Raw genomic sequence first — 57,671 nt, 5'->3', positions numbered from 1 at the left:
ATTATTGCGGTTGCAGAAATCCATTTTGATAATTCACTAATAAGATATGATTGTATCATTAAATGCAGAATATAAAACCATTATTATCTAATCTATTCAATACAGTAAGGCATCTTCAAAATTACCTGGCTACTTTTTTTTGGCCTTTGGCATAACACGACCTGCACAAAGGTTCATAATCCATCTTCTCGCCTAACATCACAAGTTTTTCCTCATCCGAAAGGCGATGCGAAAAATGAGCCAATTCGCCACATTTCATACAAATAGCATGAACCTTGGTTACATATTCGGCCACGGCCATTAGCTGTGGCATTGGCCCAAATGGCTTCCCTTTAAAATCCATGTCCAATCCGGCAATGATTACCCGCACCCCCTGGTAGGCCAGCTGCTGACATACTTCCGTCAATCCATTATCAAAAAACTGTGCCTCGTCAATGCCCACTACATCCACATTGGAGCTCAGCAACAAAATATTTCCGGATGTTTCCACTGGAGTTGAAAGAATTGAATTGGCATCATGAGAAACTACTTCCTCCTCGCTATATCTCACATCAACATGCGGCTTAAAGATTTCCACCTTCTGTCTTGCTATTTTTGCCCTCTTCAACCGCCTCAGCAATTCCTCTGTTTTCCCCGAAAACATGGAACCTGCAATCACTTCAATCCATCCATGTTTACCTTCTTTATTTATCTTGTTTTCTAAAAACATTCGTTATTAGATTATTTCTTGATATTTTTGTTTCTAAACTAGTTTTACAAAGTAAGCGTTTTAATATAGATTATGGACAAGGAAGCATTATTAAAAATCATCATAAGTGATTTAAACGAAGTTGAAACTTTAGTTAAATCTTTTCAGGGACAAAAAGACATACCTGCTGCTTTTATTGACCTTACAGAGAGAAAGCTCAACCACATTAGCGATGAATTCTCCTTGCTAAAATCATTGAGTTCTCCCGAAACTTCGGAACATAAGCCTAGTGAAAAAGAAATAATAAATGAAGAGCCTGTTTTAAATGACAAACAAGTTATTGAAGACACTCCAACACAAACACAACCCCTGGCGCAAGAAACTTTAGAAGAGAAAGAAATTATAGCACCTGAGGTAACTAAAGCCGTTTCTGAACCATCTATAAAAACAGAAACTCTTGTTACAGAAAAAAAAGAGGAACAGACAGATCAGGTTATCCATAAACCGGAAGAGAAGGTAGAACTGCCCACTTTGGAACCTGAGAAACAAGAACATAAAGAAGACAGTTCAAAAACCCTGGGAGAGTCCTTTGTTGGCGAAAAGAAATCGGTAAACGATCTGATTGCAAACGCAAAAGAATCCAAAAACCAATCCCCGTTTATTGGAAAACCCATTGCAGACCTCACCAAAGGCCTGGGAATAAACGACCGCTTTTTATTTCAACGTGAACTTTTTGAAGGCAATGCCGATTTGATGAAACAAACCCTTCAACAGTTAAATGAATTACCCGACTATAACGCAGCACAAACCTTTATCTCCTCTAATTTTAAATGGGAAAACGAAAACGAAGCCACTTCTGCATTTCTGAATTATATAAAAAGGAGATTTTAACAACCAATAGTATATAGCCAATAGCAAATAGCTTTTATGCAAACACTATAAAATTGATAATTGTTAATTGATCATTGGTCATTGACCATTGACTCGCTATTGACTAATGAAAATTGACTGAAAAAATGAGCAAATTATACATCATTCCAACACCAATTGGAAACCTGGAAGACATCACACTTAGAGCCTTAAAAGTTTTAAAAGAAGTGGATTTTATCCTTGCCGAAGACACCCGAAAAACTGGTTTTCTTCTGAAACATTTTGAAATTGAAGCCAAAATGTATTCGCACCATAAATTTAACGAACACAAAACTTCAGAAAACATTGTACATAGAGTATTGGCAGGAGAAACATGCGCCCTGGTATCAGATGCCGGCACTCCAGCCATTAGCGACCCTGGATATTTATTGGTAAAACATGCCATTGAAAACGGGGTTGAAGTTGAGTGCTTGCCCGGTGCTACAGCTTTTGTGCCCGCATTGGTAAACTCAGGTTTGCCCAACGACCGTTTTTGTTTTGAGGGATTCCTGCCCCAGAAAAAAGGCAGACAAAAACGCCTGCAAGCCTTAGCCGAGGAAACAAGAACCATGATTTTTTATGAATCGCCATTTAGGTTGGTAAAAATGCTCCAACAGTTATCCGAAGCACTTGGTGAGGAACGCAAAGCCTCTGTATCAAGAGAATTAACTAAGATTCATGAAGAGAATGCCCGTGGTACTTTAAAAGAATTAACCGACCACTTCAACAGCAAAACAGTTAAGGGGGAAATTGTGATTGTTGTTGAAGGATTAGTTGAAAAAGATACACCAAAAAAGAAAAATAAGTATGCGAATGATAATGAATTAGAGAAATAAATCTTAATATTGAAATATTAAATCAATTAACACATAACACATTATGAAAAAATTAATTATTCCTTTAATTGCCACCTGCATAATATCCTGCACGGGGCCATCCTCAAAAGAAAAACTTACACAACAAAACGATTCTTTATTAGTTGCCAGTGCTGAAAAGGATAAAATACTTAATGAACTGGCCAGTTCGTTGGTTGCCATTGATGAAAACCTTCAAACCATTAAAGAAAAAGAAAATTTGATTGCTGTTAACATGGGCACTCCTGAAAGCAACTCTGAAAGCTTACAGGTAAAAATCAACAGTGACATTCAGGATATTTATGAGCTAATGCTGGCAAATAAAGAACGCATTGCAGAATTAGAACAAAAAATAAAGCAATCAAATTCTGACAACAAAAGCCTGAACAACCTGGTATCCAGACTAAACAAACAACTTAAAGAAAAAAGCATTGAAATTATTGAATTAAGAGAGCAGTTGTCTCAAAAGAATATTGAAATTGCCTCATTAAATTTTACTGTTGAAGGCATGAGCCAGGTAATAGACTCCATCAGAAACTCCAATAGTAAAACTCAAGCTGTTTTAGACTCAACAACAACAGAGCTTTACTCAGCCTATTATGCTTTTGGAACTAAAAAAGAACTGAAAGACCACCAGGTAATCTCAAACGAGGGACTTCCTTTATTCGGAAAACAAAAAGTATTAAGTAAAGACTTTAATGAGGATTATTTCACCAAAGTTGACATCCGAGATGTGGAAGAAATCCCGTTATTTCGCCCTAAATACAAGATATTAACCAACCATCCTGAGGGCTCGTTCGAGATTATTACAGGTGAAGAGGATACAAAGACTATAAAAATATTGGATAAAGATGCATTCTGGAGTATTTCAAAATTTTTAGTAGTCCAGGTAAATTGATATCACAAAACAATAGTATTACAACTCCGCTTTTGGCGGAGTTTTTTGTTTAATTTTACACCATGCCAAAATACAGTCATTTATTTTTCGATTTAGATCATACTTTATGGGACTTTGAAACTAACTCCATACAAACCCTGGAGGAGTTGTATGCAAAGTACCACCTCGGAAATGCCTTTAAAAGTTTTAATCAATTTTATGAAAGGTACGAGGAGTATAATGATTATTTATGGAGCCTATACAGAGAGAAAAAGATCAGCAAGGAAAAACTAAACTTTGATCGTTTTCACACTCCTTTTACTGAAGTTGGGATAACTGACGAATCTGTTGCAACCCGCTTCTGCAAGGATTATATCACCGTTAGTCCCACAAAAACCAATTTAATGCCCAATGCCATTGAGGTACTGACACAGCTCAAGAAAACACATCAGCTACATATCATTACCAACGGGTTTAAAGAAGTACAATTCATCAAGTTAAAAAACAGTAACCTGCAACAGTATTTCTATAAGATATTTATTTCGGAAACCATTGGGGCTTCAAAACCTAAAACTGCCTTTTTTGAATATGCCATTAAAAGTGCCAATGCCAGAAAAAAAGAATGTTTGATTATTGGGGATAATCTGGATACAGACATTGATGGAGCCATTAACTTTGGATTAGATTACGTGTATTTCAACCCTAATAAAAACCCACATGACAGAAATCTAATGCATGAAATCAGCAACCTTAAAGAATTATTGACAATAGCCAACAGTCATTAGGCATCATCCCCTGGTTATTACTATTGACCAATGACTAATGTCTAATGACTAATAACCAATGTCTATTGCCTAATGGCCATATTAAAATGGCATATCTCTTTCATGCGGGCTTGGCGCATCCGGAAAATCAGGCAAACCAAAATCATTTCCTCCGCCAACAGGCTGCTGCTCAAACGCAGCCCCCTGGGATGCATCATTCATTTTAGATCCATAGGTAACCGACTGGCCTCCTTCATCCATTCCTAAATCAGAACCAAACACTCCTGTATCTGGATTCTCGAATCGAGCCAATTCACCACGGAAGCGCAGCCTTACATCTCCGGTAGCACCGTTACGGTGCTTGGCAATAATAATCTCGCCCATACCAATTAAGGAATTACCCTGCTCATCTTCTGTAATTTTATAGTATTCAGGACGGTGAATAAAACAAACCATATCAGCATCCTGCTCAATCGCTCCAGATTCCCTCAAGTCTGACAACTGGGGACGTTTTCCTTCGGCTCCGGCCCTGCCTTCAACACCACGGTTAAGCTGCGACAGTGCGATAATAGGAATATTCAGTTCCTTGGCCAAACCTTTTAATGAACGAGAAATCATACTTACCTCCTCCTGACGCGAACCGGGGTTCATACCATTGGCATTCATCAGCTGCAAGTAGTCAATGATAACAATCTTTATATCGTGCTGCTTCTTCAGTCGCCTACATTTAGCCCTTAGCTCAAACACTGACAGACCAGGAGTATCATCCACAAATATTGGGGCATCAATCAGGTTCTGGATTTTATGGTCGAGTTGCTCCCACTCATAACTAGCCAGATTCCCCTTTTTAATTTTCTCTGCCGGCAACTCTGTTTCCGATACAATCAAACGATTTACCAACTGAACGTTACCCATCTCCAGCGAAAACACCGCAACACCCTGATTAAACTGCAAAGCCATATTCCTGGCCATGGACAGTACAAAGGCGGTCTTTCCCATCGCAGGACGGGCTGCAATAACAATCATATCAGTACGCTGCCACCCCGAAGTCATCCTGTCTAATTCAGTAAACCCGGAAGGCACTCCACTTAATCCATCCGAACGTTGAGAAGCCTCTTTAATCATTTCAATAGCTTCATCAATCACCGGGTTAATCTGGGTAACATCTTTTTTCATATTACCCTGACTAAGCTTAAAGAAGGCACTCTCTGATTCGTCAAGCAAATCATCTACATCATACCCCTCATCGTATGCTTTTGTCTGAATATCAGAACTAATTTTAATCACTTCGCGTTGCAAATATTTTTGCCATATGATACGCGCATGGTATTCTATGTGTGCTGCCGAAGCAACCCTGCTTGTAAGTTGCGTAATAAAGAACGCACCGCCCACGTCTTCCAGGCTTCCTAATTTCCGCAACTCTTCAGTTACGGTTAACATATCTACAGGAAATTCTTTTGTATGCAGGTTCTGAATGGCAACATAAATCTTTTGATGTGCCTCTTTATAAAAACACTCTGGCTTAAGCAATTCCCCAACAACAGTAAAAGCTTCTTTCTCCAACATCAACGCTCCTAAAACAGCCTCTTCCAGTTCCACTACCTGAGGCGGCATTTTCCCTACTTCCAAATCAACACCTGGTGACTTTTTACTTGTATAAGTTCTTTTCTGAGCCATATTCAATTTTTCTATTTTTTCACAAACAGGAGGACAAAGTTAATTAGTTTTACTACATTTTATCAAGATATGTTTTGCTATTAGTCAAAAAAAAAATCTAAAATTTCCCTATAATATATTTAATCTCCTTTTAAACGCTTTAATGCTATTTAAATAGTCTCTGTAAGAAAACTCCTGTTTTATAGTTAACCCCATCGCTCACCCCTCGCCCCTGAAGGGGAAGCCTCTCGCACACTGTGGGTTGAGACTCTCCCTTTAGGGAGTTGGAGGGTGCGGGTTGGGAAAAAATCGAGTTTTCTTGCCAGTACAAAATAGGAAATTCACATTTTTCCAGGGTATAAATATTTTCTTTTAATTTATCTTAGCATCAAATTTTTCAAATAATAATCCATGATTTGTTTCCCGAATGCAAAAATCAACATCGGCCTTAACATTACTGAAAAAAGACCAGATGGATACCACAACCTTGAAACACTATTTTACCCCACAAAATTATATGATGTACTGGAAATTATAGAAAACAAACATTCCTCTGATCCATACCAATGGAGCAGCAGCGGAATTTTAATCGACGGGAAAGCCGAGGATAATCTATGCATAAAAGCATTAAACTTACTAAAACAGGATTTTAATATCCCTCCTCTAAAAATACACCTCCATAAAGTCATCCCATTTGGAGCCGGACTAGGCGGAGGATCAGCAGATGCTGCATTTACACTAACCGCTTTAAACGAAATGTTTAACCTCAAAATTCCAACAAAAGAATTAATCAAATATGCATCAAAAATTGGTGCAGACTGCGCTTTTTTCATACTCAATACTCCATGTATTGCTACAGGCATCGGAGACATTCTTACACCTACAGCACTAAACCTAAAAGGCAAATATCTGGTTCTTGTAAAACCCGACATTCACATATCAACACCGGAGGCATATAGTGGTATATCACCCAAAATTCCTGAAACAAACCTTCTGAAAAACCTTCAGGCTCCAGTTAACCAATGGAAAAATACGATTGTGAATGATTTTGAAAATTCTGTCTTCCCAAACCATCCAGAGATACAATCAATCAAAGATAAGTTCTATGGCAGTGGTGCAGAATATGCAGCCATGACAGGAAGCGGTGCTGCTGTTTTTGGAATATTTGATAATAAACCAGAGATTAATTTCCCCGAGTATTTTAGCTGGCAAGAAGAACTATAAAATATCCAGATAAAAAAAAGGCCCTGATTTCTCAGAGCCTTTTATAAATATTGTATCGAATTATTCTTCAATAACTATCATCAGTTCGTTTTTCGGAATTTTATCACCTTCCTTAACGCATATTTCTTTCACAGTACCATCGAATGGCATTGCTATTTGATTACGCATTTTCATGGCTTCCAAAACCAATAACGACTCACCCTCTTTTACCTTATCCCCAACTTTTACATTAATTTTAATAACCGTACCTGGTATATACGACTTTATTTCGTTGGGATTTGGTGCTTGCCAGGGCTTTCTGTTGGCATAGCTTTTTGTAATTTTTGTTTGGTACTCCATTGTATGTACCCTAAAGCCAACCAATTCTTTTTTATCACTCATAATCAGTTGTTTTTAAAATGGAGGAATACCATGTTTCTTATCAGGGTGATTAATATCTTTTCCTACTGAAACCTCTAAAGCATGTAATAAAATATTACGTGTTTCATTTGGCTCAATTACAGAATCGATATATCCCTTAGCAGCTGCAACATATGGATTTGCAAACTTCTCTTTGTACTCTTGTACTTTCAACTGGCGCATTTCCTCAGGATTTTCTGCTCCTTCAATCTCCTTTTTAAAGATGATATTAGCAGCACCTTCAGGCCCCATTACCGCAATTTCTGCAGTTGGCCATGCAAACATAAAGTCAGCACCTAAGTGACGAGAGTTCATTGCAATATAACCACCACCATAAGCTTTACGTAGAATTACAGTAATCTTAGGCACAGTAGCTTCAGAATAAGCGTAAAGCACCTTGGCACCGTGACGGATAACCCCTGCATGCTCCTGGTCAACACCCGGAAGGTATCCTGGCATATCCTCAAGCGTAACAATAGGAATATTAAATGAATCACAGTAGCGGATGAAACGAGCTGCCTTATCCGAACTATCACAATCAAGAACTCCGGCCAATACCAATGGCTGGTTAGCAACAAAACCGATTGTTTGTCCGTTCATACGACCAAAACCGATTACGATATTTGCAGCAAACAGTTCTTGAATTTCAAAGAAGTCACCATCATCAACAATGCTTCTGATTACATCTCGTACATCATATGGTTTACGAGGATCTGCAGGAATAAGATCTTCAAGATTTCCTTTGAACTGAGGTTCTTTTGGCGGGAATTCTTTAGCTTTCTTTGAATTATTCCAAGGGATAAATGTAATCAGTTTCTTAATCTGATCGAAACACTCTTGCTCGCTTTCAGCAAAGAAATGAGCATTTCCTGTAGTTTCTGCGTGTACACGAGCTCCACCAAGTTCTTCCATAGAAATTTCTTCACCAAGAACTGTTTTGATTACTCCTGGGCCTGTGATAAACATTTTAGAAATGTTATCCACAACAAACACAAAGTCTGTTAATGCCGGAGAGTAAACAGCTCCTCCGGCACATGGGCCAAGGATAACTGAAATTTGAGGAATTACACCTGAAGCAATTGTGTTTCTGTAAAAGATCTCACCATAACCGGCAAGTGAATTTACACCTTCCTGAATACGGGCACCACCTGAATCGTTAATACCGATCAAAGGCACACGCATTTTTAACGCATGGTCCATGATTTTTGTGATCTTACGAGCATGCATAAGCCCTAAAGATCCTCCTGCTACAGTAAAGTCCTGAGCAAACACGCAAATAGGTGCGCCATAAACAGTTCCTGTACCAATAATCACACCGTCACCATGAAGCTGCTTTTTGTCCATGCCGAAGTCTTTGGCTTCGTGCTCAACAAAAAGATCATACTCTGTAAAAGAATCCTGATCAAGAATGGCAAGTATACGCTCACGGGCAGTCATTTTACCCATAGCCACTTGTTTTTCGATGGCTTTTTCACCACCACCCATTTCAACCTTCTCTTTTCTTTTACGAAGATCTAGGATGTGTTTTTTCAATGACATAATTAAAATTTTTAATTAACCTAATACAAATCAATGCCTTAATAACTGACAAAGTTTGCGAATATCTGTGTATTAATACAAATTTTTCGTTCCAAAAAACGCACAAAGAACTGAAATTAATCAGGTTTATGCAACTACTTTGTGCATTAAATTAAATTTTATATACTTTTTATTTTGGTGCTTTAAAATATAAATACACCCCTATAACAGCAAACACAAGGTTTGGAAGCCATACTGCAACCAATGCATTCATGTTTCCATTAATAGCAAAAGTGGTTGACACCGTCATAAAAAGAATATATCCAAAACTCAGAGCCAGGCCAACTCCAATATGCAGCCCAATTCCACCCCTAACCTTCCTGGAGGCCAGCGATACGCCTATCAATGTTAAAATAAATGCAGAAAAAGGATTAGCAACCCTCTTATAGTATTCAATAACATATGGTTTTATAGATCCCACCCCTTTTTGGGTCTGAACCTCTATATAATCATGGAGTTCAGAAAAGGTCATCGTTTCAAACCAATTATGCTCCGACTTAAAATCAGAGGGTGTCATATTAAAAACCGTATCCATTCTGGAACCTTCGGTAATCTCAATCCTGTTGTCATCAATAAAGTCTCGAATAATATAATTGGTTAACTCCCACTTCTTTTCTTCTTCATTATATTTAATATTCTTTGCAACCAGCTTTGATTTTAATTGTGTCCCCTCGAACTTTTCTGCACTAAAATTACTCCCCTTGTTGCTATATCCGTAAAACCTGCCCATGTATACAAACAAACCAGGCTCCAGTTGAAAATGAATATCCCTCAAACCGGAATCTTTCTTTTTATGGAGATACAATGCTTCAAACTCCAGTCGTGTTTGGTTAGAGGGGGGTATAACATATCCTCCCAGATAAAAAGAAAATACTGCAACAATCAATGCAGAAACAAAATAAGGAAACATCAGCCTCCTAAAACTTACACCACTTGATAATATGGCAATGATTTCGGTATCATAGGCCATTTTAGAGGTAAAGAATATTACTGCAATAAAAACAAATAACGGAGTGAAGAGATTAGCAAAATAGGGAACAAAATTAAAGTAGTAATCGAATATGATTGCTGAAGCAGGAGCTCCTTTTTCCAGAAAATTATCAATCTTCTCAGTTACATCAAACACAACTGCAATACTGATAATTAACAGAATGGCAAAAAAATACGTTCCTAAAAATTTACGAATAATGTACCTATCAAGCCTTTGTATAGCGCCTTTCATAAAAGTGGTATATTCTAAAACAGATTACAAAAAAACAAAAATATAATGAACTATACCCAATAGATTGCCAGATTTTAAACAAAAGACATAGTTGCTCATAAAATTACTTACAGGCGTACAGACATTTGTCTTACCATTTGATCCTTCCACACAGCAAAATCGCCTTCTATAATGTGCTTCCTGGCTTCTTTTACCAACCAAAGATAAAATGCAAGGTTATGCAAGCTTCCAATTTGGGCAGCCAACATTTCTTTGGCAACATACAAGTGGCGCACATAAGCCTTTGTATAATGATGGTCTACAAAGGATGTCCCTTCCGGGTCCAGGGGCGAAAAATCATCTTTCCACTTTTCATTCTTCATATTCATCACTCCGCGCGAAGTAAAAAGCATACCATTTCTCCCGTTTCGGGTAGGCATCACGCAATCAAACATGTCCACTCCAAGAGCAATGGACTCCAATATATTAATTGGCGTACCCACACCCATTAAATATCGAGGCTTATCCTCTGGTAGAATTCCCGTTACCACTTCAGTCATCTCATACATAACCTCAGCCGGCTCTCCAACGGACAATCCCCCAATGGCATTTCCTTCACGACCAAATGAGGCAATATACTCTGCCGACTGCTTCCTCAGATCCCTATAACCTGCGCCTTGTACAATTGGGAAAAACGTTTGGTTGTGACCGTATTTCGGGTTTGTATTATCAAATTGGGTTAATCCACGTTTAAGCCATCTATGAGTAAGCTCCATTGAATTCTTTGCATAGTCATGATCAGCATCCCCAGGGGCACACTCATCAAATGCCATTATAATGTCAGCCCCAATCACTCTTTGTATATCAACCACATTTTCTGGAGTAAACAAATGTTTGGATCCATCAATATGAGATCTAAAAACAGCACCTTCTTCCTTTAGCTTCCGGTTTCCACTCAAAGAAAAAACCTGATAGCCACCACTATCAGTCAAAACAGGCCTGTCCCATCCATTAAACTTATGCAATCCTCCTGCCTTTTCAATAATATCCAAACCAGGACGCAAATACAAGTGATAAGTGTTACCCAGGATTATCTGTGCCTCAATATCATCCTTTAAATCATTAAAATGCACCCCTTTAACACTTCCTACAGTTCCTACAGGCATAAAAATAGGGGTTTCTATCTCCCCATGATCTGTAGTTATCTTTCCGGCTCTTGCTCTTGATTTAGAATCTGTTACTTGTAATTTAAAATCCATTTACATAAATTATTTAAGGGTGCAAATATAATCAGTCTTTGCCTTCAAATACAAAAAATTATCTTATGCTGTTTCTTTTTCAAAAAAAAACCGCTCAAATTTGGGCACTCCGCTATTTGTATATAAATAAAAATTGCTCAAATTTGTCAGGTGCATTTTACAAACTTCATACCAACTAGTGAAATATGGCTATATGTATTCGTAGCCTTATCATTCCTGCTATTTATTCAGGTTTTTTACTATTTTTATTTCTTTCAGAAACTCAACCGCTTTATCAACAGACAAAGCAAAACGGACTCCAATAAATACCCGCCTTTGTCGGTTGTTATCTGTGCCAAAAACGAATCAAAGAACCTCAAAGCCAATTTACCCTATATATTAAACCAGGAATATCCGGGAGAATTTGAGGTAATTGTTGTAAACGATGCGTCTGAGGATGAAACAGAACTTATCTTAGCACAATTTAAAGAGAAAAACAAGCACCTGTACTACACCTCTATTCCATATGACAAGATATTTCAGCACGGAAAAAAACTGGCCATGACAATCGGAATAAAGGCAGCCAAAAACAACCATATGGTATTTACCGATGCAGACTGCATTCCTGCCACAAACAACTGGTTAAAACACATGGCAGAAGGCTTTGCAGAGGGAAAAGAAATTGTGTTAGGCTACGGAATATACAAAAAACAAAAAGGCTTTTTAAACTACTGGATCAGGTTTGACACTTTCACTATTGCTATGCAGTATTTCTCCTATGCACTGAGAGGTATCGCATATATGGGCGTAGGCCGGAACATTGCATACACAAAAGATCTTTTTTACAAACATGAAGGGTTTAAAAAGCACCAACACATCTTATCCGGAGACGACGATTTATTTATCAGGGATGCCGCAACCAAAAGCAACGTTGCCATTGTTACCCATCCCGACTCTTATACCATTTCCGAACCCCGCAAATCATTTAAAGAATGGCGAAGGCAAAAAAGCAGGCACTTAACAACATCCCCTCACTATAAAAGTAAGATTAAGATAATTCTTGGAATTGAGGTTTTATCCCGACAATTATTCTGGGCCCTCTCCCTGTTTTTTATTTTTTTTCCTACTTTTGCACCAAGTATTTTTTTATTAATTATAATAAAATTACTAGTGCAAACATTAGTATTAAACGCACTAACAAAAAAAACCAGGCAAAGAGACTTAACTTTTGGGGGTATCATTTTAGATTTTATATTACCTTTAGTTACTGGTTTATTATTACTAGGCGGAAAAAGACAAGCAAAAAAAAGTAAATGGACATAAATCCTAATTTATCCGACAAAGCAAGGCATGATTTCAGTCTGGTTCAACTAGCCGTAAAAGGAGATCAAAAAGCCTTTGCAGAACTCATGGGTCGTTACCGAGACGCCATATATTTTATGCTTTTAAAAATGGTTAACAATAAAAGCGATGCCGAAGACTTAACTATTGAGGCGTTTGGCAAGGCTTTTAAAAACATCCATCAATATTCTCCTAATTATGCATTTAGTACCTGGCTTTTTAAAATCGCCTCGAACAACTGCATTGATTATCTTCGAAAAAAGCGCACCAACATTGTTTCAATTGACGGAACGCACTTAAATGAAGAAAAGGAAAACGAACAGCCTATCCATTTAAAAGACGAAACTCCAGACCCTGAAGAAGGTTTAATAAAACAACAAAAAGCCATCTTAATGCGCACTGTTGTTAAAAAATTAAAACCAAGATACAGAACCCTGATTGAACTAAGGTATTTCAACGAATTTTCATATGAAGAAATAGCCCAGGAACTGGAGCTTCCTTTGGGCACCGTTAAGGCCCAGCTTTTCAGAGCAAGAGAATTACTGTTCAATACTTTAAAAAATTCAGACGTTAAGCTCGATTAAACCGAGACTATTTTTTTACATTAAAGGGATTACAACTACAGATGGGTTTGGTAAAACACTATTTCCCTGAATTATCAGAGGAACAACTACAATTATTTGAAAAACTGGAAAAACTCTATCCGGAATGGAATGAACGGGTTAACGTAATTTCAAGAAAAGATATTTCAGAATTAAGCATTCGGCACATCCTTCATTCTCTGGCCATTGCCAAATACGTTAAATTTGTTCCCGGAACAAAAATAATTGATATTGGCACTGGTGGCGGATTCCCGGGAATTCCTTTAGCAATATTTTTTCCGGAGTGCCATTTTCATTTGGTAGATTCAATAGGAAAGAAAATAAAGGTTGTTCAAACAATTGCTGATGAACTAGGCCTGTCAAACGTTACCACACAGCAGGAAAGATCGGAGAAAATCAAATCAAAATACGACTTTGTTGTAAGCCGGGCAGTAACTGCCTTTCCTCGCTTTGTTAATCTAACACGCCATTTAATTAGCGACAAAAATAAAAATGCCATTACAAACGGGATATTATACCTTAAAGGTGGCGACTTTGATGAGGAAATCAAGCCTTTTAAAAAGAGGATTTCGGTCACTCAGTTAACAAACTATTACACCGAAGATTTCTTCGAAACTAAAAAGCTGATCCACCTTACATTTTAATATTCGTATTATACTAAGGCACAAAATATAAGAATTAACTAAATAAAAAGTTATTTTTTTTTGGAAGAAGAAAATAAAGATGTATTTTTGCAGTCCGAAAATAGAAAACAACGAATTGTCGAAAGATATAAAATTATAATAAGATGAAAAGGACTTTTCAACCTTCGAACAGAAAAAGAAGAAACAAGCACGGATTCAGAGCAAGAATGGCTAGTGCAAATGGACGTAAGGTTTTAGCTGCTAGAAGAGCTAAAGGAAGAAAGAAACTTAGTGTTTCAAGTGAAAAAAGACACAAAGCATAATTAAATGCTCAACTGAATATTAAAAAGGATTCTGTACGAATCCTTTTTTTTATGCCTAAAAGCCACATTACGAAACAGGATAACCCTCGTAAAGCACTAATTTACAATCCGGGTTAAAACACATCCATTTCTCACATGATTTTATAGTTTTTATATTATTTTTGAGGTCATCTTGACAAAAAACACAACTATATGTCTTTTCTTACATTCTTTACAAACAAAAAGATTTATATCCATATTGGATTGGCATTAGGGCTGCTTATAGTTATTTTAATAACAACTTTTATTGCCTTAAACATTTATACACACCATGGCGAAAATTTTGCAACTCCGGATTTTTCAGGTCTTACGGAAAAGCAATTTATTGATATAGTACAACAAAAAGAATTAAGATATAAGATCATAGATTCGGTACATATTGCCGATTTGACCCCAGGTGTTGTAGTGGAACAAACTCCTAAACCAGGAAGCTTTGTTAAAGAAAACAGAACAATATTCTTTACCATAAATGCCTATACGGCCGAGCAGGTACCCATGCCACAACTTGAAGAGATTTCATTGCGAAATGCTCAGGTCACCCTTGAGTCTTACGGGTTGCGTGTAGGGCAATTGATTTATATCCCATCAGAATACACCCAGCTTGTATTGGGACAACATTACCAGGGAAAGCCAATTGAACCGGGCACCCTCATTGCCAAAGGATCTACCATAGACCTGCTTATTGGCAAAGGGTTGAGCAACGAAAAAACAGAAATCCCTGATTTAAAAGGACTCACTCTGGAACAAGCCATCAGCTTATGTCAGGCCAATTCTCTAAATATTGACGTAGTATTGTATGGTGATTCAATCGCCACCCAGGAAGATAGCCTAAGGGCATTTGTATGGCAACAAAAACCAGAGGCCAATATGGGGAAGAAACTTCGACTGGGTGCATCACTTGATATTTGGCTGACCATCGATTCTGCCAAGATCATGCCTGACACATTAGCAATTGACTCATTAAGTACAGATACTCTAATCCCAGATAAAGAACTAGAACAATTACAATGATTGAGGAGAAGGACCCAAGGGAGGATTTAAATGATATTGAGGACGAACAAAACGAAATGTTTGAACACCACCGTTTTGTTTGTGATCCGGGACAAAAACTACTGCGCATAGACAAATTCCTTGTAAACAGGATTGAAAATGCTTCACGCAGTAAAATTCAGGATGCTGCTGCTGCAGGAAACATCCGCGTTAATGACATTTCAGTAAAACCCAATTACAAGGTTAAGCCCAACGATGTCATTTCTATCGTAATGGAATACCCAAGGAGGGAACTCGAAATCATTCCGGAAGACATTCCCCTGAACATCCATTACGAAGATGACCATTTGATTGTAATCAATAAAAACCCCGGTTTGGTTGTACATCCGGGTCATGGAAATTACACAGGGACACTTGTTAATGCGCTAGCCTGGCACCTAAAGGGTTTACCTTTATTTAATTCTGACGACCCACGCCCGGGACTGGTACACAGAATAGACAAAGACACTTCCGGTTTATTGGTTGTTGCAAAAACCGAGCAGGCAAAAAACCACCTGGCCCGTCAGTTCTTTGAAAAAACAACGGAAAGAAGTTATGTAGCTTTAGTATGGGGAAACATTGACGAAGACCAGGGAACAGTTACAGGTCATATAGGCAGAAGCTTAAAAGACAGAATGCAGATGACAGTTTACCCTGATGGGGAATTAGGCAAGCATGCTGTTACTCATTATAAAGTGCTTGAAAGGTTTGGTTATGTAACATTAGTACAATGCGTACTGGAAACAGGTAGAACACACCAAATCAGAGCTCACATGAAATTCATTGGCCATACTCTTTTTAATGATGAAAGATATGGTGGACATGAGATATTAAAAGGTACAACCTTTTCAAAATACAAGCAGTTTGTTCAAAATTGCTTTAAAACATTACCTCGTCAGGCTTTACATGCCAAGTCTTTAGGTTTTATCCATCCCCACACGGGCGAAAAGATGAGTTTCAATACGGATATTCCCGACGATATGATGCAGTGTATTGAAAAATGGAGAACCTACACTTCAAACAGAGATATTGAATCTGAATAAAACAATCATAAAACGCACATGGAAAAGAAAAATATTGCGGTAGTTTACGGAGGTGATTCCTCTGAAATTGTTGTTTCACGAAAAAGTGCACAAGGTGTACTTTCTTTTATTGACAACTCTAAATATAATACCGTTGCAGTATTAATTACTCTTGAAAAATGGGTCGCCGAATCAGATGGTAAAGAATATCCTATTGACAAGAATGATTTTTCGTTTACAAAGGATGGTAAAAAAGTTGTCTTTGACTGTGCATATATTACGATTCACGGAACTCCGGGAGAAGATGGAAGATTACAGGGATATTTTGACATGTTGAATATTCCTTATTCAACATGCGGCGTATTTGCCGCTTCATTGACCTTCAACAAATTTGCCTGCAATACCTATCTCAAAGGATTTGGAGTTTCAGTTGCAGACTCTTTATTGATTAGAAAAGGAACTGACTATGCTGGCGAAAATATTGCAGATAAATTAAGCTTACCTGTATTTATTAAACCCAACGCAGGAGGATCGAGTTTTGGTATTTCAAAAGCAAAAACTGTTGAGGAAATAGAACCTGCAATTTTAAAAGCTTTTGAAGAAAGCAATGAGGTTATCATTGAGTCATTTATTGATGGACATGAGTTTACTTGCGGCTTATACAAAACTCCTGAAAAAGAATGTGTATTCCCAATTACAGAAGTAATTCCTGCTAATGAGTTTTTTGACTTTGAGGCTAAATACAATGCAGAAAAAGCTCAGGAAATCACTCCTGCACGTTTACCTCAGGAAACAACAGACAGAATTCAAAAAATCACTTCATTAATTTATGATATATTAGGATGTAAAGGTATCGCAAGAATAGATTACATGTTGAGTGACAACAAAATATTTTTATTAGAAGTAAATACTACTCCAGGAATGACTCCAACAAGCTTTATTCCTCAACAAATTAAAGCTGCTGGTTTAGATATTAAAGATGTATTTACAGATATTATTGAAGACTCGATTAACCGAGCAAAATAAGACCTGATTAAAAATACCATAATCAAAGCTGCATTTTTAAGTGCGGCTTTTTTATTATTTATCGTTATTTCAAAAATACGGCTGGAAGCCGGAATTAATGCGACATAGCGGGACGCCATGCCGAACTGTTCATTATACCATAACATTTTCCGAAGCTAAAGTGCAGGTGCAACAATCGTTCAGCGAAGCGTCTCGCTTCGCTGTCTACGATCGGCCTCTGGCCGATATTTAAACAGTTTTCCAACTTGCGTCAATAACAACAACATCTAGAATACTTGGCTCGTCTGCATAATTAGCAGCACTACTATAGATATAATCCTGTGGTTCTTTAACAATCCCGGCCCTAACCGGATTATCATGGATATAATCAAGCTTTTGGTCAATAAACTTATCTGAGTAAAGATGAACAGCATGGTTCTCATGTGTAAAAACCTGATATTGGCTATTTCTTTTATGCTTTTGTGCTGCCTTTTTAAATAGCATTAAAAGCCATTCTCTTCTGCTCTCAATTCCATTTACTATTCTATCAAGCAAACATTTACTTGTGTAACTTTTAAAATCTCTGAGCACATTACTCAGATTATTTTCTTTTGCTTTTAGAATTAAATGTATATGATTACTCATAATTACATAAGCATAAATAATCAATCCTTTTTCTTTCTGGCAGTATTTCAGATTATCAATTACAATATTTCGATAGTCAACTCGACTAAACAAATCAATCCAGTTAACTATTTGCAAAGTTACAAAGTATGGTTCTCCCTGTTCTTTTATTTGATAACCTGTACTCATAGTCAATGATTTAAAATAATAATAAATGGTTTAGATATACAACATTATAAAAAGGCCAGAGGCCTTTGTTAATACGACATAGCGAGACGCTATGCCGAGCTACTTCTTTCATAAATTACTAATCTAAAAGAAAAGGTGATTACTAACAATTATTAACTGTTACTACATTTCTTTTTACAAATTCAAAAACTTTTTCTTCCTTAGTCATTTCTATCTTAAGCAAATGCTCAGCGAAGCGTCCCGCTTCGTTGATTACAAAATCGAATATACACATAATTTATCCAACCATATCCTAAAACTTCTTCTTATCAACCGAATTGCAAGGCACAAAAAATGCCGCTCTAAACCAGAACGGCATCTTTTCAAACCTCAATTTTTATTTACTAAGTAACTCATATTCTTCAGGAGATCCACAGGTACATATCAGATTTCGATCACCAAAGGCATCATCTACCCTGGCTACTGTTAACCAAAATTTATTTTCTTTGATCCAATCTAATGGGAACGCTGCTTTTTCTCTTCCATACGAATGTGACCATTCATCACAAACAATCTTATAATCAGGGTGAGGAGCATTTTTCAGCACATTATCTGTTTTATCCGCTTCACCCGATTCAACTTCTTTAATTTCGTTATAAATGTTTTTCATCACTTCAATAAAGCGATCCAATTCTTGTTTTGATTCACTTTCTGTTGGTTCAACCATTAAGGTTCCATGCACAGGAAAAGATAAGGTTGGTGCATGAAATCCATAATCCATTAAACGTTTGGCAATATCCGATTCTGTGATACCTGCATTTGTTTTAAAATGACGACATTCTAAAATCATCTCGTGCGCTACCCTACCGTTTTCACCGGTATACAATACACCATACTCCTCTTTTAGGTGATGAGCAATGTAGTTGGCATTTAAAATAGCCACTTCTGTAGATTGCTTCAATCCATCACTACCTAACATCTTAATGTAACCATAAGTAATTGGCATTACACTGGCACTACCCCAAGGGGCTGCAGCAACGGCAGAAATTCCTTTGCGCCCGTTTTTAACAACAGGATGAGAAGGTAAGAAGTCAACCAGGTGCTTTGCCACACCAATTGGTCCAACACCAGGTCCTCCACCACCGTGAGGGATAGCAAATGTTTTATGCAAATTCAAGTGACACACATCAGCCCCAATCAACCCCGGATTAGTTAATCCAACCTGAGCATTCATATTGGCACCATCCATATATACCTGACCACCATTTTCGTGAATAACATTACATATCTCAACCACTGAGGCTTCAAACACTCCGTGGGTTGAAGGATAAGTAATCATCAAACACGAAAGCGTATCTTTATATTTCTCAGCCTTTTCTTTAAGATCATTTACATCAATATTCCCGCGCTCATCGCATTTTACAACCACTACTTTCATACCTGCCATAACAGCACTTGCCGGGTTGGTTCCATGAGCTGAAGATGGAATAATAGCCACATTACGCTGACCTTCGCCAATACTTTTATGATAAGCTCTGATTACCATTAATCCGGCATACTCACCTGCAGCTCCTGAATTTGGCTGTAAGCTGATATCTGCAAAACCTGTAATTTCAGCTAAATCTCTTTTTAACTCTGCAAAAAGAAGTTGATATCCGGCAGCCTGATCCAATGGCACAAATGGATGAATACCACCGAATTCAATCCAACTTAAAGGTAACATCTCTGTAGCCGCATTCAGTTTCATGGTACAAGAACCTAAAGAAATCATTGAATGCGTTAAAGAAATATCTCTACGCTCCAGCTTTTTGATATATCGAACCATTTCTGTTTCGGAACGGTATAATTTAAAGATTTCCTGCTGCAGATAGTCCGATGTTCTTAAATAAGCCTTATCAATAGTGCAAATCTCTTCGATATCAAGTATAGTTGGAACATCGATACATGCAGCACGGGCAAACACTTCAACAATCCAGTTAACATCTTCAAGATTGGTCGTTTCATCAATACTAATACCCACATCACCATTCTCGAAGTAGCGGAAGTTCATCTCCAACTCCAATGAATATTTCTCTATCAATTCAACAGAGGCATGAGGAGCCATTGAAAAACGAATGGTATCAAAATAGTTATCATTTAACTGTTTATATCCAAATTTCTCAATTTCTTTAGTTAACAGAGATGCGATATTATGAATCTGACCTGCAATTCTGCAAATACCTTCAGCACCATGATATACTGCATAAAACCCAGCCATAGTAGCTAACAATGCTTGTGCCGTACAAATATTTGATGTTGCCTTTTCTCTTTTAATATGTTGTTCACGGGTTTGTAAAGCCATTCTTAAAGCACGGTTACCATTGGCATCCTTAGTAATACCAATAATACGCCCGGGCATGTGTCTTTTTCCGTCTTCACGAGCGGCAAAATAAGCGGCATAAGGACCGCCATACCCCATTGGAATACCAAAACGCTGTGAAGAACCAAAAACGATATCAGCACCCCATTCTCCCGGAGGAACCAACATGGCCAAGCTTAGCAAATCAGCACCAACAGCTATTTTACAACCTGCTCCGTGAGTTTTATCAACAAGCTCTTTGTAATCCACTACATTTCCATCTGAGTTTGGATACTGAACCATCACACCAAAATGCTTTTCTGTAAGCTCACACTCTTTCCAATCTCCAAATTGCAATTCTATACCTAATGAATTAGCTCTTGTTTCAAGGACAGCCCTTGTCTGAGGCCAAACCATTTCATCTACAAACATGGTATTTGCGTCAGCTTTCACCATGGCTCTTGAACGCAAGTTAAACATCATCATCATAGCTTCTGCAGCAGCGGTTGCCTCATCCAATAATGATGCGTTTGCAATTTCCATACCTGTTAACTCGCAAACTACGGTTTGAAAATTCAACAATGCCTCTAATCTACCTTGTGAAATCTCTGCCTGGTAAGGAGTATATGATGTATACCAAACCGGGTTTTCAAGCACATTACGATGGATTACCGCCGGAGTAATTGTATCGTAATACCCCATTCCAATATAAGTATTGTATACTTTGTTTTTTGAGGCTATATCCAATATCTTTCTGAAATACTGGCGCTCTGTTAACCCTTTTGCCAGGCGCAAAGGTTCTTTTAAACGAATACTTGCCGGAACTGTTTCATCAATTAATTGCTCCATTGAATCAACACCTAATGTTTTTAGCATCTCTTCAATTTCATGTTCCCGAGGCCCAATATGCCTTGCAACAAATTTATCTGTAGCCATTATATAATTTATTTAAAATCACTGGAGTAACCCTGAAGAAGACCCCACAAACTATAGTTAACCCTTCTCGTTACGAGATGGCCTTAAAGGTAAGATAATAAGAAAATTATAAAAATGATATAACTAGAATTTACGGATGATTTTTATCATCCAATACCTACGAGACTCTCTATTTTTTCATATCTTGCTCATACTATTTTAATCAAATATTATGAACAAAGTAAGTAAACTAGGGACTGCTCCCGTTTTTTTCACCGCCATCTCTACCATTTTAGGTGCTATATTGTTTTTGAGATTTGGAATGGCCGTGGGCGAACTGGGATTTTGGGGCGCCCTGATCATAATCATATTAGGCCACCTGGTAACCATCCCAACAGCATTGGCCATATCTGAAATAGCCACCAACACCCGGGTTGAAGGTGGCGGGGAATATTTCATTATTTCCAGGTCGTTCGGATTAAACATTGGTGCTACCATAGGTATTGCACTTTACCTATCGCAAGCCATCAGCGTAGCCTTTTATGTTATTGCTTTTACCGAAGCTTTTGAACCCCTTTTCAATTGGGTGCAAAGCAATTTCAACTTTACACTTCCGCGTCAGGTGGTCAGCATTCCAACCATGCTCATACTGGCATTTATCATCCTTAAAAAAGGATCGAGCATGGGGTTAAAAACCTTATATATCGTTGTAGCCGTTTTGTTTATCTCTATTACTATGTTTTTTCTGGGGCAAACAGACTTTTATGCATCGGGAGATTACAGCAGTAATTTTGTGTTAAAAAACAAGGACAACTTCTTTTTATGGTTCGCCATATGCTTCCCTGCATTCACGGGGATGACTGCCGGTGTGGGGTTAAGCGGGGATCTTAAAGATGCAAAAAAGTCAATTCCCAGGGGAACACTTCTGGGCACTTTGGCCGGAATGGTCATTTATATATTTATCATATACAAGTTTGCCATCTCCTCTACACCCGAGGAACTATCCGGCTCGCAACTGGCCATGGCTAACACAGCGCTTTATGGGGCCATTATCATCCCATTGGGACTTGGGGCTTCAACCATATCTTCAGCTATTGGGTCTATTTTAGTGGCTCCCAGAACCATTCAGGCACTTGCTACCGACAACAGTTTTCCCGGTACAAAAATGAACAAATGGCTTTCTAAAGGAACAAAAGATGCTAACGAACCATTCAATGCTACCCTAATAACCATTGCTATTGCCATGGTATTTGTTATTATGGGCGAAGTGGATTTTGTGGCCCAAATTATCTCTATGTTCTTCATGATTACATATGGATCTTTATGCCTGATATCATTCTTAAACCACTTTGGAGCTTCCCCATCATACAGGCCCAGGTTTAAATCCCACTGGATCATCTCTTTAAGCGGCTTTTTATTATCCATATGGATCATGTTTAAGATTGATGCCGCCTACACCATATTCTCGTACATCGTTATTGCTTTAATCTATTTGTACCTGAATAATGTTCACAAGGAGCGCAGAGGACTGCAAAACATATTTTTGGGAGCCCTGTTTCAAATGAGCCGCCGCATACAACTATACTTACAAAAAAACAATTCCAACCAAACAGAAGAAGACTGGCGCCCGTCCGCAATCTGCATCTCTTCAAACTCCTTCCATCACAACAAAATATTTGACCTGATGAAATGGATATCCTACAAACATGGTTTTGGATCATATTTTCATTTTTTAAAAGGATATTACTCAAAAGCCAATTATACAGAGGCGCAAAAAATTGTAAAAGATTTGATTGAAGAACACCACGACCAGCACAGCAGCCTTTATGTTGACTGTATGATTTCTCCGTCATACACCACTGCCATTGCCCAGGCTATACAAAGCCCCAGTATTTCAGGAATGGAAAACAACATGATTATTTTTGAATACCGCAGAGAAGAACCGGAATCAATCGATTCAATACTGGACAACATTAGCTTAATCCGTGCCGGCGAATATGATATTTGTGTTTTATCCGACGCCAACACCTATACTCACTTTAAAAACGGTATTCATATATGGATCAGGCCAATCGACATACTCAATGCCAACCTGATGATCCTATTAGGTTTTATCATCCTGTCGCACCCGGACTGGAAAAAAGGACATGTGAAAATTTTCAGTGTTTGCAAAGAAGACGAGATACCTGAAACCAGAAAACAATTGAAAGAACTGGTAAACACCGGAAGACTGCCCATCACCATGTCGAACATTGAAATTATTCCTTTGAGTGAAGACAAGTCTGTAAAAAAGATGATTACAGAACAATCATCCAAAGCAGGATTAACTATTATAGGCTTTAGAGAGGAGCAGGTAAAACATGGAGGGTCTGATATATTCGAAGGCTTTGAGAATATGGGTGACATATTGTTTGTTAATGCATGGCAGAAGCAGGTTATTGAGTAGTCCATCCCTACTTATTGAAAAACTAATGTTTTTTTAAACAATCATATTCTTTATGTATTAGAGATTATTTCTATTTTAGTATGCTTTTTAAACCATAAACAAATCTACATGTACAAACAAACCTTGGGATTACTTATGCTCCTGTGCCTGTTGGGAGCAACAAACATCCACGCTCAAAACGAGAAAATCAAAACGCTCTTTATTCTCAATTTTATTAAAAATGTCAACTGGCACTCTGACATTCAGACTAAATCGTTTAAGGTATTGATTCTTGGCAACAAACAAATATCAAACGAACTAAACAGCATCGGACTGATGAAATCCTCCGGACTAGGCTCATTAAATGTTGCTTACGCCAAAGAATTTACGCCCGACAACAATATTGACATTATTGTGGTATCAAAAGAATCAGACGGTATTTGGGAACAAATAAAAACAGCTTACCAGGGAAAACCTGTATTAATTATATCCGATAATTGTAATGGCGGTAAAAAAGTTGCCGGAATCAACATTATTGACAATGGCGGTAAACTAAGCTATGAAATCAGTAAAAAGAACATTGAATCACATAACCTGAACGCAACCCCAAAGCTTCTTAATTTAGGTAAGCAAATAGACTAACGTATCAACTCAAAAATTAAAATTATATCATAATGCAAAAGATAAAACTATTTTATTTCATTCTTTTTTCATTTTATCTTCTATGCCCTTCTAATATATTTTCTCAAGGAAAGAAAATAGATGTTGAAAAAATTACCCGGGCAGAAATATCTAAACTCACAAACGAAGAATTAATGAATCTTGATTTTGAAGCACTTTTGGCTCTTGCTCAAAAGTTAGGAGTTTCAATTGATGAGTTATTAAACCAGTCACTTTCCGTAGCTTCCTTATCTGAATCATCACCACGACAAACGCCAGGAATTGTATCGATCATAACTTCAGAACAAATTCAAAAAACCGGAGCCCGCGACTTATTCGAAGTCCTGCGTACAGTACCTGGAATATATTTTGGATACGATGTAGACAATATCACCAGCATTTCAATGAGGGGCATTTGGGGACATGAAGGAAAAATACTATTAATGCTGGATGGAATGGAACTAAATGAAGGCATGTATTCTACAACACCTATGTTTAAGCACATCAGTGCCGATCAGATTAGCAGAATTGAAATTATCCGAGGTCCAGGCTCTGCCCTATATGGCGGATATTCTGAACTTGGGGTAATAAAAATTATAACAAAAAAAGGAGATGAGCTAAACGGAGCAGAATTTACTGGTCATGGAAGTAGTTATGCAGAAGGAGGGGGAAGTTATGGTGCCACAGGATCTTTCGGACAAAAAGTAAACAATACCACCTACTCTATACATGCAGGTTTTGGAATTGGTGATCGCTCTGCGGGGAGCTTCACCAACACATGGGAACAAACAGCTAATATGGAAAACGAGTGTACTGAAACCAGAAATTCATTTGTTAATTTCCAACTAAGCTCCGGAAACTTCCATGGATCTCTAGCTTACGACAATTATAATCCCAAAGCTTATATGGACTATAATGATGATGTAATTGAAACTGTTGTTGACAATAAGTTTACAAGCTTCCTATCAGATTTAAAATATGATTTAAAGGTAAGCGACAAACTTACATTAACACCTCAGGTTTTATATAAAAACCAACTACCCTGGCATGTTGAAACGGAGGATTGGTATTATAAAAGAAACTACTCTCAGTTGGAAACCAAATTAATGGCAACCTGGAACATTACAAATGCTACTAATATAATTGCTGCAGTAGGAAACAAATACGAAAAAGCAAATATTTCAGAAGATGAAATTAACACGATGGGGGAAGATGCCATTTTCATTAATGACAAAGATGAGATTGACATGAATACAACCTATGGTTTGGCACAGATAAATTATTCCGGTAAGTTTGGTAGTTTATTTGGCGGCTTCAGGGTTGAAGACCATTCAAAGATAGGCAGAGCATTTGCTCCTCGTTTAGGATATACAAAAGTGTTTGACAAGTTCCATTTTAAAACGTTATTCAATAAAGCATTCCGAACACCTTCTATCGAGAATTATAATCTAAATCCAGATATTTCAGAAGAGAAAACTACTGTTTACGAAGTAGAAATAGGATACAAGCTAACAGACAACATCTTTGCAACAGCCAATTTATATCACATTACTATTGATGATGCTATCATATATGCTTACGACGTTGCCTCTCAAGAAGAATTTTACACAAACTCATCAAGTACCGGATCTTATGGTTTTGAAACTGAAGTAGTAGCAATGTATACTAAATGGGATGTTAGATTATCATATTCACATTACCGAAGTAACAACGACAATCCAACCTATAAAGTAATACTCCCCACTGGCGAAAAAAAGGAGCTTATGCAAGGTATGCCAGCACACATGCTACACATAACACCTAGTGTTAAACTTTCGCCAAAATTTGTTGCAACCGTAAATGCTTCTATATACAGCGAGAAATATGGTTTTATTACTGGTGAAGAAGAAATGGAAAAAGCCGACGCCTACACTTTGCTCGACTGCACATTTTTAGGGAAAGATCTTTTGGCAAAAAACCTGGATCTTAGCTTGTCGTTCAAAAATATTTTCAACACTTCATATGAATATTTACAGCCATACGCAGAAGTTGACAACACACAAGGCCCCTTCCCTGGAGCACCTTTTGAGGTAATGATGTCGGTAAAATATCGTTTACCTATTAAATAAAACCGAGTAGATGGACACTGTAAAAATTAAACTCACAGGTAAACCTCCAACACTACGGTGCATACTAATCCGTATACTTACAGAAAAATAATAATCCTTTTTGCGGTGTACCAGTATCCTTTACATTTATTGACAAACTCCAAAACTTCAGGGATATTAAAGCAACCAAGGCTGCCACTTCAGGCAGCCTTCCTATTCTTTTATCCTGCTATTCCTTGGTACATTCCAGCTTTCCTGAAAACTTAGCAGCAACTTCTCTTAAACATTTGTTGCACAAACAATTCTTAAAGTTTTTATTCAGGTATTCCTGCGCCCGTTGAGAAATTGGAACATGAACACAGTGACACTCAAAAACATTGTCGCTTCTACAGATAAATTCGCTGTTACACCTTTCGCATTTCTTAATCATTTTAATATGGTTTTGAATACATAAATCCCTACCCCACAAAGGGTAGACACCCTCAATACCGATAAAAGATGAGTTTCTAAAAAAAATTAGAAAACTTGCTTTTATTCCCGAAAGCATTGATTCTACAATCACTGGCAGGTCTTCTGACTTATCCCGGATTTTGATGCCTTCCCGTTTTACTCCCCAAAGTATGGAACCCTGGAAACTTGCCCTATACAAGCAAGATGAACAAAACCCGCCATTACTATAGCAATAGCGGGAAACAGTGGCAATAGAATTCAAAATCTTTACCTGAGACTTACAGCAGCGGGTACTGTTGCCGATTTTCACGGCATTCCCTTTTCACCCGGCACTGTATTTACAGAACCAGGCACCAGATAAATACAAAAATAAAAAATTATTGCCTCATATAAACAAAAAAGCAAATAACCCCCACCTGGGCAATTCACAAGCAGGGAGTTTTTGATTCATACAGGTAGTCAAATTAAAAAGCATCAATCCTCCCTATCGCTCACACCGGCATCTTCAAAGCTGCTCATCTCATTTAAAAAGCAAACTGCGCTTTGGATAATTGGATAAGCTACGGCACTTCCTGTACCTTCACCTAACCTCATATGAATATCCAGAATAGGATCTGCTTCCAGATAGTTTAGCATTAACTGATGGCCTTGCTCATGTGATTTATGAGAAAAAATACAATAATCCAATACATGTTTATTAAGATGATAAGCGGCCAACAAAGCGGAAGTAATAATAAACCCATCAACCATGATGGTCATTTTCAATTCTGCGGCCTTTAGCATGGCTCCTGCTATAGTTGCAATCTCAAAACCTCCGAAAGTAGCTAATATTTCAAAAGGATCTGTAACACCCTTATGCAACTCAATAGCTTTATCAATCACCTGGGCCTTATGCTTGATCCCCTTGCTATCTAAACCGGTTCCAGCCCCGGCTGCTTCAACTCCGGAACATTTTGTATAGGCACACAACAAAGCCGCTGCAGCCGTTGTATTTCCAATACCCATTTCGCCAAAACCAATAATATTCGTTCCTTCCTTATGTAAACCTTCAACTAACAAAGCACCATTGGCAATGGCTTTTTGGCATTGCTCCATGGTCATTGCCGGTTCCTGACTAAAATTCTTTGTGCCTTTAGCTATTTTTAAATCTATCAGATCTGGATGCTTTTCAAAAGTAAAATTCACCCCTGTATCAGCAAGCAATAACTTTATATTGTTTTGACGGGTGAAAACATTGATAGCAGCACCCCCACTCAAAAAATTCATCACCATTTGAAAAGTAACCTCTTGCGGAAAAGGACTGATTCCCTCTGCTGTCACACCATGATCCCCGGCACAAACAATAATGGCCGGATTATTTAGCTGCGGAGTTAAGGTGTTTTGTATTTCACCAATTTTCTGTGCAATAAATTCTAACTTACCTAGTGCACCCAGAGGTTTTGTTTTTGTATTGATCTTATGAACTAACTTCTCTGTTACCGACGAATCTATCGCCTGAATATTATATTCCATCTTAAGTAATTTTAAAATTAGAGTAAAATTACTTTTATTGGAAGCATATCAAAGAACCAGTCTAACTTTATTACAAAAAATTACAATTCACCCTTAAACGAATAACCCAGTCCTTCTACAGTCGATTTTATTTCATCATCATTTAACTTTGAACCTGAAACAACCACAGTATTTTTAGATGGGTTGGCCAATACGCTACTAATACCACCCAGCTGTTTCAGATTACTTTCCACACTCGCCTTACAATGGCTGCAGGTCATTCCTTCAACTCCATACGTCTTCTGCACTTCATTACCAACAAAGGAGAATTGACTGGCATTAAATGACACAGGCTGCGCCTTTGCGGGTTCCGTATCCATCACAACAGATTTGACGATCACCTCTTCATCTTCTCTTCTTTGTTTCAGATATTTTTTAAGATATCCATACACGATTAATCCCAATAAAACAGTTGAAGAAGTTATCTTAACCCACTCTGGCAATAATTCATGTTGATGATGCAGATGCGAAGCCCCAACCATAACAAACCACTCAGCTGGTAAAAAATGGTTAATAATCAAACCAAAAACAAAAGCCCCGGATATAATTGAAAACAGATAACTGAACAGGGTTCTATTTCCAAAAACTTTTTTAATTACCGTAATGGTTGCCGCATTAGTTGCCGGCCCGGCCATTAACAATATCAGCGCAGCCCCCGGCGACAGACCTTTAAGCATTAAAACTGCTGCTATTGGCACCGATGCCGTAGCACACAAGTACAAAGGCACGGATGCAACAAGTACCATTACCATGCTCAATATCTCATTATCCAGGTACATACTAAAGAAATCATCCGGAATAATTGCCGACAGCCCTGCAGCAATTAAAATTCCAATGATCAGCCATTTTGCAATATCCATCAAAAACTCATTAAAACCATATTGCAATACTCTAAAAAATGAATGGCCAGATTTTTTGTGTGTTTTTGAGGAACAACACTGAGAAGTCTGAACGTGCCCTTTATTCTCATCTGCAGAGGCAAACACATTAGTAAACACACCTCCCAAAACTCCAGTTACCAATGCAACAAATACACGAACAAGCGCAAAAGGCAAACCTAACAAGGAATAGGTAACCAATACACTATCAACCCCTGTTTGAGGAGTAGAAATCAAAAACGAAACACTTGAGCCTTTAGATGCCCCATTTTTGTAAAAAGAAATACCGGTAGGAATTACACCACATGAACACAGCGGCAACGGAATACCCAACAAGGCCGTATTAACAACCGACATCAGATTATTCTTTCCCATATACCTGTCAATCCATTTTTGAGGGAACCAAACCTTTAGTACACCTGCAAAAAAGAATCCTAACAAAAGGTACGGCGACATGGCATTAACCAATGTCAGCAACTCGATCAAAAACTGCTTTACAAATTCCATCAAACAAATCTTTTAACTGAAACTAAAACGATTTACAAAAGAAATAGTTTTTATGCGCAAAAAAAATCCCCTATTAAGGGGATTCTGAAATATCTTGAATTGTTAATTGCTAACTGAACTTATCTCATATCAATTACATCAACATCAGGGTTAGCATTGGTATCAAATTTAAACATGGCATCATCCATAGGTACATTTGTTACCATATTTTTTACTTTGATGGTATAGTTATTTCCATCTTTACCTATTTGCTTTATAGTTTTTAACTGCAGGTTATCCTTTTGAATCTCCAGGTTAATTCTGGAATAGGGCTTATCTCTGTTTATTGGAAATAAATCAATACCATAAACCACAACTCCATCAACTGTTCTTTCACCCAAATATGCAAACTTAAAGCCCGTTTGATAAATAGTAAAAATAGAAGCAGGATTTAAAGTCTCTTCATCTTCCGGATCTGGCTCATCCACATTAACTTCCTCTTCCTCAACCATGTGAGTCCACAAAGTCTTTCCATCAAAATAAGTATCCACATTCATTAATGTTGCCTTATACTTATCTCCTTTAATAGAAATTTTACCCTCATGCTGCTCATCGATCTCTTCCAGCTTATTCTCCATCCCAAATGAAAAATCGGCTTTTATGGTTTTAAATGTCTTTGTTTTCTCAGTTACTTTATCCAGAATTTCTACAGCCTTCTCGTGTGTTTGAGCTAACAAAAACCCAGGAATAAATGCAATAAGTAAAAGTAATTTCTTCATATTTTTCTGTTTTGTCTTGCGATATATAATACTATCTATTTTCTCTATGTTTCAAAAACAATACCATAATTACAATCCTTTCAATATGTGCTCCAAAGAAACCTCATCCGGTATTAATACCTGGCGCGCCTTACTTCCCTCAAATGGACCAACTACCCCGGCTGCTTCCAGCTGGTCGATAATTCTTCCGGCACGGTTATAGCCAATTGAGAATCTTCGCTGAATAAGAGAAGTTGATCCGGATTGGTTCGCCACAACAACCCTGGCTGCTTCTTCAAAAAAAGAATCTTTATTACTCATATCTACTTCTCCCGGTTCATTACCTGAACTTTCTCCCACATACTCAGGCAACAAAAATGCACTTGGATATCCTTTTTGAGATCCGATAAAGTCATTGATTTTCTCAACCTCAGGTGTATCCACAAAGGCACATTGCACACGTACCAAATCACTTCCTTGCGATATCAACATATCCCCACGACCAATAAGCTGGTTGGCACCTGGAGAATCCAATATTGTTCTGGAGTCGATCATTGAGGCCACCTTAAATGCCACCCTGGTTGGGAAGTTAGCCTTAATCACACCGGTAATGATATTGGTTGACGGACGCTGGGTAGCAACAATCATATGTATACCAACCGCACGGGCAAGCTGTGCAATACGGGCTATAGGCATTTCAACCTCCTTGCCGGCAGTCATAATTAAATCGGCAAACTCATCAATAATCACCACAACATAAGGCAAAAACCTGTGCCCATTTTCTGGATTTAAGGAACGCTTAACAAATTTATGGTTATATTCCTTTATATTACGTGCATGTGCTTTTTTCAATAAATCATATCTCGAATCCATTTCAATGGTCAATGAATTCAATGTATTTACAACTTTCTGCACATCAGTTATAATTGCTTCATCCTCTTCGTCAGGCAGCTTTGCCAAAAAATGACGTTCAATCTTACTATAAATATTTAACTCTACCTTTTTAGGATCAACCAGCACAAACTTTAATTGCGATGGGTGCTTTTTATATAACAAGGATGTAATAATAGCATTTAAACCAACCGATTTACCTTGCCCTGTAGCCCCGGCAACAAGCATATGTGGCGCCTTGGCCAGGTCTATTACAAAAGTCTCGTTAGAAATAGTTTTACCTAAGGCTATAGGCAACTCATACTTGGTTGTCTGAAACTTTTTGGCCCCGATAATAGCCTTCATGGATACTATTTCCGGCTCACTATTGGGAACCTCAATTCCGATTGTTCCACGTCCCGGAATAGGAGCAATAATCCTGATACCCAAAGCTGCCAAAGAAAGGGCGATATCATCCTCAAGGCTTTTAATCTTTGATATCCTTACCCCTGGCGCAGGAACAATCTCATACAAAGTTACCGTTGGACCAACAGTTGCTTTAATACTCTTGATTTCGATTTTATAATCGATTAGGGTATTTACAATTTTATCTTTATTGGAATTAAGCTCTTCATCTGTAACCGGCTCATTACCGGCATGATGATCCTCCAACAGATCAATTAATGGCAACTGGTAAGTTGATAAGTCGAGGGTTGGATCATAATCACCCAAAGGCACATTTTCTTTTACCTCAAAATTTTCTTCTTCATGTACTTTTTCTATAGTAAAATTCTGATCCTCATCAGAAAGTTCTGATCCACTATTGTCTGAAATATCAAGTTCTAAACCTACTTTCTCCACTGGTTCCTCTACAGGTTTTTCAATCTGTTTTACTACAAACTCTTCTTCAACTGATTGGTCCTGAATTTGCGTTCCATTCGCTTCTGTTTCCCTACCCAGGTTGTCATCCTCTCTCACCTGGTTCATATTTTCATAGTTTTCTTCTTGTGGTGTATCTTCTATTAATGAAGTATCATGATAAGATTCTGAAGCCACCTGTCCTGATGCTTTTTCTCCAGAACCAACAAAAGCCTTGCGCACCATAGGAACAAACTGTTCAAAGGTAAAAGTAAGATAAGTAACCAATCCAAAAACCAGCACCAATATCAATCCCACATTACCAATGGCAGACAGCAGCCACTTGCTCATGAAATATCCCATTTCGCCTCCAGGCAAAAGGTACTGAGAGTTTATTGATCCCTTAAAAACATATCCCAGGAAAACAGAAAAATAAATACCTACAAAGAAGCAATGGATAATAGTTTTTCGTAAAGAAGCCAGTTTTACATTGATCAAGCGAAAAGCAATAACCAACAATGCAAAAACAATAACAAAAGCGGACAAGCCAATACCTGAATTAATAAACACATCAGCAAAATAAGCACCAATTTTACCGGTCCAGTTCGCTACATTTATCTCAGAATCTGATATAAATTCAAAAAAGTTAATGTTGAATTTGCTATGATCGGCTCCACCCGTAAACACAAACGAAATGAAAGCTATAAATAAAAATATGGCATAAACTATCAAAAACAACCCACTAAAAAACCTTACTTTAAAATCACTCAGCTTATTTTTTAGGTTTGCAATAATATTTATGCTCTGTTTTGATTTAGTTTTTTTAGTTTTTCCTGCCATTTTAATATTTTAATTTATCCCGGGGAATTGCTCAGGCAAAAGTAATAAATGCTCAATCCATTTCTAAGTAAAAAAGGATTCTTTTAAGAGAAAAAACGTGAATTGTTGACTAATATTATTAAAAGCTGGATAATAAAGTATTCACCATGGCCACTACTTCTTTCTTATCTGTACGTTTTGCCTTTGGGGATATTGTAAAAGTCCTGTTAGGGGGTTTTTCATTCAGATACTCTTTAGCTGTCAACCGCATACGAACCCCTTGGTATTCATATGGAAAATCCATCAATACCCCCGGTATCATATTTAAAGGGGTATGCCGGTTGGGCTCAATTATTTTAATTTCTTCGGTATAGTATACTTTAAACGGCTCCCGTCCTTCAAACGCTACATTTGCCGCTTGACAAGAAAAACCCGCAATTTCTTTTTTTTCACTGGGATCATAAGTTACCGTAACCTTTGAATTCTTGTCAAAAATAAAAAGATAGTCTTTTGAAGAAATGGGAAAATACATATCCTTTTCCATAAAACTGAACAAAACAAAGCAGGAATCGAGGGGTGAATTGGAAATAAAACTAATCGAAAAAAGATTGAATCCGGCCCTTATTTCGTTCTTTAATTTTTCCTGATTAAAATAAAGGTTCCACTCCCCCGGCATCATAGTATTAACCGGTGCACCTGTAACCGTATCTGAATATTCTATATGATATATCAGGTGTCCACTATCAATAACATCGGACCTATTGCTGCCAGACCCACACCCCGCCAACAGAATTATACTGAGAAAAAATAGAAAGAAATGCCGCATAATATCTGCTACCGGATATTGTTAAACTTAGAAACGCATTCAAAAATAGGCATTAAATATGTTTCCGGCACAATTGTTTGCTAAGGAATTTATGGTATTGGTCAAAAACCCTATCCATAATGCTTCATTCCATACACTTTCCAACACAGCATTAACTCTAATAAAGAGCTGATTCCTAAAGACAAGGGATCAAATAGTAGTTTTCTTCACTTCTCGTTCGGTTCTTCTTCGGTTCTCGTTCGGTTCTCGTTCGGTTCTCGTTCGGTTAAAAGCGACAAAAATGCTAACAAGTAGCAAATAATATCGGTATAAAGAACCTTTATGCCTGGTACCTAACCCCTGGCAGACCATAACAAGGCACCTACAAACCCAATAATCTACTGTATCTTTGAGTGATTAAAGCATAAAAAATAGTGTAACACCCCAACATATAAGCATTACACTAATTTTACTCAAACTTATTTTTTAAGAGTAAAAACCTCTGAAATCATACATCGGGCACTACCTCCGCCAATGGTTTCAATGGTTTTGATATTCACAGGAAGCATTTCGCAGTATGTTTCAATGGCCTCTTTCTGATCATCTGTCAGTACATCATAAGCACTTTGCGACATAGCCAAAAACTCATCCCCTTTGTTATTGCAAACCGAAAGCATATTACCGGCAAAATGATTCATTTGCTCAAATGTAATATCTACAATCTCATGCCCGGTTTCTTCCAATGTATTAATCACACACTCTTTTTCTTCTTCATTTACAATGCTTTCTAAGCAAATAACTGAGAATTTTTCACTAACACACATCATTACATTGGTATGATAAATTTCTTGTCCGTTAGCATCAGTTGAAGTAAAACAAACTGGTTTGTAATTTAACAGATCACAAACTTCAATAAATACGTCTTTATCTGTTCTTGGTGATAAACATGCATAGGCCACTTTATGGATGTGGTCGAAGATGATACTCCCCGTACCTTCACAAAACTTTCCTTCTTTCTCATATTTTGAGAGATCAATCAGCTCTTCAACCTTATAATCCGCCTTAAATTCATCAATAACATCACCCCTTTTCTCTATTCTCCTGTTAGGTGCCTCCATGGGATAAAGAATCACCTTGCCATCTGCGTGAAATGACCCCCAATTATTTGGAAAAACAGCATCGGGCTTAACCGGATCCATTGTATCCTGAATAACTTTTACATCAACCCCTTTTGCACGAAGAGCCTCAACATAAGCATCAAATTCGGCCAACACTTTTTCTTTAAGTTCACCCGGATCCAGGTTTAATTTATTTTGAAATGCATTAGAAGTTGCTGTTTCTGCATTAAATCCGAAATTAGCAGGACGCACTAAAAAAATATGACTTGAAGACTGCTTCATTATAGTTAACTTTTAGTATCAAGATAAAAGTATAAAGTACAGAGACTAAAAAGTCCTGATCCGATATATTATCCCGAGAATTTGTTTAAAACAATAGAAAATACAGTATTTTCTATTTTATCTATACACTTGTTCGTATTTGTATAACGATACAAAATTAGCCTTCCTGCAGGAATAAAATGTGACGATTGTTATGTATTGAAAAATAATTAACTCACTAACATTTCCCTTATCTTGTCATATCCAACTACCTCTTTGTTCTTCATAATTGAAAGCTTAATTATTTCATCAATTTTACTTTCCGGAATACTGAGTCTTTTACTTAAAAAGTGATTTCTTTAAATTTTTATACGTTATATACACCACTATTGCCAACCACAAAACAGCCCATAATGCAGAGGGGAACAAGGGTATTATTTTTGAGAATTTAGCTATATCGGACGAGGGGCCAACGTTATAATCGTTAATAATATATATAACTGAAGCTGTGCCAATTACGATCAAAATATCTGCAACCAGGTTTTTCGACTTCTTACTGATCCAGATTGCTACCACCGAAAAAGCAATCAATACCAACGATGTAAATATTGAGCTGAACCAAACAATGGCCGTTATTAACAAAACAGCAACTAAAACATAAAGGGTATATACAGAAGCTTTAGGTTTACATATACCTATATGGAGCAACAAATTTCCCAATATCGCACTACCCAAATAACCACCCATCAATATCAGGGGAGCAAATCCTCCGGCAGTGATGGCATAACCGGCACCATTGGGCTGTATCATTACTTCATGTACACTCCCCCCGGTAACAAGGGCAAAAAATGCATGTCCAAATTCATGCAGAAAAGTAACAAACAAATTTATTGGCAATATTACATACATCCCATACGGAACATAATTCACAAGAATCCAATATAATAAAGCGGTTACAACGATCAGGATAAGTTTTTTATTCATGTGATTATTTAACGGATTAGCAATATAGGAAAAATATTATTACTAAAATTGCCTTATATTAATCCGTTCATATGCCTTTAAAAACAAGCACCGTACATCAGCTAAAAAAAGAAATGGAACTTTTACCCAGGGAAGTTCTGATTGACCATTGTCTGCGCCTAGCCAAATACAAAAAAGAAAACAAGGAATTGCTTCATTACCTTTTATTTGAATCTATAGACGAAGACAGCTACATTGAAGAGGTTAAAACCGACATTGAAACAGAATTCAAAGAAATAAATACTGACAAATTTATTTATGTAAAAAGAAGTATCCGACGGATTCATAAGATGACAACAAAATGCATCAAACATTCCGGCAAAAAAGAAACCGAGGTTGAGCTCCTGATCTGCTTCTGTAAGCAGATGCAGCATTGCAAGATGCGACTCCGGCGTAGCACCGTAATGAAAAATCTTTACGAGCGCCAGTTAATCAACATTGAAAAAGCACTGGGCAAACTTCATGAAGATATGAGGATTGATTTTGAAGACGAATTAGAAGAAATAAAGGCAGGGCTTTGATAGTTAACAGGCAACAACCAGCAACCAAAGCCTCTGATACCTATCCAGAATTAATCCTTTAGTCTTGGAAATCCAAATGCAATAGCCAACATTGAGATACCTCCCATTAAATAAGGATAGTACAAATATTGCATTACTTCAAACGGCGTAACCGCTGCCCCTGCCAGCCCTATTACAGCCAGTATCTGGGCGCCATATGGCAATAATCCTTGCATAAAACAAGAGAAGGTATCTAAAATACTGGCCGACCGACGGGGCTTGATTCCATACTCTGCAGCAATATCTTTAGCTATTGGCCCCACCATTAAAATAGTAATCGTATTGTTGGCCGTAAATACATTAACAATAGAAGTAAGCAAGGCCAAACTAAATTCGGCACCTTTTTTCGACTTCGTCTTTTTCCCTATCAACGAGATAATAAAATCAATTCCCCCATTATAGCGAATTACCTCAACCATACCCCCAACAAGCATAGAGATAATAATGATTTCAGACATACCATCAATACCGCTTCCAATTGCATCAACCATATCCCACGCACCAAAACTCCCAATTGAAATTCCAATAACAGCAGCCAAAACCGATCCAGCAAACAGCACAATAAAAACATTTACTCCAACCAGAGCGGCAACAATTACAAACAAATAGGGAGATATCTTTAGCCATACATGATCAATATCTGTGTTTACCATAGAAACATCACAACTACCGGTTGTAAACAAATAAATAACAAAAGAAACAATGGCAGCCGGCAAAACAATCAAAAAGTTAACCCTGAATTTATCCCTCATCTTGCACCCCTGGGTTCGGGCTGCAGCAATGGTCGTATCAGATATAAACGACAGGTTATCTCCAAACATTGCGCCTCCCACAACAGCACCCAAGGCCAAAGGAGCCGATATTCCGGTTTGTTCAGCAATACCCAAAGCAACCGGAGTTAAAGCCACAACAGTACCCAATGATGTACCCACCGAAAGAGAAATAAAACAACCAATTAAAAATATGCCGGCAATTAAAATATTTGCAGGAATCATTTTAACCCCCAATGCAACAGTTGCGTCAATAGCCCCCATGCTTTTGGCCAGACTGGCAAACACTCCTGCAGCCAAAAAAATCAGGCACATCATCATAATACCTGAATTACCCATTCCTTTCAGGTAAGTTTCCAATCTGCTGTTGAATTTCCTCCTGGTATTCATTGTTAAAGCAACTGCTGAGGCAACCAAAAAGGAAACAGGGACTGGCATTTTGTAAAAATCGCCGGAGATTACAGACGATGTAATATAGAGTACTAAAAAAACAACTATCGGAAGTAAAGCAAACACCGGCTTTTTTAATGTCATAACGATTGTTTTAAATCTTTTAAAAATTCTACGGCGAAATTAACAATTTAAACCTTACCCTCTTGATAAACACATGGAATAAGCCTAAATTGTATATACAGATACTAATAAGCCTTATGCTGAAACAAATAGCAAACTATATTATTTTCATGATTACTTTTTTTGCATTGGCAACCGGATGCAACAATAAGGGAAAAGAAATTTACAGTGATAAAAATGAATTTGGCATAAAGAAAAAACCATTCAATTTTTCCCCTAAAACCTATATACTCCACCATCTCAGCAAAGCTCCGGTTATAGATGGGAAAAACACAGATTCTGAATGGGACTCTTGCCAATGGACTTCTGATTTTGTATCAGAAATCAGTGGTAAAAATGACAACAGCTCCTTGTCCACCAAACTAAAAATGGGACTATTTAACGACACAATCTACCTACTGGCCAAACTAAATGAAAGCCATATCTGGGGTATGGATTTCCCCAAAGGATTTCCTCGTATTGAGGATAACTATTTTCAGGTTTGCATTGATTGCAATAACAACGAACACGAATACCACACCATAAAAATCAATGCATTGGGAATTACATCATGTCATCATTGCAATATCAACGACAGCCTTTCATCACACCCATCCTGTCCCTTTAACAACTTAAACATCAATGCATCTGTGTATATTGAGGGCACAGCTAACAATCCAAAAGACATTGACAGATACTGGCAAGCTGAATTAGCCATCCCTTATAAATTTAAAAACACAAACCGGACATATGATTACCTGAAAATGAACTTCACCCGCAACAGATGGCAATACACCATTGTGGATGGAATGTACAAGAAAATATTAAACTCAGAAACCGGAAAAACATACGAAGGCGAAAAATGGCAGTGGGCCTATATGTGGGAAAACCCAATTTCGGACGTTGAGCTTTGGGGAGAAGTACACCCAAACAAGGAAAACCTTGAGAACAAACATTTTTTAATGGCCAGAACCATAAAATGGGAATTGAGAAATGTTTATTACGCCCAAAAACTCCATTATGAAAAACACAAACGCTTTGCTCACAAAATTGCAGGATTAAAAGATGTTGGCTTTGATCTTTCAGCTCTTAAATTCAGACCCGATATCAAAGCCAACAAAAATCATTTTACGGCAATCATCACCAATTTTGATACAAAACGCATATGGATTATTGATGATTCAGGCAGGATAAAATCCGAGACCTATAAAAAGAGATGAAAACCAATACTAAACATCACCCCACTATTTTCTGTATAAAAATCAACTTCTTCTTCGTATGAGTCTTCCCAAAATCTACCAATATATTCCACATCTACTTTTTCATTGAGCTTACTAAAATGATAGGAAATAGCAGGTTCGATGGCAATTTTTGAATTTATAAAGAAAGCATAACCAACTGAAGGTGCTATGTCAAAATTACGCAACGATACATCTTTATCATCATATTTATACTTACCTATCTGCCCCGCCGCAGAAAGTTGAACAAATAAATTATTCTTAAAATAATACTTAACATACGGAGAAACTCCTATTAAATACTGGCTAGACCCTTCAAAATTACCCCTAGGTAATGACCGCATAAACTGAACAGGCAACCCCACCCCCAACTCTAACCTATCCGCTGCAAAATAACCCATTTGTGGGTTTAACAAAAACATCAGCGCCTCACTCTTTGACCCCGAATAATCACCTGAAGAATACATATCCTCCTTATCGTAATCAAAGGACAACCCTCCGCCAATGGTTATATTTCCTTTCAATAAAGGCAATTCCTTTTCCATCTCTTTTTCCTGGGCAATCAAACAGTTACTTGCGATTACCAGTACTAGTAAAAAATATTTTCTCATAATAAAACAATTAAATTTTCGAGGCCAAATGTATAAAATTTCACTAAATCCCGGCTATAATATTCATCTTCATATTTACTTCCCCGATTCACTCCTGAAAATTCCCGATTCGTTCCCTTCTTATTTATTATATGGCTACCCTTTTTAAAATTTGTACTGGTTAAACTGAAAATTTAAAAATCACATATAATGAAAAAGAAAATTATTGCAATCGGGGTTTCAATAGGAATTGTATTGGCAGCATTTGCAATTGTAAAAGCCTTACCATCCGGCGAAAACGAAACACCAATATCTGTAAAGGCAAAAGCCATTGGCGTAGAGGTTATACATCCTGAGCAAAGTGATATTGCATACCAAATTTCATCAACAGGTAAAATTGTTGCTGCTGAGCGCTTTGAGATTTTTGCCCAGGTTGATGGACAATTGCTTTCTTCTGCAAAAAAGTTCAAGGAAGGAAAGACTTATAATAAAGGCGAAGTAATGTTGGAAATTGAAGCCGATGAGTTTGAAAAAACACTGTTGGCCAAGAAAAGTGATTTTATCACCCTGCTTACTTCTGTATTACCTGATTTAAAGTCTGACTACCCTGATTCTTACCAACAATGGCGCCAATATGCTTTGAATCTGGATGTAAAAAGCCCTTTACCTGAAATGCCGGAAGCCAAAGATTCACAGGAAAAGTTTTTTTTATCAGGAAGGGGTGTTTATTCAAGTTTTTATAATATCCAATCAAACGAAGAACGGTTTGAGAAGTACATTATCCGCGCTCCTTTTAATGGTATTGTTACTTCCACTATGGTAGAAGCAGGAAAAGCTATCCGCACAGGAACCGAACTGGGACAATTTATCAACCCGAATTTATACGATCTTGAAATTACCATACCAGTCTCTGCCATGAAGGATATTGAAGTTGGCAAACAGGCCACACTTCATTCTTCAGAGATTAATGGAACGTGGACTGGCAAGGTCACCCGAATTAGTGGAAGTATCGACGAGCTCTCTCAGAGTGTAAAAGTTTTTATACGAACCACTGGCGGCAATTTAAGGGAAGGCATGTTCCTTACGGCTGATTTGGCAGTTTCCCCCATTGAAAATTCATATAACATCCCCCGCAAGATGCTAAACGACAATGATGAGCTTTATGTGGTTGAAAACAATGTACTGAAACTAAAAAAAGTAAATGTATTGATACGACAGGGAGACAATGCTCTGGTTCAGGGTATTTCTGCGCAGGATGCAATTTTACAAACGGTTATTAAAAATGCACACCAGGGAATGGCCGTGGAAATTATTCAACAATAAACGGTTTGTTATAATCTGTTATCAGTAAAACATTTTTGAGAAAAAGCGAGTTAATATTATACACCCACAACACTTTAACACAGTAAACAAACTGAATTAAAGCGCATTCTGTGTTCTTTTTTTGTTAAGCATGAAAAAATTTGTATCCTATTTTATAAAGTTTCCATTAGCAGTTAACCTGATAATGGTAATGATATTCCTGTTTGGCATAATAGCCTTAATAGGAATGCAGCGAAACTTCTTCCCCAACGTACCCACCCGAAATATTTATGTAGATATAGTTTACCCGGGAGCTTCACCCGAAGAGGTTGAAGAAGGGGCCATTCTTAAAATTGAAGAAAACATTAAGGGTTTGGAAGGAATGGAGAGAGTTACTTCCATATCACGAGAAAACATGGGTACCGTTACAATTGAAATGGAGAAAGGTACCGATATGGATGAAGCGTTGATTAAAGTAAAAAACGAGGTTGACCGCATCTCATCTTTCCCTGTATCAATTGAATCTGTTGTTACCTACAAGCACGATGATGTAAACCGCGCCATGTCGTTTGTTATAACAGCACGCAACAATAAAAACGTCACACTAAAACAACTCAAATCAACAGCCCGGGAAATAGAGCGAGATCTATTGATGATGCCTGGAGTTTCTAAGATTACTATTGGAGGATATCCGGATGAGGAAATTGCCATTTTATTAAACGAAAAAAAGCTTGAGGCCTACCAACTCACTTTCAACGAAATAGCCAACGCCATTTCCTCCACCAACCTGATTATGACAGGGGGCAGCATCAAGGATGGTGAGGAAGAATTTTATATAAGGGTACGCAACCGTGAGTATTACAGCCACGGACTCGAAGACATCGTTATCAGAAATACGGCCGATGGTGGTATTATCAGAATCAAAGATGTAGCTACCATAAAAGATATGTGGAAGGACAGTCCGTCGCAGGCCATGTTCAATGGTAAGCAAGCCGTAGTTTTTACTATTGACAACACATTTAAAGAAGACATTTTAACTTCAACAGACAAGATTAAAGAATACCTGGAAAGATATAACAACTCCCAGGACTTGTTTACTGCAGAAGTTAACAACGATATGAGTGTAACGCTAAACCAGCGTATCGACTTACTTTTCAGAAACGGAAGAATGGGAATCCTTTTGGTGCTGTTGTTTCTTTCTCTGTTCCTAAACCCGCGGATAGCCTTTTGGGTAGCAGTTGGTATTCCATTCTCATTATTTGGCATGTTTATCATGCTACCGCTCACTACAGTAACCATCAATATGTTATCGTTGTTTGGTTTGATATTGGTACTTGGTATATTGGTTGATGATGCTATTGTAATTGCTGAAAATGTATACAGACACTGGTCGCTGGGCAAAAAGCCAATACAGGCAGCAATTGACGGTACCCTGGAAGTAACACCTGCAGTAGTTTCAGGGGTGATAACCACTATGCTGGCATTTTCATCCTTCATCTTCCTTGATGGCAGGTTGGGAGACATGTTTAAAGAGGTATCTGTAATTGTAGTCTTTATTCTTTTTGTATCCTTAATAGAAGGGTTGGTTATCCTCCCTGCCCACCTGGCTCACTCAAAGGCTTTAACTAAAAACGACAGCACCATCTGGAAAAAATATATGGGCTGGGCAGAGCGTTGGGTTATCGTTTTTGCAGAAAGGTATTACCGCCCTTTCATTCAATGGACCATTAGCCACAGAACAATTACTCTGGCAATATTTACAGCACTATTTATCTTATCTATCGGATTGGTAAAAAGCCGTGTTGTGACCTCTACTTTCTTCCCTCAGGTTGAAGGCGATAATTTTACTATTACCTTAAAAATGCCTTCCGGTACCGAAGATGATATCACCCAATTATCACTCGATAAAATTACCAAAGCCATTTGGGAAGTCAACAACGAGCTTAAAGATCAAGGCAATGAAAAGGTTGATATTGTTGATAAGGTTTATGAAAAATTTTCCGGCTCCGGGAGTTCTGCAATAATAAGTGTTCAACTTGTTGATGCAGAAAGCAGAAACTCAACTACAGATTATGTTATTGCCAACATCAGAAACAAAGTTGGTGAAATACCAGGTGCAGAAACTTTTCAATTTGAAGGATTCAATCCTTTTGGAAAACCGTTTATGCTTAGCCTTGTGAGTGATAACAATAATGAACTGCAGGCTGCCAAAGAAGAATTAAAACTCATTCTTAAAAACAGACCAGAGCTGACAGATATTTCGGATAATGCCCCAGTCGGGAATCGGGAAATTGAAATTACATTAAAGGATAAAGCTCTGAGACTTGGTGTTTCATATAATGATGTAATCAGCCAGGTACGAAACGCATTTTTTGGTCGCGAGGCACAACGTTTGCAAAGGGGCAAGGATGAAGTTAGAGTATGGGTCAGATACGATCTTGAAAACCGAAGAAACATCGGCCAGCTAGAAAATATGAAAATACGATTGGGCAATGGCGTGGCTTACCCCTTAACCGAACTGGCTACTTTAAAAACCGTTAACGGAGTATCTAGCATCCGACACCTTTCATTTGAGAAAGAAGTTCAGGTTGAGGCCAACCTGACCAATCCCAAAGCTTCTTTGCCGGATGTAATGGCTAAAATTAAAAAAGAAGTATTAACTCCTTTAGTTGAAAAATATCCGGGAATCAGACCGGTATATGATGGACAAAAAAGAGAAACTGATAAAGTGGCAAATTCGGCAAAAGTGGTTATTCCGGTTGTACTTTTATTAATGTTTGCTATTGTGGTTTTAACATTACGTTCGGTAAGCCAAAGTATTTTGGTTTACGCTATGATCCCGCTGGCATTCGTAGGAGTTGTAACGGGTCACTGGATTCATGGCATGAGCATCAGCTTAATGTCGGCCATGGGAATGATTGCTTTGGTTGGAGTAATGATCAACGATAGTTTGGTATTGATCAATGCACTTAACTTAAACCTGAAAGCAGGAATGAAATACCATAATGCCCTTGTTGATGCGGGAGTATCAAGGTTGCGTCCTATTATGCTAACCACTTTAACCACGGTTGTTGGTATGGCCCCAATGGTATTGGAAACCAGTATGCAGGCAAGATTCCTTATTCCGGTAGCCCTGTCACTGGCCTACGGTATGATTATGGCAACAACCACTACATTGGTTCTGTTACCTGTTATGCTTACCATTACAAATAACTTTAAAGTAAAAACCCAATCGCTGATTAAAGGACGAAAACTTACCAACGAAGAAGTGGAACCTGCGATTAAGGAAATGAAATTCAACCTTGAAAATGAATAACACCATGTATAGATCATTTATATTTACTACCCTGATATTTCTCGGGGTAGCCACAGCTGCTTTTGCCCAGCAAACAGGCAAAAAACTTACCTTGGAAGAAGCTATCAGTGTTGCTCTTACCAACAACCACGAATTAAAAATAGCAGATAATACACTGAAGCAAACCCAAAACAGCAATAGCATTGGTAACGCCGGACTGCTGCCATCCGTAACCCTGAACGGCGGAGCATCCTATTCCAGCACCAATTCAGAAACTGATCCTGCCAGTGGAACTGGAACCGTATCTGTAGACGGGGCTGAAACAACAAGCTATAATGGCAATGTTCGTGTTGATTATACTTTATTTGATGGTTTTGGCAATCAGTATACCTATAAAAAGCTAAAACAAACCAGCAAAATGCAGGAAACACTGTTTAAACAGCAGATGGAACTTACTATAATTCAAGTGGTACAAAGCTATTACGAAGTATGCCGCAACCAGCAAAACTTGCAATTGGCTCAGGAATCAATGGAAATATCTAAGGAACGATACTCCAAAGCCATTGACAGGAAAGCATACGGACAGGCCAACCAATTGGAAGTATTGAATGCTGAAGTTGACATGAATACAGATAGTGCTAATGTTTTGGTGGCTGAGCAAAGCCTTGCCATGTCGGTTAAGGACTTAAATGTAGTACTTGGCATTCCGGTTCAGACAATGTTTAATGTGGACGACCATATTGATTTTAATAAAGTCTTCCAGTCTGACGAGGTCACTACCAAAGCATTAAAAAACAATTCATCCTTAATTTCGCAACTACAACAGGAAAGTATTTCGCAACTTGACTTTAAAGTAACCCGGAGCACAAAGTACCCAACGCTTTCTGCCTATGGAACCTACTCCTATAATAATTCAGAATACACAAAATCCGATATAAACAGTTTACAAACCGATGGATTAACAGGAGGGGTATCATTACGACTTAACGTGTTTAATGGCCGCCAACAAAATACCAGAGAAAGCAATGCCAGATTAGCCTATTTAAGTCAGCAGGAAAGAACCCGCCAAATAGAATCACAATTAGAAAGGGATGCTTCCAATGCCTACACCGATTTTATTTACAAAAAACGCATTGCAGACCTGCAACAAACAAGTCTTACTCAGGCAGAACTAAACTTTGATAAAACCAAAGAGATGTTTAAATTGGGGAACGCAACATCAATTGAGTTTAGAACAGCACAGCAAAATATGTTGAACGCTGCAAATAATTATAACAATGCACGCTTTAATGCAAAAATTGCAGAATATAACTTATTACAAATCACGGGAGAACTGGTACAATAAAAAAGCGAGGAAAGCATAGGCAACGAACACATTTATCCAATTAAAAACAAAAGCATGACATCAGCTAAATATAGAATATTTTTAATTCCACTAGTCACTGTTTTAATCATGGCATCGTCGGTATTGGCCATGTTACTTTTTGGATACAGAAACATTGAAGAAGTTAAGGAAGTTTTCTCCAATCGTATTTGGATTGCGTTACTTAACGCCATACTAACAGTTGCAATATTTTATTTTGTTGTAAAGTGGTTTAATAAAAAATTTGACTGGAATAAAAATTGGGCTCTCAGGTTTGTTCTTGATGCCGGTCTTGTAATAGTCCATTCTTATATTGGCATGACGTTTATTGACCTGTTGTTTGAATTTGGGCTCTTTGGTCATGACCCTAAATCAGCAAGCAAAGAGTTTTTGTACATCATACCCATAGCAATGGACACCCTGTTTTTGGTATTAATTGAATTAATAATGGGTATGGAAGAAAAAGATAAACTTGCCATAAAAATAGCCTGCCTTGAAAAAGAACAGATCAACACTAAATACAGTGCTTTAAAAGAACAGCTCGACCATCATTTCTTATTTAACAATCTAAGTGTACTTTCCTCATTGATATATGAGGACGTAAACAAGGCCGACCATTTTATCCAGGATTTTGCATCAACCTACAGGTATGTGCTGCAAATAAACCAACGCAATCTGGTAAGTGTTGAAGAAGAACTGGACTTTATTAACAACTATCTTCATTTATACAAATTCAGGTTTGAGGAGGGATTTGAATACAAAGTAAACGTAAAAAAGAAGTTGGATTGCCAAATACCACCCTTAACCCTGCAATTACTGGTTGAAAACGCCATCAAACACAATATGGTTTCACGTAAGCACCCTCTAACATTAAGTATTGAAGCAGGCGACAAATGCCTAATTGTTAAAAACACTATTCAACCTAAAAAAGAAAAGGAAATATCCACAAAAAAAGGACAGGAAAACCTTATTGAAAAATACCGTTTATTGGGTAACAGACTTCCTGAATTCAGGGAAGAAACCAATGAGTATATAGTAATAGTTCCATTATTAAAAAAACAAGATGATTAAAGTACTAATTGTTGAAGATGAAATGCCTTCGGCCCGCAAACTCAAAGCTTTTATTGAGCAGATAGCACCCGACTTTGAAATCCTGGACATTCTGGATTCGGTTGAACAAACAGTACAATTTTTATCCGACTATACGGTTGATCTGATCTTTTTAGACATCCAGCTTTCTGATGGGATCAGCTTCTCTATTTTTGACAAGATAAAAGTTGAAACACCCATTATTTTTACTACAGCCTTTAACCAGTATGCCATTGAAGCTTTTGAGCAAGTTAGTGTTGACTATCTGTTAAAACCCCTGGTAAAGGACAGGCTGATACAGGCCATAGAAAAATTCAGGAAAATATATCTACCCCAGGAACCCGACACCCAAGCCATCAATTATCAATTATTAAACACCTTATTGGCTGAAGCCAAACAAAACAGGGATTACCAGGAACGTTTTATGGTTCACTTCAGGGATAAGATCAAGACGATTCTTGTTGGTGAAATTGCAGCCTTTTATGCCGAAAACCGCTCTGTTTTCATTCTGACATATGATGGTCACTATTACGATATTTCATACACTTTGGAGCAATTAGAAGAAAGGATCAACCCAAGAATTTTTTTTAGGGCAAACAGAAAATGCATAGTTCATATAAATGCAGTAAAAGAAGCTATAGTATATTCAAAAAGTAAACTAAAACTACATCTGCAACCCGGTTTGCCCTTTGATGTAATAATTTCTTCAGAGAAAACCCCAAAATTCAAAAAATGGTTGAGCCAATAAATATTTATTAAGCATAGCGGGCTATGGGAAACAAACACAAAGGTTTTTAACATATACCTTATTTTCGGTAATGTAAAGCGTAATTTTTATATATTTGAGCTATACATTAGCAATCCGGATAAAAAAGAAGGCACGTGAGAGGTAAATTTAAGTTAATACTGCTGTTTTGTCTTTTATCGAACCTGGTTCATGCAGAAACCATTAGATGGGATGGCAGCAAGGACCACATTATTGTGGGAAAGGATGTTAAAATCCTGGAAGACGCCAACCATGCATATTCTATAGACAGCCTTTTTGCCGGATCGTATGCAGATCTTTTTTTCAATACAAACAAAACCATTATTAATTTTGGTTTTACAAACTCTATCCATTGGTTAAAATTTTCGTTACAAAACACAACTAACGATAAACTGCTTTTGGAAATTGCCCACGCATCCTTACCTATTGCAGAGTTTTTTTATAAAGATCATACGGGAAAGATTGCTAAGATGGAAGCCGGCTTTTTAAAGTCGATGCACCAAAAAGAAGTCAACCATCATTTTCAGGTTTTCCCTATCCCACCAGATGTTTCAGAGTTTTATGTTCGGGTTTTATCAGAAACACACCCTTTACCCATAAGGATATGGAAAAAAAAGGCCTATGAGGTGAACACATACAAAACCCGTATCGGATATGGTTTTTACCTTGGCTTTATGTTCTTTGTAATCCTAAGCAACATTTTCTTTGCCATCTCTTTACGCAACCGCTTACATTTTTACTATGCCTGTGTGGTATTTATTTACACATGCTATGCCTCAATGGTGTTAGATGGATTCATTCTATACCTGTTTCCTAAGGTTGACATGATGTTTTGGTATGTTACCATTCCTACAATAGGCGTTACGGTGCAAACGGCTTATTGCCTGGTATTTTTAGAAGCAAAAAAATACGCTCTAAAAACATTTAAGCTTGTACGGGGTATTGTATTTTATTTTCTGCTATACATTTTTGTCAGGCCATTTTTACCCTTAACAATGATGTTTACGGTAAATACAACACATGCCCTCCTTTCTTTTTTTATAATGGGATATGTAGGCTTTATTGTAGGGCGCAAAGGAAACCGCATGGGATACTACTTTGCTACTGCCTATGCAATCTATTTTTTGTTGGTTTTAACCGAAGCCACATACATACAAACCGGCCAACCCAATTATTTTCTTGGACTGAGCCATGTTGCCTGGGCCACTTTAATTGAAGCTTTTGTATTGTCGTTTTTATTATCGAAGAGAACCGAATGGGAAAAGCGAAAAAGCGAAGAAGAAAAACTGATGGCACAACATGAATTGTTGAAATCAACACAAGAGAAAGAAAAATTGGTTAAAGAGCAAAACATCAAACTGGAACAGAAAGTTTTACAAAGAACAGAGTCTCTTAAAAACGTAAATAAGGAATTAGAAATAGCCATTGCCTCAAAAGATAAATTCTTTTCGATACTTGCCCATGACTTAAAGTCGCCTTTTAGTTCTTTAATGGGATTGTCTGAAATACTAATTCATGATTACCAATCAATAAACGAAGAGGAGAAATTTAAATACATCAATTTAATTAATGGAGGATTAAACAACACACACAGTTTACTGGAGAATCTCCTATTATGGTCGCAATCGCAACAAGGAACCATCAAGTTTAAACCCATTGAATTAAACCTGCAGGAGCTTACCGATCATGTGTTTACCCACGTAGACCAAAATGCAAAAAGCAAATCAATTAAATTAATAAACTCCATACCGGAATCCACTAAGCTGGTGGCAGACCTTCATATGTTGCACACCATATTGAGAAACTTACTCTCAAATGCAATTAAATTCACCCACAAAGGAGGTTCTGTTTTAGCAGGCATTTTAGATGACCCACACACTCCACCGGGCTACATAACAGTTCAAATAAAAGATGACGGCGTTGGGATGTCTGCACAACAACAGGAAAAACTTTTTGATTTTTCGCAAAGTGTTTCGGCCAATGGAACAGAAAATGAATCCGGCACAGGTTTAGGCTTGATTATCTGCAAAGAATTTGTGGAAAAGCACAATGGAAAACTATGGGTTGAGAGCAACATAAACCAAGGCTCTGTTTTTTATTTTACAATGCCCGGTATATGCCACAGGGAATTCGCTTTTAAAAGCAATCAGTAAAAAAATAAGAAATACACTTAATTGGGTTCGTTATCCTAATTCAATTACCAATGAAGACTTTGCCTTTATTTTAATCATTGTTAAATCATTAATTCTTCTTCCTGTAATTACATTCCTCCCTTTGCTATATTGTGAAAGTATTTCTTTAAACCTATTAGTTTTAACATTTTGTACCCCTTTAGCATTGTTATTAAACACTACCATAAGGCAATCTCCTTCAACATACCTGAAATACACATAAACCCCATTTTCGGGAATAAAATGCAACGTTTTACCATACTTTAAGGCATTTGACCTTTTGCGGTAATTAAACAACTTGCTGATAAAGGCAAAAACCTCATTCTGTTCTATTGTACGCCCTTTCTTAATAAATGCATTGGTTTTGTCATTTTCCCATCCTCCCGGAAAATCCTTACGTATTTTAGCATGCCCTTTCGCCCCATCCCCATTCATTAACAACTCTGTTCCATAATATATTTGAGGAATGCCCCTTATGGTTGCCAGATAAGTAAGAACCATTTTTAATTTCCGAATATCCTCACCTAAAAAATGAAATATACGTCCCTCATCATGATTGTCTGCAAAAACAACCATATTGCAGGCGTCGGGGTACAAATGATCATCAGCCAGCATATTATACAGGCGTGCCATGCCCTGATCCCACCCTTCAGCCTCATTAAAGGCATGCTTTATGGCACTTTGCATTGGAAAATCCATTAATGCAGGCAAATATGAATTATATCCATCGCGATTAGGGAAATCTTTTTGCCAGTAACATAATTTTGATGCTTCACCTATCCAGGCTTCACCAACAATATTAAAATTGGGGTATTCATTTATAATACGCTGTGCCCAAATGGCCATGGCATTTTTATCCGGATAAGGGAACGTATCCATCCTGATTCCGCCCAAACCGACATACTCAATCCACCAGATACTATTCTGGATCATGTATTTTAATAAAAACTTGTTTTCCAGATTAAGGTCTGGCATATGCGTATCGAACCATCCTTTTACTGAAAGCTTTTTATCATGATCTGACACATATGGATCAGAAATGGTAGACAGGCGATAATTGGATCTTGTAAACTCTTCCCACTGATTAATCCAGTCAGGCATAGGCAGGTCATCCATCCACCAATGGCAGTTACCACAATGGTTAAAAACCATATCCATAATCATTTTAATGCCCCGCCTTTGACACTCTTTGGTAAGTTCCTTAAACTCTTCATTACTTCCCAAGCGGGAATCTATTTGGTAAAAATCGGTAATCGCATAGCCATGATAAGAGGATTCAGGCTGGTTGTTTTCCATCACCGGATTTAACCAGATAGATGTAAACCCTAATCCTCCAATATAATCCAGATGGTTCCATATTCCCCTTAAATCACCCCCATGCCTGCCATACTCAAGGCGCCTATTGTTCTGCTCCTGCATTGAGGCAAAAACTTCCTTATTGGGATTACCACACGAAAATCGGTCAGGCATAATCAGGTATATCGCATCACCTGAATTAAAACCTTCACGATTTGCAGAATCTTCTTCGCGTGACAACAGGTTAAAATAAACTGAATCCACCAGCCGGCCTCCCTCCTTTAACCTTATTGAAAAGTTTCCTTCCCGGGCTTTATCTGAAATCAACAGGTCGACAAAAAGATAGTTTGGGTTCTGTACCTTATGGATATTTAAAATACGTATTCCTGCATAGTCAATTTCTACATCATATGCAGAAATCCCAACGCCATAAACCAAAAGCTGAACCTCAGGAACCTTCATGCCAATCCACCAACTTGACGGCTCCAGGCGCTTGATTATTACTGGCGGCCCTTTTTTTTCTAATGTATTCATTTTAAACCTTATGAATTCTAATTCCTGCTTTTTTCACATTAAGGCTAATTTACAAATTTCTCAATACACTGGTAGTAATAGGGTTTTTAAGGTAGTCAACCACAATAACAAAAGCCTGACAAGAGAAATACCTGCCAGGCTTTGGGAAATACATAAAACAATATCTAAAGCTAACTCAATTCTTTTTTATCAACTTAAACACCTTATAGCCATTACCATCACCAATAAGATGCACCAAATATACACCTGCAGGATAAGAACTGATATCTATTTGCGGGTTAGCATCTGTAACTTCTGTATAAAAAACCAAATTACCTGTGATGGTAGTTATTTTTAACTGCCTCAATGGTTTTTCACCTGTAAAAACAGTAAAGTGATCTGAAGTGGGATTAGGTGAAATATTAGCATCCTTAAAGTAAGTAGGATCGCCAATTGAGGTGTGTGGAATAAAACCATATAGTTTTTTTTGCGAATACAATTTGTATTCACCCGGATCAAGGGTTACAGTAATATCCACGTTGCTAACCTGAACACTATCTCCATTAAAATAATCGTACCACAAGCCTGCTGAACTAAAATTGGGCTTAATGGCCTTTGCTGTAAGGTCAAAGTTACCCACCAAACGCACATCAGACTCAGGATAATTCAACTCTATCCTTTTAGTTAATGCACTTGCATCCACAGCAAAATCAGTAGTTGAAAACACGGGTTCGGTTGTTTTAAGAAGATTCATTCTGCTATAAGTATCAAACAAGGCTTTACGTCCCTCGTCTTCATAATATTCCCATTTGATGGGTTTACGCCCTGTTCTGCCATTTTCGTTAATTGAAATATCGTACCCCAGCTCACCAAATTGCCAAATCATTTTTGGTCCGGGAATTGACAACAGGAATGCTGCCGCAGCACCTGATCTTTCCAAACCTGTTTTAAGTTCGGTTACATTATAACTGCCCGAAGATGCGCCATAGTTTTCATTTTTATACATCACACGCTCCTCATCATGGCTCTCCATATAGCTAACAATATGGGCATCATTCCAGCCCCTGTTTATATATGAAGCCCACGAAAAATCTGACTCACTGGCATATCCCATGGTAGTCTGACAAAAATTATGGTTGTGGTTACCCCATAACAAAATGCCATAGTTTGCCAGTTCTTTTTCTTCTGCATTATCAGCTAAATGCTCAAACGACACAACAGCATCAGGGTTTCGCTTCCATATTTCATCAGCCATGCGCTCTAATATAGTTATCCGCGAAGGATCAGGACCCATGGCCCACTCATCGCTGGCAATGGTAAACGGCGTATTTGAAAACCCTTTGGTAAAGTCGAACCTGAAACCATCTATTTTATATTCACTCATCCAAAAAGAGCAAATACTATCTACTAATTCTTCTGTATCCAGGCTTTCGTGGTTAAAATCATATCCCCAGCTCAAACTTGAGTTTTCAATATTTGAATCACGATTATACCAGGGATTGTTTGCCGCAGGCTTGCCTCCATCTAAATACATACGTGCAAAGGGCGACTGTCCGAATGAATGGTTTAGTACCATATCCATCAAGACAGCAAGCCCATTCTGGTGACACACATCAATAAACTCTTTATAATCGTTGGCTGTACCATAAGCTTTATCTGGCGCAAAATAGAAGGATGGATTATACCCCCAGCTATCATTGCCTTCAAACTCATTAAATGGCATTAGCTCAATAACATTTACACCCAATTCCTTAAAATAATTTATCGAATCCGTAACGGTCTTTATATCTCCATTTGCGGTCCAGTCCCTGATATGCAACTCATAAATAACCAGTTTTTCTACCTCGGGATTGGTAAAATCTGTAACCTGCCAATTATAATCTTCCTGATTTATCTTAAAAACAGAAGCTATCTCAGATGTATTATCATAAGGATAATCCATTAAGTCAGGATAAATACTTTCAGGGATATACTGGTCCAGGGGATCAAGGGTTTTATTGGTATAAGGATCTGCAATCCTGATTTCCCCATCAATATAAAACTGGAATGCATATTCGGTATCAGCATCTAACCCGTCAACAGTAAGCCAGTAATTATTTCCATCCCTTTTCATTAAATAATTGTTGGATGGTTGCCAATTGTTAAAGCTCCCTATCACGTGAACAAATTGTTTTTCCGGGGCATATAAAACAAACGACACTGAATGATCATTCACTACATTTACTCCCCTTTTTAATCCCGAAGGCATAACCTCTTCTGTAACTGCCTCACGAACATAGAAAGTAATACTTTTTTCCACTGTGCTGGTTCCATCCGAAGCTTCGGCTTTAAGTTCATAAGTACCAGGCAAACCTGCAGTAATATTTGCACTTAAGCTATTTCCGGCTACGACTCCCGCTTCTGTACCATCCACATATATTTTCACTTCTGTAGCATTGGTTGCCTCTACTTCAACTGGTATGGAAGCTCCCTGTTCAAAAACTGAATAAGCAGAAGGAGCAGCTATAGTTACAGTAAGATCAACAGTGCTAACATCCACAAAGATATCGCCTCCATCACTTGTTTTCCCTTCCTTGCTATTATCATGTGCCCTGAAAACAAAGGCCATTTGCTCTATCTTCTCTCCAGTGGGCACACCATAAAACTCCCTGATGGAAGTTGACATAGTGAGCGTATATTGATTATTCCCAACACTGGTTAATTTACATTCAGGCACATTAACACCCCAATCTGCTTTAACATATTTCCAGTCTGACGTTGATGTGCTCTGATCTGTAATAACACCTGTGTGAGCATAAATATCGCCTGTATAATCTATCAACCCCTGGTTACCCCCGGCGGCATCAAAAGTGATAGTAACCGATTGATTATCGTATGGAGGATTAGGATCTGTTGTTACTTGTGCCTTTAAACTCAACGCAGTAAAAAGCGCAACAATCACCAATGCTAAATTTCTCATCTTATATATCTTTTAAATACATTTTCTATTTTACACATCCGGAGACTTAAATTCCAACAGTATGCTATGGCATTACTCTACTAATAAAACCTTACCAGACAACGCCTCTAAAACCAACTCATTTCGGCTTACTTTTACACCTTTTATCAGATCTTTATATGTTTTAGACGGTTGTAAATTGTATGTTACAGACTCTTCTCCTGCATTTAAAACAACCAACACTTCTGTATCGTTCAGCTTTCGTAAATAGGCCAACAACTTTCCTTCAGCTTTAACAAACTCAATTGAGCCTTCTGCAAACACATCAATATTTTTGTTTCTAAGATCGGTCATTTGTTTGTAATAAGCATACAACTCCTCATTGAAACAGACTTCCACATATTCTTTTTCTTTATCCTGAATATTATTTTTATTTTCGGGATTAAATTGATATTCAGGCCACCATAGTGGTTTACGACAATCCGGGTCATCTCCACCCCACATGCCAAATTCATCGCCATTCCAAATCTGGGGTGCTCCAACACTTGTAAACTGGTGCATCAGGTAAAGCTTTACCCTTTGGTAAGTATCTTCATTGGGCTTGCTGGTTATATAATCAGGATCATCACTAGGCTTAGCCCTATACTTATACTTTCCCTTATTTGCAAAAGAGGTTAACAAGCGAGGCGAGTCATGTGTTGCCGCAACATTCATCATAGCCTGAGCTGTTTCTTCAGAAATCCTTCCCCATTGATATTTTAAACTATCCACAAATTGTTTTGCATCAATTTGATAATCATTTTTAGCAAAAAAACAACGTGCAGGACGATAAACCTGGTAATGCATCACAGCATCAAACACATCTCCACTCACATAGGGAACCGGGTTCATCATTTTCTCGGGCCATTCCTCCCACCATATTTCACCAACCAAATAGGCTTCAGGATTAATGGATTTTACATATTTCCGATAATCGCGCCAAAACCCCATAGGTATATGGTCCGCAACATCCAAACGGTAGCCATCCAACCCTTTGCTAACTTCTCCATCAGGAGCTAACCAGCGTTTGGTAACGGCAAAAACATGCTTTTTCACTTCCGGATGCAGATCGCCTTCGTATGGGTGGCCTGGCCTATGCCCTTCGGTTGCACCAACTTTTTTCAAAGCAGGAAGGCTTTGTATATTCAGCCACCCTTCGTAATTGAATTCATTTTCTTCGGTTGCCGGATCATCAAATGAATTAATGATATACCAATCTTTATATTTTGATTGTTCCTGGTTCTTTACAACATCCTTCCATGCCCAAAATTCAACGCCCGTATGGTTCCATGAGTAGTCGAGCACAACTTTGATATTTCTTTTATGTGCTTCTTCTATTACCTGAAGAAACATTTTGTCTGCGGCAGTCCATTTCCAGGTGGTGGGATCATCAGGAATTTCTGATGCAATGATTTCCATATCACCCCTTGGGTCGGGACCGAAAGTTACATCAATATGGCGGAAATTACGCGCATCATATTTATGCAAAGACGGGGCATCATTCAGCGGGTTAAAATAAATGGCTGTAATGCCTAATTCTTTAAGGTAGTCAAGTTTGTTTAGCACCCCTTGCAAATCGCCTCCATATCGACGAAGCTGAAGGTTTGCATAAAAGTCCTGCACATCTTTTTGCGCCCATTCCTCATCCTGGTACCATTCCTGAGTCCAGGGAGTTACTGACCAGTTTTCGGGTGTATCGATAAAATTTGAGGATGCATACATTGTTTCCGGGGTTGGGTCGTTTGTTGGATCACCATTATTAAACCGCTCCACAAATATTTGATACCAAATTACATCTTTTGCCCATTGGGGAGGAGAAGACACACTGGCGTTGTCATGGTTTTTATGTGAAGAATCATGGCACGAAGCAAGTATTAAAATTAACAATAAACAAAGGTAAAAGGGCTTCATATGCAATATTTATTAAAAAAAGCCGCCACTATGGGCGGCTTAAAAATTATTTTGAAATACTAATTATTCAAACACTCCTGTTTCGGTACTAAAGTTCAATTTAACTTGTTGTCCTGTTAAAATAGGTGCTGCAGCCTGATCATTACCGGCACCCCTGTACTCAATTCCTCCAGGGTATACATTAAACTCAGCTTGCCACCAGTCAACTGCACTTCCGCTTTCATTAGTCAATGTAGTTGCTGTTACGTACATCCTTGCATTATCATCAGCAACGGCTGCCGGAGAAACTAATATTTTGTTATCTGCTGCATCCGGGGTAAATAAGAATACTCCACCATCCCAATTTCCAAAAGCATTACCCTGAGCATAAATAACCGGATCTGTAATTTGGATAGTATTGGTTAACAAATTCACTACAACCATCTTATAACCTGCCGCTGCTATTGGTATATCATCACCACCTTTATTCCAAACACCTTCAGCATCGGCATTATCACCAGTTTTTCCAAATTGACCTCCGTCCCATGCTTTAGCAGAATTAAACTTCATTGCTGCTCCAGCCTCGAACCAGGCAATTTTCCAGAAAAGGTGTGGGTTACTATGAACCGGAATCATTTCGACAGCATTATCCCAGCTCCAACCAACAAAACTACCAATCATATACAGGTTTGTTGGATATTCTGGAAGTGCTTCAATTGCATATACGCCTTTGTTCAGATCTAAAGTAATTGTATAGCCTTTATCTCCTCCATCGAATTTAATATCGTTATTCTTTCCCTTTGGAGCTAATATTCCTGAGTTACCTTCTGAAT

At 37.8% G+C, this 57,671-nt stretch carries 46 protein-coding genes and 1 riboswitch (2 of these 47 cut by a window edge); of the genes, 23 read left to right on the top strand and 23 right to left on the bottom strand.

The window, feature by feature from the left end; translation table 11 throughout:
* Together OM074_RS07530 and OM074_RS07525 are read right to left on the bottom strand one after the other, a co-directional pair.
* On the bottom strand, positions 1–59 hold the start of the coding sequence (locus OM074_RS07530; protein WP_301198846.1) for a bifunctional UDP-N-acetylmuramoyl-tripeptide:D-alanyl-D-alanine ligase/alanine racemase. The gene continues 2,410 nt to the left of window position 1, outside the view; only the first 59 of its 2,469 coding nucleotides appear in the window; it begins with the start codon at positions 57–59; its stop codon lies beyond the left edge, outside the window.
* Between the two features lie 62 nt (positions 60–121).
* Positions 122–709 (bottom strand): thymidine kinase, encoded by a 588-nt coding sequence (locus tag OM074_RS07525; protein ID WP_301198845.1) that lies wholly within the window; start codon positions 707–709, stop codon positions 122–124.
* 72 nt (positions 710–781) lie between these two features.
* Between OM074_RS07525 and OM074_RS07520 the strand changes: the two genes are divergently transcribed.
* The 4 genes from OM074_RS07520 (at position 782) to OM074_RS07505 (ending at position 4,113) form a co-directional block, all read left to right on the top strand.
* Positions 782–1,579: a DUF8457 domain-containing protein gene (locus OM074_RS07520; protein ID WP_301198844.1), complete on the top strand. Its 798-nt coding sequence runs from the start codon at positions 782–784 to the stop codon at positions 1,577–1,579.
* A 125-nt stretch (positions 1,580–1,704) separates the two neighbouring features.
* Positions 1,705–2,433 carry a 16S rRNA (cytidine(1402)-2'-O)-methyltransferase gene (rsmI, locus tag OM074_RS07515; RefSeq protein WP_301198843.1) on the top strand — a complete coding sequence of 243 codons (729 nt, stop codon included), beginning with the start codon at positions 1,705–1,707 and terminating at the stop codon, positions 2,431–2,433.
* Between the two features lie 43 nt (positions 2,434–2,476).
* A complete protein-coding gene (locus OM074_RS07510) occupies positions 2,477–3,349 on the top strand; it encodes a Cbp1 family collagen-binding glycoprotein adhesin (protein ID WP_301198842.1) in 873 nt (290 codons plus the stop codon).
* Positions 3,350–3,411: 62 nt separating this feature from the next.
* Positions 3,412–4,113 (top strand): YjjG family noncanonical pyrimidine nucleotidase, encoded by a 702-nt coding sequence (locus tag OM074_RS07505; RefSeq protein WP_301198841.1) that lies wholly within the window; start codon positions 3,412–3,414, stop codon positions 4,111–4,113.
* Between the two features lie 81 nt (positions 4,114–4,194).
* On the opposite strand, the gene dnaB is transcribed toward OM074_RS07505, so the two are convergent.
* Entirely contained in the window at positions 4,195–5,769 is a 1,575-nt protein-coding gene (gene dnaB / locus OM074_RS07500; protein ID WP_301198840.1) for a replicative DNA helicase, read from the bottom strand.
* Positions 5,770–6,159: 390 nt separating this feature from the next.
* Here dnaB and ispE point away from each other — a divergent pair, with 390 nt between their 5' ends.
* Positions 6,160–6,972 carry a 4-(cytidine 5'-diphospho)-2-C-methyl-D-erythritol kinase gene (gene ispE / locus OM074_RS07495; protein ID WP_301198839.1) on the top strand — a complete coding sequence of 271 codons (813 nt, stop codon included), beginning with the start codon at positions 6,160–6,162 and terminating at the stop codon, positions 6,970–6,972.
* Positions 6,973–7,032: 60 nt separating this feature from the next.
* Here ispE and OM074_RS07490 read toward each other — a convergent pair whose 3' ends face one another.
* From OM074_RS07490 to tgt, 4 genes are all read right to left on the bottom strand, one after another.
* Positions 7,033–7,353, bottom strand: coding sequence for a biotin/lipoyl-containing protein (locus OM074_RS07490; RefSeq protein WP_301198838.1), 321 nt, complete (start codon positions 7,351–7,353; stop codon positions 7,033–7,035).
* A 12-nt stretch (positions 7,354–7,365) separates the two neighbouring features.
* Positions 7,366–8,910: an acyl-CoA carboxylase subunit beta gene (locus OM074_RS07485; protein ID WP_301198837.1), complete on the bottom strand. Its 1,545-nt coding sequence runs from the start codon at positions 8,908–8,910 to the stop codon at positions 7,366–7,368.
* A 169-nt stretch (positions 8,911–9,079) separates the two neighbouring features.
* Positions 9,080–10,171, bottom strand: coding sequence for an LptF/LptG family permease (locus OM074_RS07480; RefSeq protein WP_301198836.1), 1,092 nt, complete (start codon positions 10,169–10,171; stop codon positions 9,080–9,082).
* 107 nt (positions 10,172–10,278) lie between these two features.
* Positions 10,279–11,409 carry a tRNA guanosine(34) transglycosylase Tgt gene (gene tgt, locus OM074_RS07475; RefSeq protein ID WP_301198835.1) on the bottom strand — a complete coding sequence of 377 codons (1,131 nt, stop codon included), beginning with the start codon at positions 11,407–11,409 and terminating at the stop codon, positions 10,279–10,281.
* Positions 11,410–11,559: 150 nt separating this feature from the next.
* On the opposite strand from tgt, the gene OM074_RS07470 reads away from it, so the two are divergent.
* From OM074_RS07470 to OM074_RS07440, 7 genes are all read left to right on the top strand, one after another.
* A complete protein-coding gene (locus OM074_RS07470) occupies positions 11,560–12,711 on the top strand; it encodes a glycosyltransferase (protein ID WP_301198834.1) in 1,152 nt (383 codons plus the stop codon).
* On the top strand, positions 12,702–13,313 hold the full coding sequence (locus OM074_RS07465) for an RNA polymerase sigma factor (RefSeq protein ID WP_301198833.1): 612 nt from the start codon (positions 12,702–12,704) through the stop codon (positions 13,311–13,313). Before OM074_RS07470 ends, OM074_RS07465 begins: the two co-directional genes overlap by 10 nt.
* Positions 13,314–13,354: 41 nt before the next feature.
* The gene (gene rsmG, locus OM074_RS07460) at positions 13,355–13,975 is read left to right on the top strand and encodes a 16S rRNA (guanine(527)-N(7))-methyltransferase RsmG (RefSeq protein WP_301198832.1); all 621 of its coding nucleotides are present in this window, start codon (positions 13,355–13,357) and stop codon (positions 13,973–13,975) included.
* 143 nt (positions 13,976–14,118) lie between these two features.
* Positions 14,119–14,277 (top strand): 50S ribosomal protein L34, encoded by a 159-nt coding sequence (gene rpmH / locus OM074_RS07455; protein WP_301198831.1) that lies wholly within the window; start codon positions 14,119–14,121, stop codon positions 14,275–14,277.
* A 192-nt stretch (positions 14,278–14,469) separates the two neighbouring features.
* Positions 14,470–15,327, top strand: a complete 858-nt coding sequence (locus OM074_RS07450) for a PASTA domain-containing protein (protein ID WP_301198830.1) — start codon at positions 14,470–14,472, stop codon at positions 15,325–15,327.
* A complete protein-coding gene (locus OM074_RS07445; RefSeq protein ID WP_301198829.1) occupies positions 15,324–16,388 on the top strand; it encodes an RluA family pseudouridine synthase in 1,065 nt (354 codons plus the stop codon). The genes OM074_RS07450 and OM074_RS07445 overlap by 4 nt, the downstream gene beginning before the upstream one ends.
* A gap of 18 nt (positions 16,389–16,406) precedes the next feature.
* Positions 16,407–17,393 (top strand): D-alanine--D-alanine ligase, encoded by a 987-nt coding sequence (locus OM074_RS07440; RefSeq protein WP_301198828.1) that lies wholly within the window; start codon positions 16,407–16,409, stop codon positions 17,391–17,393.
* A gap of 228 nt (positions 17,394–17,621) precedes the next feature.
* Here the strand turns inward: OM074_RS07440 and OM074_RS07435 are convergent, their stop codons facing one another.
* Positions 17,622–18,185 carry an REP-associated tyrosine transposase gene (locus OM074_RS07435; protein ID WP_301198827.1) on the bottom strand — a complete coding sequence of 188 codons (564 nt, stop codon included), beginning with the start codon at positions 18,183–18,185 and terminating at the stop codon, positions 17,622–17,624.
* Between the two features lie 376 nt (positions 18,186–18,561).
* Positions 18,562–21,438: an aminomethyl-transferring glycine dehydrogenase gene (gcvP, locus tag OM074_RS07430; RefSeq protein ID WP_301198826.1), complete on the bottom strand. Its 2,877-nt coding sequence runs from the start codon at positions 21,436–21,438 to the stop codon at positions 18,562–18,564.
* Positions 21,439–21,649: 211 nt separating this feature from the next.
* On the opposite strand from gcvP, the gene OM074_RS07425 reads away from it, so the two are divergent.
* The 3 genes from OM074_RS07425 to OM074_RS07415 all read left to right on the top strand — a co-directional run bounded on the left by OM074_RS07425 (position 21,650) and on the right by OM074_RS07415 (position 26,610).
* The gene (locus OM074_RS07425; protein ID WP_301198825.1) at positions 21,650–23,863 is read left to right on the top strand and encodes an APC family permease; all 2,214 of its coding nucleotides are present in this window, start codon (positions 21,650–21,652) and stop codon (positions 23,861–23,863) included.
* A gap of 108 nt (positions 23,864–23,971) precedes the next feature.
* Positions 23,972–24,484 carry a YfiR family protein gene (locus OM074_RS07420; protein ID WP_301198824.1) on the top strand — a complete coding sequence of 171 codons (513 nt, stop codon included), beginning with the start codon at positions 23,972–23,974 and terminating at the stop codon, positions 24,482–24,484.
* A gap of 32 nt (positions 24,485–24,516) precedes the next feature.
* Positions 24,517–26,610 carry a TonB-dependent receptor plug domain-containing protein gene (locus OM074_RS07415; RefSeq protein ID WP_301198823.1) on the top strand — a complete coding sequence of 698 codons (2,094 nt, stop codon included), beginning with the start codon at positions 24,517–24,519 and terminating at the stop codon, positions 26,608–26,610.
* A gap of 208 nt (positions 26,611–26,818) precedes the next feature.
* On the opposite strand, the gene OM074_RS07410 is transcribed toward OM074_RS07415, so the two are convergent.
* The 8 genes from OM074_RS07410 to OM074_RS07375 all read right to left on the bottom strand — a co-directional run bounded on the left by OM074_RS07410 (position 26,819) and on the right by OM074_RS07375 (position 36,427).
* Complete coding sequence (locus OM074_RS07410; RefSeq protein WP_301198822.1) at positions 26,819–27,019, bottom strand: cysteine-rich CWC family protein; 201 nt, start codon at positions 27,017–27,019, stop codon at positions 26,819–26,821.
* A 116-nt stretch (positions 27,020–27,135) separates the two neighbouring features.
* Positions 27,136–27,413: riboswitch (cobalamin riboswitch) on the bottom strand.
* Positions 27,414–27,513: 100 nt separating this feature from the next.
* Positions 27,514–28,551 (bottom strand): nicotinate-nucleotide--dimethylbenzimidazole phosphoribosyltransferase, encoded by a 1,038-nt coding sequence (gene cobT, locus OM074_RS07405; protein WP_301198821.1) that lies wholly within the window; start codon positions 28,549–28,551, stop codon positions 27,514–27,516.
* Between the two features lie 80 nt (positions 28,552–28,631).
* Complete coding sequence (locus tag OM074_RS07400; protein ID WP_301198820.1) at positions 28,632–29,975, bottom strand: SO_0444 family Cu/Zn efflux transporter; 1,344 nt, start codon at positions 29,973–29,975, stop codon at positions 28,632–28,634.
* A 119-nt stretch (positions 29,976–30,094) separates the two neighbouring features.
* Positions 30,095–30,733: an outer membrane lipoprotein periplasmic chaperone LolA1 gene (lolA1, locus tag OM074_RS07395; protein ID WP_301198819.1), complete on the bottom strand. Its 639-nt coding sequence runs from the start codon at positions 30,731–30,733 to the stop codon at positions 30,095–30,097.
* Between the two features lie 69 nt (positions 30,734–30,802).
* The gene (locus OM074_RS07390; RefSeq protein WP_301198818.1) at positions 30,803–33,280 is read right to left on the bottom strand and encodes a DNA translocase FtsK; all 2,478 of its coding nucleotides are present in this window, start codon (positions 33,278–33,280) and stop codon (positions 30,803–30,805) included.
* 118 nt (positions 33,281–33,398) lie between these two features.
* On the bottom strand, positions 33,399–34,085 hold the full coding sequence (locus OM074_RS07385) for a hypothetical protein (protein ID WP_301198817.1): 687 nt from the start codon (positions 34,083–34,085) through the stop codon (positions 33,399–33,401).
* 458 nt (positions 34,086–34,543) lie between these two features.
* On the bottom strand, positions 34,544–35,464 hold the full coding sequence (gene ctlX, locus OM074_RS07380; RefSeq protein ID WP_301198816.1) for a citrulline utilization hydrolase CtlX: 921 nt from the start codon (positions 35,462–35,464) through the stop codon (positions 34,544–34,546).
* A 318-nt stretch (positions 35,465–35,782) separates the two neighbouring features.
* Entirely contained in the window at positions 35,783–36,427 is a 645-nt protein-coding gene (locus tag OM074_RS07375; RefSeq protein ID WP_301198815.1) for a M50 family metallopeptidase, read from the bottom strand.
* A gap of 71 nt (positions 36,428–36,498) precedes the next feature.
* On the opposite strand from OM074_RS07375, the gene OM074_RS07370 reads away from it, so the two are divergent.
* A complete protein-coding gene (locus tag OM074_RS07370; RefSeq protein ID WP_301198814.1) occupies positions 36,499–36,987 on the top strand; it encodes a hypothetical protein in 489 nt (162 codons plus the stop codon).
* A gap of 50 nt (positions 36,988–37,037) precedes the next feature.
* Here OM074_RS07370 and OM074_RS07365 read toward each other — a convergent pair whose 3' ends face one another.
* A complete protein-coding gene (locus OM074_RS07365; protein ID WP_301198813.1) occupies positions 37,038–38,330 on the bottom strand; it encodes a Na+/H+ antiporter NhaC family protein in 1,293 nt (430 codons plus the stop codon).
* A gap of 149 nt (positions 38,331–38,479) precedes the next feature.
* Here OM074_RS07365 and OM074_RS07360 point away from each other — a divergent pair, with 149 nt between their 5' ends.
* Positions 38,480–39,568 carry a DOMON domain-containing protein gene (locus OM074_RS07360; RefSeq protein WP_301198812.1) on the top strand — a complete coding sequence of 363 codons (1,089 nt, stop codon included), beginning with the start codon at positions 38,480–38,482 and terminating at the stop codon, positions 39,566–39,568.
* Here the strand turns inward: OM074_RS07360 and OM074_RS07355 are convergent.
* On the bottom strand, positions 39,553–40,197 hold the full coding sequence (locus OM074_RS07355; RefSeq protein WP_301198811.1) for a hypothetical protein: 645 nt from the start codon (positions 40,195–40,197) through the stop codon (positions 39,553–39,555). The genes OM074_RS07360 and OM074_RS07355 overlap by 16 nt on opposite strands.
* A gap of 189 nt (positions 40,198–40,386) precedes the next feature.
* Between OM074_RS07355 and OM074_RS07350 the strand changes: the two genes are divergently transcribed.
* From OM074_RS07350 to OM074_RS07325, 6 genes are all read left to right on the top strand, one after another.
* Positions 40,387–41,499, top strand: coding sequence for an efflux RND transporter periplasmic adaptor subunit (locus OM074_RS07350; RefSeq protein WP_301198810.1), 1,113 nt, complete (start codon positions 40,387–40,389; stop codon positions 41,497–41,499).
* Between the two features lie 130 nt (positions 41,500–41,629).
* Entirely contained in the window at positions 41,630–44,794 is a 3,165-nt protein-coding gene (locus OM074_RS07345; protein WP_301198809.1) for an efflux RND transporter permease subunit, read from the top strand.
* A gap of 4 nt (positions 44,795–44,798) precedes the next feature.
* The gene (locus OM074_RS07340) at positions 44,799–46,118 is read left to right on the top strand and encodes a TolC family protein (RefSeq protein WP_301198808.1); all 1,320 of its coding nucleotides are present in this window, start codon (positions 44,799–44,801) and stop codon (positions 46,116–46,118) included.
* Between the two features lie 54 nt (positions 46,119–46,172).
* Positions 46,173–47,207, top strand: a complete 1,035-nt coding sequence (locus OM074_RS07335; RefSeq protein ID WP_301198807.1) for a sensor histidine kinase — start codon at positions 46,173–46,175, stop codon at positions 47,205–47,207.
* Positions 47,200–47,973, top strand: a complete 774-nt coding sequence (locus OM074_RS07330; RefSeq protein ID WP_301198806.1) for a LytR/AlgR family response regulator transcription factor — start codon at positions 47,200–47,202, stop codon at positions 47,971–47,973. Before OM074_RS07335 ends, OM074_RS07330 begins: the two co-directional genes overlap by 8 nt.
* Before the next feature lie 134 nt (positions 47,974–48,107).
* On the top strand, positions 48,108–50,144 hold the full coding sequence (locus OM074_RS07325; RefSeq protein ID WP_301198805.1) for a sensor histidine kinase: 2,037 nt from the start codon (positions 48,108–48,110) through the stop codon (positions 50,142–50,144).
* A 30-nt stretch (positions 50,145–50,174) separates the two neighbouring features.
* Here OM074_RS07325 and OM074_RS07320 read toward each other — a convergent pair whose 3' ends face one another.
* From OM074_RS07320 to OM074_RS07305, 4 genes are all read right to left on the bottom strand, one after another.
* Complete coding sequence (locus OM074_RS07320; protein WP_301198804.1) at positions 50,175–51,992, bottom strand: glycoside hydrolase family 13 protein; 1,818 nt, start codon at positions 51,990–51,992, stop codon at positions 50,175–50,177.
* A 175-nt stretch (positions 51,993–52,167) separates the two neighbouring features.
* On the bottom strand, positions 52,168–54,930 hold the full coding sequence (locus OM074_RS07315; RefSeq protein WP_301198803.1) for an alpha-amylase family glycosyl hydrolase: 2,763 nt from the start codon (positions 54,928–54,930) through the stop codon (positions 52,168–52,170).
* 72 nt (positions 54,931–55,002) lie between these two features.
* Positions 55,003–56,859: a glycoside hydrolase family 13 protein gene (locus OM074_RS07310; protein ID WP_301198802.1), complete on the bottom strand. Its 1,857-nt coding sequence runs from the start codon at positions 56,857–56,859 to the stop codon at positions 55,003–55,005.
* Between the two features lie 63 nt (positions 56,860–56,922).
* On the bottom strand, positions 56,923–57,671 hold the 3' end of the coding sequence (locus OM074_RS07305) for a SusF/SusE family carbohydrate-binding protein (protein ID WP_301198801.1). Its footprint extends 976 nt past the window's final position; 749 of the gene's 1,725 nt are visible here — the last part of the coding sequence; its start codon lies beyond the right edge, outside the window; it ends in the stop codon at positions 56,923–56,925.

Source organism: Plebeiibacterium marinum (assembly GCF_026013615.1).
Taxonomy (GTDB): Bacteria; Bacteroidota; Bacteroidia; order Bacteroidales; family Marinilabiliaceae; genus Saccharicrinis; species Saccharicrinis marinus_A.
This window is presented reverse-complemented; position numbering and strand designations above follow the sequence as displayed.

Coding starts and splice junctions, on each gene's coding strand:
- OM074_RS07525 (WP_301198845.1), bottom strand. CDS start 709: ATGTTTTTAGAAAACAAGATAAATAAAGAAGGTAAACATGGATGGATT.
- OM074_RS07520 (WP_301198844.1), top strand. CDS start 782: ATGGACAAGGAAGCATTATTAAAAATCATCATAAGTGATTTAAACGAA.
- rsmI (WP_301198843.1), top strand. CDS start 1,705: ATGAGCAAATTATACATCATTCCAACACCAATTGGAAACCTGGAAGAC.
- OM074_RS07510 (WP_301198842.1), top strand. CDS start 2,477: ATGAAAAAATTAATTATTCCTTTAATTGCCACCTGCATAATATCCTGC.
- OM074_RS07505 (WP_301198841.1), top strand. CDS start 3,412: ATGCCAAAATACAGTCATTTATTTTTCGATTTAGATCATACTTTATGG.
- dnaB (WP_301198840.1), bottom strand. CDS start 5,769: ATGGCTCAGAAAAGAACTTATACAAGTAAAAAGTCACCAGGTGTTGAT.
- ispE (WP_301198839.1), top strand. CDS start 6,160: ATGATTTGTTTCCCGAATGCAAAAATCAACATCGGCCTTAACATTACT.
- OM074_RS07490 (WP_301198838.1), bottom strand. CDS start 7,353: ATGAGTGATAAAAAAGAATTGGTTGGCTTTAGGGTACATACAATGGAG.
- OM074_RS07485 (WP_301198837.1), bottom strand. CDS start 8,910: ATGTCATTGAAAAAACACATCCTAGATCTTCGTAAAAGAAAAGAGAAG.
- OM074_RS07480 (WP_301198836.1), bottom strand. CDS start 10,171: ATGAAAGGCGCTATACAAAGGCTTGATAGGTACATTATTCGTAAATTT.
- tgt (WP_301198835.1), bottom strand. CDS start 11,409: ATGGATTTTAAATTACAAGTAACAGATTCTAAATCAAGAGCAAGAGCC.
- OM074_RS07465 (WP_301198833.1), top strand. CDS start 12,702: ATGGACATAAATCCTAATTTATCCGACAAAGCAAGGCATGATTTCAGT.
- rsmG (WP_301198832.1), top strand. CDS start 13,355: ATGGGTTTGGTAAAACACTATTTCCCTGAATTATCAGAGGAACAACTA.
- rpmH (WP_301198831.1), top strand. CDS start 14,119: ATGAAAAGGACTTTTCAACCTTCGAACAGAAAAAGAAGAAACAAGCAC.
- OM074_RS07450 (WP_301198830.1), top strand. CDS start 14,470: ATGTCTTTTCTTACATTCTTTACAAACAAAAAGATTTATATCCATATT.
- OM074_RS07445 (WP_301198829.1), top strand. CDS start 15,324: ATGATTGAGGAGAAGGACCCAAGGGAGGATTTAAATGATATTGAGGAC.
- OM074_RS07440 (WP_301198828.1), top strand. CDS start 16,407: ATGGAAAAGAAAAATATTGCGGTAGTTTACGGAGGTGATTCCTCTGAA.
- OM074_RS07435 (WP_301198827.1), bottom strand. CDS start 18,185: ATGAGTACAGGTTATCAAATAAAAGAACAGGGAGAACCATACTTTGTA.
- gcvP (WP_301198826.1), bottom strand. CDS start 21,438: ATGGCTACAGATAAATTTGTTGCAAGGCATATTGGGCCTCGGGAACAT.
- OM074_RS07425 (WP_301198825.1), top strand. CDS start 21,650: ATGAACAAAGTAAGTAAACTAGGGACTGCTCCCGTTTTTTTCACCGCC.
- OM074_RS07420 (WP_301198824.1), top strand. CDS start 23,972: ATGTACAAACAAACCTTGGGATTACTTATGCTCCTGTGCCTGTTGGGA.
- OM074_RS07415 (WP_301198823.1), top strand. CDS start 24,517: ATGCAAAAGATAAAACTATTTTATTTCATTCTTTTTTCATTTTATCTT.
- OM074_RS07410 (WP_301198822.1), bottom strand. CDS start 27,019: ATGATTAAGAAATGCGAAAGGTGTAACAGCGAATTTATCTGTAGAAGC.
- cobT (WP_301198821.1), bottom strand. CDS start 28,551: ATGGAATATAATATTCAGGCGATAGATTCGTCGGTAACAGAGAAGTTA.
- OM074_RS07400 (WP_301198820.1), bottom strand. CDS start 29,975: ATGGAATTTGTAAAGCAGTTTTTGATCGAGTTGCTGACATTGGTTAAT.
- lolA1 (WP_301198819.1), bottom strand. CDS start 30,733: ATGAAGAAATTACTTTTACTTATTGCATTTATTCCTGGGTTTTTGTTA.
- OM074_RS07390 (WP_301198818.1), bottom strand. CDS start 33,280: ATGGCAGGAAAAACTAAAAAAACTAAATCAAAACAGAGCATAAATATT.
- OM074_RS07385 (WP_301198817.1), bottom strand. CDS start 34,085: ATGCGGCATTTCTTTCTATTTTTTCTCAGTATAATTCTGTTGGCGGGG.
- ctlX (WP_301198816.1), bottom strand. CDS start 35,464: ATGAAGCAGTCTTCAAGTCATATTTTTTTAGTGCGTCCTGCTAATTTC.
- OM074_RS07375 (WP_301198815.1), bottom strand. CDS start 36,427: ATGAATAAAAAACTTATCCTGATCGTTGTAACCGCTTTATTATATTGG.
- OM074_RS07370 (WP_301198814.1), top strand. CDS start 36,499: ATGCCTTTAAAAACAAGCACCGTACATCAGCTAAAAAAAGAAATGGAA.
- OM074_RS07365 (WP_301198813.1), bottom strand. CDS start 38,330: ATGACATTAAAAAAGCCGGTGTTTGCTTTACTTCCGATAGTTGTTTTT.
- OM074_RS07360 (WP_301198812.1), top strand. CDS start 38,480: ATGATTACTTTTTTTGCATTGGCAACCGGATGCAACAATAAGGGAAAA.
- OM074_RS07355 (WP_301198811.1), bottom strand. CDS start 40,197: ATGAGAAAATATTTTTTACTAGTACTGGTAATCGCAAGTAACTGTTTG.
- OM074_RS07350 (WP_301198810.1), top strand. CDS start 40,387: ATGAAAAAGAAAATTATTGCAATCGGGGTTTCAATAGGAATTGTATTG.
- OM074_RS07345 (WP_301198809.1), top strand. CDS start 41,630: ATGAAAAAATTTGTATCCTATTTTATAAAGTTTCCATTAGCAGTTAAC.
- OM074_RS07340 (WP_301198808.1), top strand. CDS start 44,799: ATGTATAGATCATTTATATTTACTACCCTGATATTTCTCGGGGTAGCC.
- OM074_RS07335 (WP_301198807.1), top strand. CDS start 46,173: ATGACATCAGCTAAATATAGAATATTTTTAATTCCACTAGTCACTGTT.
- OM074_RS07330 (WP_301198806.1), top strand. CDS start 47,200: ATGATTAAAGTACTAATTGTTGAAGATGAAATGCCTTCGGCCCGCAAA.
- OM074_RS07320 (WP_301198804.1), bottom strand. CDS start 51,992: ATGAATACATTAGAAAAAAAAGGGCCGCCAGTAATAATCAAGCGCCTG.
- OM074_RS07315 (WP_301198803.1), bottom strand. CDS start 54,930: ATGAGAAATTTAGCATTGGTGATTGTTGCGCTTTTTACTGCGTTGAGT.
- OM074_RS07310 (WP_301198802.1), bottom strand. CDS start 56,859: ATGAAGCCCTTTTACCTTTGTTTATTGTTAATTTTAATACTTGCTTCG.